Annotated in this window: 48 protein-coding genes (2 of these 48 cut by a window edge); 31 read left to right on the top strand and 17 right to left on the bottom strand. The window is 54.0% G+C overall.

What is annotated here, in order from left to right; translation table 11 throughout:
• The 9 genes from bamD to ABDW36_RS18130 form a co-directional block, all read left to right on the top strand.
• Positions 1 to 49, top strand: the 3' portion of a protein-coding gene (gene bamD, locus ABDW36_RS18090; RefSeq protein ID WP_343703334.1) for an outer membrane protein assembly factor BamD. 785 nt of this gene lie to the left of the window's left edge; only the last 49 of its 834 coding nucleotides appear in the window; its start codon lies off the left edge, out of view; the stop codon is at positions 47 to 49.
• Position 50: 1 nt separating this feature from the next.
• The gene (locus ABDW36_RS18095) at positions 51 to 359 is read left to right on the top strand and encodes a DNA-directed RNA polymerase subunit omega (protein ID WP_232825935.1); all 309 of its coding nucleotides are present in this window, start codon (positions 51 to 53) and stop codon (positions 357 to 359) included.
• A 74-nt stretch (positions 360 to 433) separates the two neighbouring features.
• Positions 434 to 1,639 (top strand): bifunctional phosphopantothenoylcysteine decarboxylase/phosphopantothenate--cysteine ligase CoaBC, encoded by a 1,206-nt coding sequence (gene coaBC, locus ABDW36_RS18100; protein ID WP_343703335.1) that lies wholly within the window; start codon positions 434 to 436, stop codon positions 1,637 to 1,639.
• Positions 1,632 to 2,549, top strand: a complete 918-nt coding sequence (locus tag ABDW36_RS18105; RefSeq protein ID WP_343703336.1) for a DUF4835 family protein — start codon at positions 1,632 to 1,634, stop codon at positions 2,547 to 2,549. Before coaBC ends, ABDW36_RS18105 begins: the two co-directional genes overlap by 8 nt.
• Positions 2,550 to 2,552: 3 nt before the next feature.
• Positions 2,553 to 3,011 carry a DUF4296 domain-containing protein gene (locus ABDW36_RS18110; protein ID WP_343703337.1) on the top strand — a complete coding sequence of 153 codons (459 nt, stop codon included), beginning with the start codon at positions 2,553 to 2,555 and terminating at the stop codon, positions 3,009 to 3,011.
• 19 nt (positions 3,012 to 3,030) lie between these two features.
• Entirely contained in the window at positions 3,031 to 3,723 is a 693-nt protein-coding gene (locus ABDW36_RS18115) for a CoA transferase subunit A (protein ID WP_343703338.1), read from the top strand.
• Between the two features lie 11 nt (positions 3,724 to 3,734).
• A complete protein-coding gene (locus ABDW36_RS18120; RefSeq protein ID WP_343703339.1) occupies positions 3,735 to 4,391 on the top strand; it encodes a 3-oxoacid CoA-transferase subunit B in 657 nt (218 codons plus the stop codon).
• A gap of 41 nt (positions 4,392 to 4,432) precedes the next feature.
• Positions 4,433 to 5,236 carry an aminotransferase class IV gene (locus ABDW36_RS18125; protein ID WP_343703340.1) on the top strand — a complete coding sequence of 268 codons (804 nt, stop codon included), beginning with the start codon at positions 4,433 to 4,435 and terminating at the stop codon, positions 5,234 to 5,236.
• Between the two features lie 56 nt (positions 5,237 to 5,292).
• Positions 5,293 to 6,654, top strand: a complete 1,362-nt coding sequence (locus ABDW36_RS18130) for a deoxyribodipyrimidine photo-lyase (RefSeq protein ID WP_343703341.1) — start codon at positions 5,293 to 5,295, stop codon at positions 6,652 to 6,654.
• A gap of 30 nt (positions 6,655 to 6,684) precedes the next feature.
• Here the strand turns inward: ABDW36_RS18130 and ABDW36_RS18135 are convergent, their stop codons facing one another.
• Positions 6,685 to 7,470 carry a 1,4-dihydroxy-6-naphthoate synthase gene (locus ABDW36_RS18135; protein ID WP_343703342.1) on the bottom strand — a complete coding sequence of 262 codons (786 nt, stop codon included), beginning with the start codon at positions 7,468 to 7,470 and terminating at the stop codon, positions 6,685 to 6,687.
• Positions 7,471 to 7,477: 7 nt separating this feature from the next.
• Positions 7,478 to 8,134 carry a futalosine hydrolase gene (gene mqnB / locus ABDW36_RS18140; protein ID WP_343703343.1) on the bottom strand — a complete coding sequence of 219 codons (657 nt, stop codon included), beginning with the start codon at positions 8,132 to 8,134 and terminating at the stop codon, positions 7,478 to 7,480.
• An 85-nt stretch (positions 8,135 to 8,219) separates the two neighbouring features.
• Here mqnB and ABDW36_RS18145 point away from each other — a divergent pair, with 85 nt between their 5' ends.
• The 4 genes from ABDW36_RS18145 (at position 8,220) to ABDW36_RS18160 (ending at position 10,999) form a co-directional block, all read left to right on the top strand.
• A complete protein-coding gene (locus ABDW36_RS18145) occupies positions 8,220 to 8,633 on the top strand; it encodes a 6-carboxytetrahydropterin synthase (protein WP_343703344.1) in 414 nt (137 codons plus the stop codon).
• A 17-nt stretch (positions 8,634 to 8,650) separates the two neighbouring features.
• The gene (folE, locus tag ABDW36_RS18150; RefSeq protein WP_343703345.1) at positions 8,651 to 9,256 is read left to right on the top strand and encodes a GTP cyclohydrolase I FolE; all 606 of its coding nucleotides are present in this window, start codon (positions 8,651 to 8,653) and stop codon (positions 9,254 to 9,256) included.
• A gap of 108 nt (positions 9,257 to 9,364) precedes the next feature.
• Entirely contained in the window at positions 9,365 to 10,276 is a 912-nt protein-coding gene (fabD, locus tag ABDW36_RS18155) for an ACP S-malonyltransferase (protein WP_343703346.1), read from the top strand.
• Positions 10,277 to 10,615: 339 nt separating this feature from the next.
• Positions 10,616 to 10,999: a hypothetical protein gene (locus tag ABDW36_RS18160; RefSeq protein WP_343703347.1), complete on the top strand. Its 384-nt coding sequence runs from the start codon at positions 10,616 to 10,618 to the stop codon at positions 10,997 to 10,999.
• Positions 11,000 to 11,106: 107 nt separating this feature from the next.
• Here the strand turns inward: ABDW36_RS18160 and ABDW36_RS18165 are convergent, their stop codons facing one another.
• Entirely contained in the window at positions 11,107 to 11,565 is a 459-nt protein-coding gene (locus ABDW36_RS18165; RefSeq protein WP_343703348.1) for a GNAT family N-acetyltransferase, read from the bottom strand.
• A gap of 9 nt (positions 11,566 to 11,574) precedes the next feature.
• Positions 11,575 to 12,795: an aminotransferase class I/II-fold pyridoxal phosphate-dependent enzyme gene (locus ABDW36_RS18170; RefSeq protein WP_343703349.1), complete on the bottom strand. Its 1,221-nt coding sequence runs from the start codon at positions 12,793 to 12,795 to the stop codon at positions 11,575 to 11,577.
• Between the two features lie 75 nt (positions 12,796 to 12,870).
• Here ABDW36_RS18170 and ABDW36_RS18175 point away from each other — a divergent pair, with 75 nt between their 5' ends.
• Both ABDW36_RS18175 and ABDW36_RS18180 read left to right on the top strand, forming a co-directional pair.
• Complete coding sequence (locus tag ABDW36_RS18175; RefSeq protein ID WP_343703350.1) at positions 12,871 to 13,365, top strand: DinB family protein; 495 nt, start codon at positions 12,871 to 12,873, stop codon at positions 13,363 to 13,365.
• Between the two features lie 15 nt (positions 13,366 to 13,380).
• Positions 13,381 to 14,076, top strand: coding sequence for an NUDIX domain-containing protein (locus tag ABDW36_RS18180; protein ID WP_343703351.1), 696 nt, complete (start codon positions 13,381 to 13,383; stop codon positions 14,074 to 14,076).
• Between the two features lie 77 nt (positions 14,077 to 14,153).
• Here ABDW36_RS18180 and ABDW36_RS18185 read toward each other — a convergent pair whose 3' ends face one another.
• Entirely contained in the window at positions 14,154 to 15,164 is a 1,011-nt protein-coding gene (locus ABDW36_RS18185; RefSeq protein ID WP_343703352.1) for a beta-ketoacyl-ACP synthase III, read from the bottom strand.
• Positions 15,165 to 15,257: 93 nt separating this feature from the next.
• Between ABDW36_RS18185 and ruvA the strand changes: the two genes are divergently transcribed.
• The 9 genes from ruvA to ABDW36_RS18230 all read left to right on the top strand — a co-directional run bounded on the left by ruvA (position 15,258) and on the right by ABDW36_RS18230 (position 34,357).
• Positions 15,258 to 15,845 (top strand): Holliday junction branch migration protein RuvA, encoded by a 588-nt coding sequence (ruvA, locus tag ABDW36_RS18190; RefSeq protein WP_343703353.1) that lies wholly within the window; start codon positions 15,258 to 15,260, stop codon positions 15,843 to 15,845.
• Positions 15,846 to 15,882: 37 nt separating this feature from the next.
• Complete coding sequence (gene sprA / locus ABDW36_RS18195; protein WP_343703354.1) at positions 15,883 to 23,154, top strand: cell surface protein SprA; 7,272 nt, start codon at positions 15,883 to 15,885, stop codon at positions 23,152 to 23,154.
• A gap of 124 nt (positions 23,155 to 23,278) precedes the next feature.
• Positions 23,279 to 23,641 carry a hypothetical protein gene (locus ABDW36_RS18200; protein ID WP_343703355.1) on the top strand — a complete coding sequence of 121 codons (363 nt, stop codon included), beginning with the start codon at positions 23,279 to 23,281 and terminating at the stop codon, positions 23,639 to 23,641.
• A gap of 308 nt (positions 23,642 to 23,949) precedes the next feature.
• Positions 23,950 to 26,241, top strand: coding sequence for a TonB-dependent receptor (locus ABDW36_RS18205; protein WP_343703356.1), 2,292 nt, complete (start codon positions 23,950 to 23,952; stop codon positions 26,239 to 26,241).
• 2 nt (positions 26,242 to 26,243) lie between these two features.
• A complete protein-coding gene (locus tag ABDW36_RS18210) occupies positions 26,244 to 27,425 on the top strand; it encodes a sialidase family protein (protein ID WP_343703357.1) in 1,182 nt (393 codons plus the stop codon).
• 270 nt (positions 27,426 to 27,695) lie between these two features.
• Positions 27,696 to 30,491 (top strand): TonB-dependent receptor plug domain-containing protein, encoded by a 2,796-nt coding sequence (locus tag ABDW36_RS18215; protein ID WP_343703358.1) that lies wholly within the window; start codon positions 27,696 to 27,698, stop codon positions 30,489 to 30,491.
• An 11-nt stretch (positions 30,492 to 30,502) separates the two neighbouring features.
• Positions 30,503 to 31,705: a DUF4876 domain-containing protein gene (locus ABDW36_RS18220; protein ID WP_343703359.1), complete on the top strand. Its 1,203-nt coding sequence runs from the start codon at positions 30,503 to 30,505 to the stop codon at positions 31,703 to 31,705.
• A gap of 3 nt (positions 31,706 to 31,708) precedes the next feature.
• A complete protein-coding gene (locus ABDW36_RS18225; RefSeq protein ID WP_343703360.1) occupies positions 31,709 to 33,214 on the top strand; it encodes a DUF6850 family outer membrane beta-barrel protein in 1,506 nt (501 codons plus the stop codon).
• Positions 33,215 to 33,265: 51 nt separating this feature from the next.
• A complete protein-coding gene (locus tag ABDW36_RS18230) occupies positions 33,266 to 34,357 on the top strand; it encodes a cytochrome c peroxidase (RefSeq protein ID WP_343703361.1) in 1,092 nt (363 codons plus the stop codon).
• Between the two features lie 68 nt (positions 34,358 to 34,425).
• Here ABDW36_RS18230 and ABDW36_RS18235 read toward each other — a convergent pair whose 3' ends face one another.
• From ABDW36_RS18235 to dprA, 8 genes are all read right to left on the bottom strand, one after another.
• A complete protein-coding gene (locus tag ABDW36_RS18235) occupies positions 34,426 to 34,569 on the bottom strand; it encodes a hypothetical protein (protein ID WP_343703362.1) in 144 nt (47 codons plus the stop codon).
• 217 nt (positions 34,570 to 34,786) lie between these two features.
• Positions 34,787 to 35,548: an SDR family NAD(P)-dependent oxidoreductase gene (locus tag ABDW36_RS18240; RefSeq protein ID WP_343703363.1), complete on the bottom strand. Its 762-nt coding sequence runs from the start codon at positions 35,546 to 35,548 to the stop codon at positions 34,787 to 34,789.
• 11 nt (positions 35,549 to 35,559) lie between these two features.
• Positions 35,560 to 37,488, bottom strand: coding sequence for a PKD domain-containing protein (locus tag ABDW36_RS18245; protein ID WP_343703364.1), 1,929 nt, complete (start codon positions 37,486 to 37,488; stop codon positions 35,560 to 35,562).
• 167 nt (positions 37,489 to 37,655) lie between these two features.
• A complete protein-coding gene (locus ABDW36_RS18250; RefSeq protein WP_343703365.1) occupies positions 37,656 to 40,163 on the bottom strand; it encodes a PKD domain-containing protein in 2,508 nt (835 codons plus the stop codon).
• Between the two features lie 90 nt (positions 40,164 to 40,253).
• Positions 40,254 to 41,060, bottom strand: coding sequence for an alpha/beta hydrolase (locus tag ABDW36_RS18255; RefSeq protein WP_343703366.1), 807 nt, complete (start codon positions 41,058 to 41,060; stop codon positions 40,254 to 40,256).
• Positions 41,041 to 42,654, bottom strand: coding sequence for an apolipoprotein N-acyltransferase (gene lnt, locus ABDW36_RS18260; RefSeq protein ID WP_343703367.1), 1,614 nt, complete (start codon positions 42,652 to 42,654; stop codon positions 41,041 to 41,043). Before lnt ends, ABDW36_RS18255 begins: the two co-directional genes overlap by 20 nt.
• 78 nt (positions 42,655 to 42,732) lie before the next feature.
• Positions 42,733 to 44,214, bottom strand: a complete 1,482-nt coding sequence (gene guaB, locus ABDW36_RS18265) for an IMP dehydrogenase (protein ID WP_343703368.1) — start codon at positions 44,212 to 44,214, stop codon at positions 42,733 to 42,735.
• A 79-nt stretch (positions 44,215 to 44,293) separates the two neighbouring features.
• Positions 44,294 to 45,403 carry a DNA-processing protein DprA gene (gene dprA, locus ABDW36_RS18270; RefSeq protein ID WP_343703369.1) on the bottom strand — a complete coding sequence of 370 codons (1,110 nt, stop codon included), beginning with the start codon at positions 45,401 to 45,403 and terminating at the stop codon, positions 44,294 to 44,296.
• Between the two features lie 17 nt (positions 45,404 to 45,420).
• Here dprA and ABDW36_RS18275 point away from each other — a divergent pair, with 17 nt between their 5' ends.
• Positions 45,421 to 46,251 carry a 5'-nucleotidase, lipoprotein e(P4) family gene (locus tag ABDW36_RS18275; RefSeq protein ID WP_343703370.1) on the top strand — a complete coding sequence of 277 codons (831 nt, stop codon included), beginning with the start codon at positions 45,421 to 45,423 and terminating at the stop codon, positions 46,249 to 46,251.
• Between the two features lie 30 nt (positions 46,252 to 46,281).
• Positions 46,282 to 47,382 carry a hypothetical protein gene (locus ABDW36_RS18280; RefSeq protein WP_343703371.1) on the top strand — a complete coding sequence of 367 codons (1,101 nt, stop codon included), beginning with the start codon at positions 46,282 to 46,284 and terminating at the stop codon, positions 47,380 to 47,382.
• A 59-nt stretch (positions 47,383 to 47,441) separates the two neighbouring features.
• On the opposite strand, the gene ABDW36_RS18285 is transcribed toward ABDW36_RS18280, so the two are convergent.
• The 4 genes from ABDW36_RS18285 to pckA form a co-directional block, all read right to left on the bottom strand.
• Positions 47,442 to 49,313: an OmpA family protein gene (locus ABDW36_RS18285; protein WP_343703372.1), complete on the bottom strand. Its 1,872-nt coding sequence runs from the start codon at positions 49,311 to 49,313 to the stop codon at positions 47,442 to 47,444.
• Positions 49,314 to 49,370: 57 nt separating this feature from the next.
• The gene (locus tag ABDW36_RS18290) at positions 49,371 to 50,009 is read right to left on the bottom strand and encodes a 7-carboxy-7-deazaguanine synthase QueE (RefSeq protein ID WP_343703373.1); all 639 of its coding nucleotides are present in this window, start codon (positions 50,007 to 50,009) and stop codon (positions 49,371 to 49,373) included.
• A 3-nt stretch (positions 50,010 to 50,012) separates the two neighbouring features.
• Positions 50,013 to 50,900, bottom strand: a complete 888-nt coding sequence (folD, locus tag ABDW36_RS18295) for a bifunctional methylenetetrahydrofolate dehydrogenase/methenyltetrahydrofolate cyclohydrolase FolD (RefSeq protein WP_343703374.1) — start codon at positions 50,898 to 50,900, stop codon at positions 50,013 to 50,015.
• Positions 50,901 to 51,057: 157 nt separating this feature from the next.
• Positions 51,058 to 52,659 (bottom strand): phosphoenolpyruvate carboxykinase (ATP), encoded by a 1,602-nt coding sequence (pckA, locus tag ABDW36_RS18300; protein ID WP_343703375.1) that lies wholly within the window; start codon positions 52,657 to 52,659, stop codon positions 51,058 to 51,060.
• A 287-nt stretch (positions 52,660 to 52,946) separates the two neighbouring features.
• Between pckA and ABDW36_RS18305 the strand changes: the two genes are divergently transcribed.
• The 5 genes from ABDW36_RS18305 to ABDW36_RS18325 all read left to right on the top strand — a co-directional run.
• A complete protein-coding gene (locus ABDW36_RS18305; protein ID WP_343703376.1) occupies positions 52,947 to 54,239 on the top strand; it encodes an aminopeptidase P family protein in 1,293 nt (430 codons plus the stop codon).
• Positions 54,240 to 54,403: 164 nt separating this feature from the next.
• Positions 54,404 to 55,171 (top strand): CDP-alcohol phosphatidyltransferase family protein, encoded by a 768-nt coding sequence (locus ABDW36_RS18310; protein ID WP_343703377.1) that lies wholly within the window; start codon positions 54,404 to 54,406, stop codon positions 55,169 to 55,171.
• Between the two features lie 247 nt (positions 55,172 to 55,418).
• On the top strand, positions 55,419 to 55,664 hold the full coding sequence (gene purS / locus ABDW36_RS18315; RefSeq protein ID WP_343703378.1) for a phosphoribosylformylglycinamidine synthase subunit PurS: 246 nt from the start codon (positions 55,419 to 55,421) through the stop codon (positions 55,662 to 55,664).
• A 2-nt stretch (positions 55,665 to 55,666) separates the two neighbouring features.
• Entirely contained in the window at positions 55,667 to 56,341 is a 675-nt protein-coding gene (gene rsmI, locus ABDW36_RS18320; RefSeq protein WP_343703379.1) for a 16S rRNA (cytidine(1402)-2'-O)-methyltransferase, read from the top strand.
• A 229-nt stretch (positions 56,342 to 56,570) separates the two neighbouring features.
• On the top strand, positions 56,571 to 57,671 hold the 5' portion of the coding sequence (locus ABDW36_RS18325) for a contractile injection system tape measure protein (RefSeq protein ID WP_343703380.1). The gene runs 45 nt beyond the window's last position; the window shows 1,101 of its 1,146 coding nt (coding positions 1–1,101); it begins with the start codon at positions 56,571 to 56,573; its stop codon lies beyond the right edge, outside the window.

The raw sequence follows: 57,671 nt of genomic DNA on the forward strand, positions 1-57,671 counted from the left end.
TCTTAAACACCTGGAAAATGAGCAAAATAAAGAGAAGTCTAACCAGTAGTATGAACCCCTGGGTAGAGACCAGGAACACCACTGACATCAAGAACAGAACCGGTAACCTGTACGAGTCCATTGCCATTATTGCCAAAAGGGCAAACCAGATCAATATCACCGTAAAGGAAGAGCTGCATTCCAAACTGGAAGAGTTTGCCAGCCATACGGACAACCTGGAGGAAGTGCATGAGAACAAGGAGCAGATCGAGATCTCCCGTTTTTATGAGAGACTGGCCAATTCCGCTATCCAGGCTACCAATGAGTTCCTGGAGAACAAAATTTACTTCCGTAAGAACGATGACGATCTGTATAGCTGATCTCACCGTTTATCGCGAAAAATATTAACTTCATAGCGGCAGAATGTTTTGTTCTGCCGCTTTTGTTTTGTGACATGCTACAAGGGAAAAAAATTCTTTTAGGGGTTTCCGGCAGCATTGCGGCCTATAAGGCAGCCATACTGGTGCGCCTCCTGGTAAAGGAAGGGGCGCAGGTAAAGGTGCTGATGACACCGGCCGCCTGTGATTTCATTACCCCGCTCACGCTTTCCACCCTTTCCAGAAACGAAGTAGGAGTTACCGTCAGCGAGAACGGCACCTGGGCCAACCACGTGATGCTGGGCCGCTGGGCAGACGTAATGCTGATAGCCCCCGCCTCCGTGAACACCATTGCCAAAATGGCCAACGGCATTTGCGACAACCTGTTGCTGGCCGTATACCTTTCCGCTACCTGCCCGGTGCTTTTTGCCCCGGCCATGGACGAAGACATGTGGCTGCACCCCGCCACCAAAGCCAATGTGGCCCGCCTGCTGGCTTACGGCCACAAGCAGTTGCCCGTGCATAAGGGAGAACTGGCCAGCGGCCTCTTCGGGGAAGGCAGAATGGCCGAACCGGAAGCCATGGTAGCGTACCTGTACAGCTTTTTCAGCGGGGAAGCGCAACAGCAACCCCTGGCCGGTAAAACGGCCCTGGTATCTGCCGGGCCCACCCAGGAGCCCATAGACCCCGTCCGTTTCATCAGCAACCACTCCAGCGGCAAAATGGGCATTGCCCTGGCAGAAGCCCTGGCGGAAGCCGGCGCCACCGTACAGCTGGTGCTGGGCCCCACGCACCTGAGCACGCTGCACAAGGGCGTGCAGATACACCGCGTGGTAACGGCGGCAGACATGTTTGACCAATGCACGGCACTGGCCCCTTCGGCAGACATCATGGTGATGGCCGCGGCAGTGGCAGACTACCGGCCCCGCAGCATGGCAGACAAAAAGATCAAGAAGAAGGAGGAAGACATGCGCCTGGAGCTGGAAAAAACGGCAGACATTGCCCGCACCCTGGGCGCACAGAAGAAGAACGGCCAGGTGCTGGTAGGCTTTTCGCTGGAAACCAACAACGAAAAGGAATATGCGCTGAAAAAATTGCAAGAGAAGAACCTTGACATGGTGGTGCTCAACTCCCTGAATGACGCGGGCGCCGGGTTCAACCACGATACCAATAAAGTAACACTGCTCTCCCGCAGCGGGCAGGAGCAGGCGCTGCCCCTCCAGTCAAAACAGGAGGTGGCCCGCAACATAGTAATGGCTATAATTGATCTGCAACATGCTTAAACGGATTGTATTCTTTTCCCTTTGCCTGCTGGCCTGCTACCGTTCAGACGCCCAGGAGCTGAGAGCCAACGTATCTGTGCAGGCCGCCCAGCTGGGTACCAGCACAGATAAAAAAGTGTTTGCCACCCTGCAAACCGCCCTTTCGGAATTTATCAATAACCGCCGCTGGTCTGATGACGCCTACGCCCCCGCGGAGCGCATAGAATGCAACTTTCTGCTCAACGTTACCCAGGCCCTGGGCAACAATACCTACAAGGCTTCGCTCACCATACAGGCCACACGCCCGGTGTACAACTCCGGCTATACCACCAGCCTGCTCAACACGCAGGATAACAACGTGGTGTTCAAATACGTAGAGTTCCAGCCGCTGGAGTTCAACGAGCAGCGTATTGTTGGCAATGACCCGCTGGTATCCAACCTTACCGCCATACTCGCTTATTACAATTATATCATACTGGGGCTTGATTACGACTCGTTCTCTCCCCGCGGCGGGGACGCGTTTTTCAAAAAAGCGCTCAACGTGGTGAACAATGCGCCGGACGGTAAAGACATCTCGGGCTGGAAAGCGTTTGAAGGCAACCGCAACCGCTACTGGCTGCAGGATAACCTGCTGAACGTGAAGTTTGCCCGTTTTCATGACGTGATGTACCAGTACCACCGCATGGGGCTTGACCAGATGTATGAAGACACCAACAAGGGCCGCGCCGCCATTATGAACTGCCTGACCCTGCTTATGGGCATTCACGAAGAGCTGCCCAACTCTATGCTGCTGGCCGCTTTTTTCAATGCCAAGAACGATGAGCTGTTTAAAATATTCTCCAAGGCGCCCCCGCAGGAAAAAACCAGGGCAGGGCAGATGCTGGCACAGCTGGATGTGCCCAACGCCAATAAATATCAGCAATTAAGATAAATGATGAACCTGAGAAAGACAGCCGGCGTTTTATTGTTCAGCGTACTGCTGGCCTGCGGGCAGGCAGACAGAACGCCGAAGGGCGTATTGCCGCCGGACAAGATGCGGGATATTTTGCTGGATATGAACTATGCGGAAGTGTACGGCCGTGAGCAGGGGATGGACACCTTCCGTATTGCAGATTCCGTAAGGGAGCAGAACATCAAGCGGTATTATGTGCAGATACTGCAGCTGCACAACGTTACCAAAGACGAGTTCATGAACAGCTACCGGTTTTATGAATTGCATTCAGACCGGCTGGAAGAGATATACAAAAGCATGCAGGCTATTGTGCAGAGGAGGAGGGAAGTGATGGATTCCATTGAGCGCAAACAATCTGACCTGAAGTATGGCATTGAACGGCGTACGCACTGGGATTCATTGTACTGCCCGGCAGACAGCCTGCGGCTGATTTTACCCTGAACCACCACAACACCAAAACATGCAGAAAGTAATTGCTAACGCCGATGAGGCCGTGAAAGACATTCCCAGCGGCGCCACACTGATGCTGGGCGGCTTCGGCCTGTGCGGCATTCCGGAGAACAGTATTGCGGCGCTGGTACGCAGCGGTGTCAACAATCTCACCTGTATTTCCAACAACGCGGGCGTAGACGATTTTGGCCTGGGCCTGCTGCTGAAAACCCGGCAGATCAGGAAAATGATGTCTTCTTACGTAGGGGAGAACGCTGAATTTGAACGGCAGCTGCTCTCCGGAGAGCTGGAGGTAGACCTTATACCCCAGGGCACCCTGGCCACCCGCATCCAGATGGCCGGCATGGGCATACCCGCCTTTTTTACACCTGCCGGTTACGGTACGGAAATAGCCGAAGGAAAAGAGACCCGCCGCTTCAACGGTAAGGATTACCTGATGGAACTGGCGCTGCATGCAGACTTTGCCATTGTAAAAGCCTGGAAAGGTGATACGATGGGCAACCTGGTATTCCGTAAAACCACCCGCAACTTCAGCACCTCCATGGCCAAGGCCGGCAACATTACCATTGCCGAAGTGGAGCACCTGGTGCAGCCGGGTGAGCTGGACCCCGACCAGGTACATGTGCCCGGCATTTACGTGCACCGCGTTTTCCAGGGGAGCGGTTATGAAAAGCGCATTGAACGCAAAACGGTTAAAATCTAAAACTCGCTGCTATGGCCCTCGACAAATTTGGCATTGCAAAACGTATTGCACAGGAACTGCGTGACGGCATGTACGTAAACCTGGGCATCGGTATCCCTACGCTGGTATCCAACTTTGTACCCGCCGGTATCTCCATTATGCTGCAGTCTGAGAACGGTATGCTGGGCATGGGCCCGTACCCGATGGAAGCGGAAATAGACGCAGACCTCATCAACGCCGGCAAGGAAACGGTGACCGTGCTGCCGGGCGGCGCTTTTTTTGATTCTGCGGAAAGCTTCGGCATGATACGCGCGGGCAAGGTAGACCTTACCGTGCTGGGCGCCATGGAAGTGTCTGATACCGGAGATATTGCCAACTGGAAAATACCCGGCAAAATGGTGAAAGGCATGGGCGGCGCCATGGACCTGGTGGCCTCCGCCAAAAACATCATTGTGGCCATGATGCATACCAACCCCAAAGGCGAAAGCAAATTGCTGCCGCAATGCTCGTTGCCGCTCACCGGTGTTAAATGTGTGAAAAAAATTGTGACGGAGCTGGCGGTGCTGGACGTTACGCCGGAAGGGTTTCAACTATTGGAACGCGCGCCGGGCGTGAGTGTGGAAGAAATAAAGGCAAAAACGGCCGGGCGCCTGGTCATAAAAGGGGATGTGCCTGAAATGGTTTTATAATCGTAACTTACAGTATGCAATTGTGTTATAACGGAAAATTCATGGCGGCTGATAAACCGTTGCTGACCGTAGATAATCGCAGTTTCAGGTATGGCGACGGTTGTTTTGAGACCATGAAGGTGTACCAGGGGCAACTGTTGCTGGCCGACCTCCACTTTGAGCGGCTGATGATGAGCCTGCACCTTCTTCATTTTCACATTCCACCGCATTTTACGAAAGAATATTTTACCGGCCTCGTGCTGGAACTATGCCGCGCCAGCGGCGTAAGCGATCTTGCCCGTGTACGCCTCACCGTATGGCGGGCCGGCACAGGGCTGTACGACCCTGTAGACCATACGCCGGAATTTATCATCCAGTGCTGGAAACTGCCGCGGCACATTTTTGAGCTGAACCAGGCAGGCCTCACCATGGACGTGTTCCCGGATGCCATCAAGCCGGGAGACAAATTCTCAAGCGTCAAATCCAACAACTGCCTGCCCTATGTGCTGGCGGCCCTTTATGCAAAGGAGCACCAGATCAGCGAATCGCTCCTGCTGAACCAGTACGGCCGCGTGGCAGACAGCACCATTGCCAATGTGTTTATTGTAAAAGGGAATGATATACTGACCCCGCCCCTTAGCGAAGGCTGTGTATGCGGCGTCATGCGCAAGCACTTGCTGCAAACCGAAATGCCTTTCAAAATAAAGGAGCAGCCGCTCCGCATCAGTGACCTGGAGAGCGCTGACGAAATATTCCTCACCAACGCTATTTACGGCATCCGCTGGGTAGGGCAGTTCCGCGATACCAGCTACGGCAACGCCGCTTCGGTGATCCTGCATGATCTGCTGTACGAGTCTATGCTGTAGGCCCGGTCAGCTGTTACAGCTTTCTTTCGTTCTTCAATTCACAATGCCGATAGCTAATGATAGTACTTTGCTGGTTCCGCCGTGATCTCCGTTTGTCTGACCAGGCAGCTCTTTACCACGCTCTGCGGAGCGGACTCCAGGTAGTGCCTGTATTTGTTTTCGATACCAACATCCTGGATGATCTGGAAGAAAAATCAGACCGGCGTGTACAGTTCATTCACACGGCCCTTTCCGCCATGCAGCAGCAACTGGTAAAAATGAGCAGCACGCTGCACGTTTTCCATGGTACGCCCGAAGCGGCCTTTGCTTACTGGACGCAGCAATACCCCGTAACCGCTGTTTATACCAATCACGACTATGAGCCGTACGCCCGCCGCCGCGATGCAGCGGTTGAACAGCAGCTGAAAAACAAAAACATTTCGTTCCATACGTATAAAGACCAGGTGATATTTGAAAAGAACGAAGTAACGAAAGACAACGGTGCGCCATATACGGTATTTACTCCCTACAGCCGGAAATGGAAACAGCTGTTGACGGGCTTTTACTTGCAGTCATACCCAGTGGAGCAACACTACAGCGCATTTTACCGGCAAGCGCCTCTGCCGCTGCCGGCGCTGGAAGACCTTGGTTTCAGGGCGGTAGAAAATCATAGCAATGCACCGGGGCTTGAAGAGGCTCCTGCATCCGGAAACAAGCGGGTAAGCGCTGACACCGGTTTCCCTCCGCCCTGGCCGGAAGAGGCATTGCTCCGGCATTACGCCCAAACGCGCGATTTTCCGGCCGTGCACGGCACCTCCCGCCTGGGCGTACATCTGCGCTTCGGTACCATCAGCATACGCATGCTGGCCCGTATGGCGCAACACCTCAGCGAAGTATACCTCAACGAACTGATCTGGCGGGAATTTTACCAGATGATACTTTGGCATTTTCCGCAGGTGGAAAACCATTCATTCAAAAAAGAATATGATGCCATACCCTGGCGCAATAACCCGGCAGAGTTTGAAAGGTGGTGTGAAGGGCAAACCGGCTACCCTATTGTAGACGCCGGCATGCGGGAGCTGAATGCAACCGGTTACATGCATAACCGCGTCAGGATGATCACCGCCAGCTTTCTTACCAAACATTTGCTGGTAGACTGGCGCTGGGGCGAAGCCTATTTTGCCAGGAAACTGCTGGACTATGACCTGGCTGCCAACAATGGTGGCTGGCAATGGGCGGCAGGCAGCGGGTGCGATGCAGCGCCGTATTTCAGGATATTCAATCCTGCCCTGCAAACGCAGCGTTTCGACAAAGACCTGCAATATGTGCGTAAATGGGTGCCGGAAGTGGATGAGTTAACGTATCCGCGGCCTATGGTAGAACATGAAGCTGCCCGCAAGCGCGCACTGGAAGTGTACAGCAAGGCGCTGGGAAAATGAACAGGGAAATAGTGTAATGATGCCCGGACGTCAGGCCACCATTGATTTTAACTTCTCAATGGCCGTTCTGCCTTCCTCCCCCAGGTCAAGGCTGAACTGGTTAACATAAAGGTCTATATGCTGGCGCATCACCTGCTCGTCCATTTCCTGGGCATGGGCTTTTACATAGGGAGAAAGCACAGGGTAGGCGGCAAAGGCCTGCTGCAGGCTGCTGTGGATCAGGGCGTCTACCTGCTGTTGTATTTCCTCCGGCACGTCTTTCCGTATAAAAATACCCCCCAATGGAATGGGCTGGCCCGTTTTGTTTTCCCAAAACTCTCCCAGGTCTGCCAGTTTCACCAGGCCCTTTTGCTGGTAGGTGAAGCGGTTTTCGTGGATGATAACGCCGGCGTCTGCTTCTCCGCTCAGCACGGCGTTCTCGATGTCCGAAAACAGCATGATCTTTTTATGCACGGCGTCAGGGTAGGCAATGCTGAACAGGAGGTTGGCGGTGGTATTTTCCCCGGGGATGGCTATGGTAAGGTCTTTCACCCGGCCGGCGGCAACCGGTTCGCGGGCTATCAGCAGCGGGCCGCAGCCCCTTCCCAGCGCGCTGCCGCTGTTGAGCAGGCGGTATTTGTCTGCCACCTTCAGGCCCGCGGCAAAACTCAGCTTGGTGATGTGCAGTTTTCCTTGCATAGCCCACTGGTTGAGCGTTTCCACATCTTCCAGGCGGGTGTTGAATTGCAGGCCGTTGGTATTGAGCTGGTGGTTGACCAGCGCATCAAATATAAACGTATCGTTCGGGCAGGGTGAAAACCCCAGTGTCAGTTCCATATCCGGTTTATTCTTTTTGACGAAGCTCTTCCAGCAGGGAGAGCAGCGTATTGTTCAGGTTTTGCAGGGCAAGGGAAATGTTCCATTTGCTTTTGTCCCGCGGTTCTACATAGTTGGAAATGCTGCGCAGCTGTAAAAAAGGCACCTGTTCCTGCAGGCAGGCGTAGTGAAAAGCGGCCCCTTCCATAGACTCCACATCCGGCGCATACTGCTCCTGCAGGCGGGCAACGGCAGCAGCGCTTCCGCTTACAGTGTTGACGGTAACGCCGGTGGCCTGCGGCAGGCTTTGCAGGCTTTCCGGGAAAAGGCTCAACGTATTCACCAATTCCTTATTTGTAAAAGGTGGGGCACCAGGTTCCTGGAAGCCCAGGTCAAACAGGTCGAGAAAGCGGCCGTTGTCATCCGCGCCCAGGTCTCCCAGCGTTTCATGGGTTACCAGCACGGTTTCTCCCAGCGGCCAGCTGCGCCGGAAACTGCCGGCAATACCGGCCTGTATGGCCAGCGCGGGCTTGTTGCGGGCAAAATACCGGCCCAGCTGCCAGGCGGAGGCCATCATGCCTACGCCGGTAACCAGTACGTCCACATCCGGGTACTTTTCCTCGTCCAGCCAGCTCAATGCTGTTTTTATTTCGAGCTCCGTAGCGGCAGCAAGCAGCAATTTCATCCCGTAAAGGTACATTAAACTCACACATCCCCCCGTTCTCGTCTAATTGCTTTAAATTTGCAGAAATTTACCACAACTAAGAGAAATGATCTATCTGACGCGCGTGGAGCATTTTAATGCGGCACACAAGTTATTTAATCCGCAATGGAGCAAGGAGCAGAACCAGGAAGTGTTCGGCAAATGTGCCAACGATAACTGGCACGGGCATAATTATGACCTGCATGTGACCATCAAGGGCAACCCCGATCCCGAAACCGGCTTTGTGTTTAACGCCAAAACCCTGGGTGTACTGATCAAAGACGTGATCATCGAGAAGCTGGACCACAAGAACCTGAACCTGGACGTAGATTTCATGAAAGACAAGTTCACTTCTGCGGAAAACGTTGCCATTGCCATCTGGGAGCAACTGGAAAAACACCTGCCAGACACGGTGCAGCTGCATTGCATCAAGCTGCACGAAACCGCCAAGATCTACGTGGAATACTACGGCGGCAAATAACTGAAAAAAACAGGACTATGGCTTACAAGAAGGAAGAATCTTACGACGAGAAAGTAACATCGGGACTGATAGGGAATTATAAGGAAGCAATAGCGCTGCTGGGCGAAGACCCCGCGCGGGAGGGATTGCTAAAAACCCCGGAACGGATGGCCAAGGCCATGCAGTACATGACCCAGGGCTACCACCTGGACGCCCGGGAGATACTCCGCGGCGCCCGTTTTACCGAGGCCTATAACGAAATGGTGATCGTGAAAGACATAGAGCTCTACTCCATGTGTGAGCACCATATGCTGCCCTTTTTCGGCAAGGCGCACGTAGCGTATATCCCCAACGGTTATATTACCGGCCTCAGCAAAATAGCCAGGGTGGTAGACGTATTTGCCCGCCGCCTGCAGGTGCAGGAGCGCCTCACCCACCAGATACTGGATGCCATCCAGGAAACCCTGGAGCCGCAGGGCGTGGCAGTGGTAATTGAGGCCCAGCACCTTTGCATGATGATGAGAGGCGTGCAGAAACAAAATTCCGTTACCACCACCTCCGCTTTCAGCGGCCAGTTCCAGGACGGGACCACCCGCGCGGAGTTCATGAAACTGATCAGCTCAGACCTGCTCAGCCGCCGGTAAATACCCGGAGGCAGGTCCCCTATGGTTTAAGCCAGCGTATGCCGGATTAAACCATATTTTTTTACATATATTTGTTCTCTGATAATTAACAAGATTGAAGCAAATCAAATGAAACACGCCTTTGTTTTTCCCGGTCAGGGAGCGCAGTTTACCGGTATGGGCAAAAGTTTTTACGACAACAATGCCCAGGCCCGGTCTTTATTTGAAAAAGCCAATGAGATACTGGGTTTCCGGATTTCAGATATCATGTTTGAAGGGTCTGAGGAAGACCTCAAACAAACCCGTGTAACGCAGCCGGCGGTGTTCCTGCACTCCGTGATAGGTTATCTCTGCCTGAGCAACCCGCGCCCTGAAATGACGGCCGGCCACTCCCTCGGCGAGTTTTCCGCCCTGGTGGCCAACGGCGCCCTGGGTTTTGAAGACGCCCTGCGCCTGGTGGCCATCCGCGCCAACGCCATGCAGAAGGCCTGTGAAATAACGCCTTCCACCATGGCCGTGGTACTGGGCATGGAAGATGCAAAGGTGGAAGAGATCTGTGCCACCATCACAGATGACGTGGTAGTGCCCGCCAACTACAACTGCCCCGGCCAGCTGGTAATTTCCGGCACCAAAACCGCCATTGCCCGCGCCATAGAGCTGCTGAAAGCCGCCGGCGCCAAAAGGGCCATGGAGCTGGCGGTAGGCGGCGCCTTCCACTCCCCGCTGATGGCCCCCGCCCAGGAAGAGCTGCAGGCCGCTATTGAAAAAACGGCTTTCAATACGCCCGTTTGCCCGGTATATCAGAACGTGGTGGCCAAAGCCGTAACAGACCCGCAAGAGATCAGGCAAAACCTCATCAGCCAGCTTACCGGCGCTGTAAAATGGACGCAATGCGTACAAGCCATGATAGCAGATGGCGCAGGCCGGTTTACCGAAGTAGGCCCCGGTAAGGTACTGCAGGGCCTGATTGCCAAAATCGATAAAAACGCGGTTACGGACGGTATCAGCACCGGGCTGGAAGAAGCAGTGGCAAAGGGGTGATACAATATGCTAAAGAATCATTGATACAGGCGGCCGCACCTTAAAGTGCAGCCGCCTTTCTTTCTTGAAAGGTTAATTTACTATCGGACAAGCCCCTCTCGCCTCCTTCCATATCCCCTAACCGGCCATTTTGTGTATAGCCTGGAACCGGCTCCCATAGCAGGTTTGAGTATATCCTCACCATACCTGCCCATGACCTTCGCTATAGCTGGAGCATAGCTGGTCCATATCAAAAGCATAGATGCATGCACCTGCAAACTTGTTTGTATCTGGTGAATTTTGATATTATTGTAACTATTCCCCCGGCTCCTCCGTTTTACAGGCACAATACATCCCGCCATGAAAGCAACTTTTTTCTCCATCCTGGCAGGCGCGGCCATGCTCACCGCCTGCAGTAAATCTCAAAGCCTGGAAGACCGGTGGCTGGAGAAAAGCCAGCGGAAGGAAGTGATCGTTTTCAGGGAGGCGGTACCGGGCTCCGGCGCCGACGTTGTTGAAGAGCGCAGCTTCTATTTCCAAACCCGCCCGCTGCCGCCCCAGGTAAGCAGGGCCAACGAATCTGGTGTTTATTTTTACTCTATAGAGGGAGACAGCCTGCTGCTGAGAACACGGCAGGAAAAGTTCTACTTCCACATGAGCGCAGACGGGCGCACCTTTACCATCGGCCGCTTCTTCACAGACCCCGGCGGGCTGGGAGATATACTGGTTTTTGAGAAACAATAGCACCGCCTGCAGGCGACGTCCAAATATCACGGCTGAGTGAAAGCGTAATAGTGTTTATACCAGCGGGGCAGGGAGTCAAAATGCCGAAATACGGCACACGCTATATGTCACCCGATCTCGATACTCGCATTCCACCACTCCGGGTCAAACTTCGCGTTGTATTTCTTGTAGAAGTTGATGGCAGGCTCGTTCCATTCCAGCACCTGCCACACAATACCGTTCAGCTTTCTTTCTTTTGCTTCGATGATCAGCCGGTCAAATAACAGCTTGCCAATGCCCTGGCCGCGCGCGCTTTCGGTTACTATGATATCTTCCAGGAACATGCGGCTGCCTTTCCAGGTAGAGTACCGGATGTAATAAAGGGCCAGGCCGGTGATAACGCCGTTGGTCTCCGCCACAAAGGCCCACCATACCGGGTTGGGGCCAAAGCCGCTTTCTTCAAAATGCCCCAGCGTTACGGTCACCTGCTCCGGCGCTTTTTCATATAAAGCCAGTTCCCGCACCAGCTCCATCATGCGGGCGCAATCTTTTTTTTCTGCTCTTCTTATGTGAATGGGTGTAGACATATTTCCTGTTTATTGCAAAGCCTGGTCAAGGTCGTTCAGTATATCCGTTACGGCTTCAATGCCCACGCTCATGCGGATGAGGCCGTCCGTGATCTCGTATTTTTCCCGCAGGTCCTTCGGCACGCCGTAGTGCGTCATGGAGGCGGGGTGGCAGATCAGGGTATCGCAGGTGCCCAGAGACACGGCGCGGAGGCACATCTGCAGCCGGTCTATAAAGCGTTTGCCCGCGTCCAGGCCGCCTTTCAGCTCAAAGCTCAGCATGGCGCCGGGGTGTTTCATCTGCCGTGCGGCAACGGCAAAGTCCGGATGGTCTGCCAGGCCCAGGTAATTTACCCTGGCCACGGCGGGGTGGCCGTCAAGGAAACCGGCTACCTCCATGGCGTTGTGGCAATGTCGTTCCATGCGCACTTCCAGCGTTTTGATGCCCTGTGTGAGCAAAAATGCATCAAAAGGGTTGCTGTTGGCGCCCAGCAGGCGGTGCACCTTTTCCACAGGGCCCTGCATGGTATCTATATCCTTGCCTATCAGCACACCGCCAATGGCGGTACCGTGGCCGTTGAGGAATTTGGTGGTGGAGTGAAAAACATAGTCTGCCCCGTAAGCGAAGGGCTGCTGCAGGTAGGGAGTAGCAAAAGTATTGTCTACCGCAGATACCAGCTTGTACTGGTGCGCCAGGCCCAGGAGGGCTTCCAGGTCTACACAGCGAAGCGTGGGGTTGGCCGGCGTTTCCAGGTACATCATGCGGATGGCGGGGTCTGCCTTGATGGCGGCTTCGGTGGCGGTCACATCCTGCATGTCCACTATCACGGCTTCAATGCCCAGCGGGGGCAATATTTTTCTGAACAGCTCATCTGTGCCGCCATACAGCGAATAGTGGGAAATCACTTTATCTCCCGCCTTGAGGTGGGAGAGGAAAAGGGTAGACAGTGCGCCCATGCCGGAGGAATGCAGCTTGGCCTTGGCTTTCAGCGGACTGCCGTCCGGGCCGGTGAGGCCGAAACATTCCAGCGCCGCCATTTTTTCTTCGGCTTCGCGGAAGTTGGGGCTGTCCCAGCGGGTGTAGATAAAACCGTCTTCCTGCCCGCTGAAGCGGCGCATGCCCTGGTCTGCAGAGTCGTACACGTACGTTGATGAAGCGTAGATAGGTGTAAGATGGGCATACAGGGGGTCCTGCTCGTGCCCTGCGTGTACGCATACTGAACTGAAACCAGTGAGCGGTGTTTGTTTCATGGTTTGATATTTGAATGTTTTCCGGTTATGAGTATCTTGTTACGATTTTTCCGTGTAAAAATAAGATATAAATAGATGAAGGATCTCCTGTTGCAGCTAGCAACGTACAACATGTGGGCCAACCAGCGGCTGCTGCAGGTATTGGGAGGGCCTGGAGAGGAGCGGCTGGACAAGGACCTGGGCAGCAGTTTTCCCACCTTGCGCAGCACCATCTATCACATCTGGGATGTAGAGAGCATCTGGTACCAGCGTTTGCAGCTGGCTGCGCCGGTAGTAAAGCCCACGGCGGGTTTTACAGGTACCTGGCAGGAGTTTGCCCAGCAGTTTGGCCGGCAGAGCGCCATGCTCAAAGATTTTGTAGCCACTGCTTCAGATGCGCGCCTGGCCCATACCATTGAGTATCACCACCCGGTAAGGGGCATTTGCAAGTCTGCCGTGCAGCACGCCCTGCTCACCGTATTTAATCATTCCACCTTTCACCGCGGGCAACTGGTCACCATGCTGCGCCAGTCTGGCGTCAGCAAAATACCGGCTACGGACTTTATTGAGTTTACCCGCAGCAAGAAATAAGTTAAGTTTGTATCTATGAGTCTTCCATCTTTTTACGTAAGTGCTCCCAGGCATCTGGTAGCGGTAGATTGTATCATATTCGGGTTTGAAGACGGGAAGCTGAAGCTCCTGATCATCAAAAGGAAAGTAGACCCCATGGAAGGCGCCTGGTCACTGGTGGGCGGTTTTGTACAGGAAGGCGAGAGCACCAACAATGCTGCAGCGCGCGTGTTACGGCAAACCACCGGTATCCAGGACATTTACATGGACCAGCTGCAATGTTATGGTGAAGTAGACAGGGATACCGGCGCCCGGGTGATTTCCGTGGCGTATTACGCGCTGATCCGCATCAGCGAGCATGACCGCATGCTGGCCAACGATCACGGTGCTCACTGGCTTTCCCTGCACCAGATACCGGAGCTGATCTTTGACCATAGCCAGATGCTGGCAGACGCAATGGCGCGGCTGCGGGATGAAGCCCGTTTCCACCCCATCGGCTTTGAGCTGCTGCCGGAAAAGTTCAGCCTGCCGCAGCTGAGGAACCTGTATGAAGAGATTTACCAGCGCCCGTTAGACAAGCGGAACTTCAGGAAAAAAATACTGGCTATGGACATCCTGGAGAAGCTGGACGAAAAAGACAAAAGCACGTCCAAGAAAGGGGCTAACCTCTACCGTTTTGACAAGGAGAAATACACCGCCCTGACGGAGAAAGGGTTCGTGTTCGAGATATAAAAAGGTGCTTAGCGGAAAAAGTAACGGCGCCCGTGAGCACAGGCGCCATTACAAATAAATATTTTCTTTCCCGCGGCTTAATGCTGATGGTTGCTGCCATCATACGCCCATTTCACATAGCAGGCGCCCCAGGTAAAGCCGCCGCCAAAGGCCGCCAGCACCAGGTTGTCTCCCTTTTTGAGCTTGCTTTCCCAATCCCACAGGCAGAGCGGAATAGTGCCGGCAGTAGTATTGCCGTAGCGCTGGATGTTGATCATGATCTTTTCTTCCGGTACGCCCATGTATTCCGCTGTGGCGCTGATAATGCGGAGGTTGGCTTGGTGGGGTACCAGCCAGGCAATGTCTTCAGCGGTGAGATGGTTGCGGTCCATGATACCGCGGGCCGCTTCAGACATGTTGGCCACTGCGTATTTAAACACGGTTTTTCCTTCCTGGAACACGTAGTGCTCCCGGTTGGCCACCGTTTCCGCGCTGGCGGGGCGGTTGGAGCCGCCGGCCTTCATATTGAGGAACTCCCGGCCGTGGCCGTCGCTTTTCAGGATGCTGTCTATCAGGCCCAGCCCTTCCGTATTGGGCTCCAGCAGCACGCCGCCGGCGCCGTCACCAAAAATGATGCAGGTGGCCCTGTCTGTATAATCAATGATGGAGCTCATCTTGTCTGCCCCAATAATCATTACCTTCTTGTAGCGGCCGCTCTCAATAAACTTGGCGCCCGTGTCCAGCGCATAGAGGAAGCCGGAGCAGGCGGCGCCAATGTCGAACCCGAAGGCATTTTTGGCGCCTATCTTATCCGTAACCACGTTGGCGGTAGCCGGGAACACCATGTCTGGCGTAACGGTGGCTACTATCAGCAGGTCAATTTCTTCGGCGGAAATACCCCTTTTCTTCAGGATTTCCTGCGCTACGGGCACACAAAGCTCTGAGGTGCCTTTCCCCTCACCCTTCAGTATCCTTCTCTCTTTGATGCCCGTTCTGGTGGTGATCCATTCGTCAGTAGTTTCAACGAGTTTCTCCAATTCCTGGTTCGTTAGTACATAGTCGGGAACATACCCACCCACCGCTGTAATAGCGGCTGTTATTTTGCTCATATTGTTAGGATAAGTTATTAAAATGGGCGTAAAAATACGACATAAACGAATAATTATATTTATGATTTAAATTTGGGCCCCTTATTATTGCATATGATCGCTTACCTCAACGGCAAATTGGCCTACAAATCGCCCGCCCTGGTGCACCTCGACGTGAACGGGGTAGGGTATGAAGTGCAGATCAGCCTTCACACCTGGACCCAGATCCAGCACCTGGAAACTTGTAAACTGTTAACTTACGTACATATCAAGGAAGACGCCCACACCATGTACGGCTTTTTTGAGGATGCGGAGCGCAGCATGTTCCTGCAGCTGATCAGCGTTTCCGGCATAGGGGCCTCTACCGCCCGCATGATGCTCAGCTCCCTCCATCCGGAAGACATTCAGCGGGCCATTATGATGGAAAACGAAAAAATGCTGGAAGGGGTGAAGGGAATTGGCGCCAAAACCGCCAAGCGCCTGATCCTGGAGCTGAAAGACAAAATGAAGAAGCATAAAGAAGAAATAACATATTTATCTTCACCTACCCACAATACAATACAGGATGACGCGTTAAATGCTTTAGTCAACCTGGGAATAGCCCGCAATATGGCTGAGCAGGCGGTACGGAGGGTACTGAAAGCGGAGCCACAATTAAATGAATTGGAGATACTTATAAAGAAATCCCTCAAAAATTTATAAATTTAAATCCTTGACCTCTTATAAAACCTAAGATCGCTTGGCAAGAAAGAAATACTATGGTGCTATTGCAGTAATAGGTGTTGTATCTTTAATCATTGTAGAATCTGCCTCCAGTAATAGTTCGGGAAATACCTATAAAAGAATACGGGGAATAGTTGAGATTGACAAAGGGCATATACCTGTTCCAGATACGACTTCCAAGCCGGACACGCTGAAATACCCCATCCGTGACAGGAGGGGTACGGCTGTTACAGACCCCGTACGCAATGCTATTGACCTCAAAGACCCCGCCAATATCCAGAAATCCGTTGAGTACGACCCGGCTACCAAACAATACATCGTCACAGAAAAGATCGGGAACCAGTTTTACCGCCAGCCCACGGTGCTGAACTTTGATGATTTTTACCGGCTGCAGGCGGCACAGAGCGAAAAAGACTACTGGCAGAAAAGGGCCAGCACCATCGGCAACCTCAACCAGCGCAGCCAGGCGCCCCAGCTGTACTATGGGGACAAGCTTTTTGACCGTGTGTTTGGCGGCACCAAGGTAGACATCAGGCCCCAAGGGAGCCTGGGCCTCACCTTCGGCTACCAGGGCCAGAACGTGAAAAACCCGGTACTGGTGGAAAGGGCCCGCAAAAACGGGGGCTTTGACTTCGATATAGACATCAACATGAACGTGACCGGGCGCATCGGGGAAAAACTGAAGCTCATCACCAACTATAATACCCAGTCTACCTTCGATTTCGAAAACCAGGTAAAGCTGGAATATACCGGCTACCAGGACGAGATCATCAAAAAAATAGAGGCCGGTAACGTGAGTTTCCCCCTCAGCAGCTCCCTGATTCCCGGCGTACAATCTCTGTTTGGTATCAAAACGCAGCTGCAGTTTGGCCGCCTCACCGTAACCAGCGTGCTCAGTAACCAGAAGTCGCAAAAGCAGAATATGGTGCTCCGCGGCGGCAACAGCACGCAGGATTTTGTGAAAAGGGCAGATGAGTACGAAGACAACCGCCACTTCCTGCTGGCCCAGTTTTTCCGGGATACCTTCAACTACGCCATGGGCAACCTGCCCGTGATACGCAGCCAGGTGTACATTAACCGCATTGAAGTGTGGGTAACCAACAAAACCGGCGCCACTACAGATACCCGTGACATTGTGGGCCTGATGGACCTGGCGGAGCAAAACCCGTTCAACAAAACCGCCATTACCGTACTGACCAACAACAAGCTGCCAGACCGCAATACGAACGACCTGTACCGCAACCTCGTGAGCGACCCGGGCGCCCGTTACTCCGGCACCGTGGTGAGCCGCCTGCTGGCCCTGGGCCTGCAGCCCGTACAGGAGTTTGAAAAAACCTTTGCCCGCAAGCTGGACTCTACAGACTATACCCTCAACCGCCAGGTGGGCTTCATATCCCTCAACCAGCAGCTGCAGCCTGATGAAGTGCTGGCCGTAGCCTATCAATACACCTATAACGGGAGGATCTACCAGGTAGGGGAGTTCTCCCAAGATGTACCGCCAGACCAGAACAACTCCGCCAACCAGCAGATACTGTTCCTGAAAATGCTGAAAGCCACCTCCGCGCGGCCGGCCCTGCCCATCTGGGACCTGATGATGAAAAACATCTATTCCACAGACGCCTACCAGGTAAACCGGGCAGACTTCAAGCTGGACGTACTGTATAAAGACCCGGGAAAAGACCAGGGTGCCGACACCCGCGTGCCCAGTGAAAAGCGCTACCTGCCGGATGCCAAAGGGCAATACGCCGGGGCGCCCATCATCTCCATCCTCAACCTTGACCGGTTGAATAACCAGAATGACCCGCAGCCAGACGGGGTGTTCGACTTTGTAGAGGGCTATACCATCACTTCACAGAACGGCAAGGTGATGTTTCCCGTGCTGGAACCGTTCGGGGAAGGCCTGAAACCGGCCTTTGCCGGAGATGCGGCGCTGGAAAAACAATACATGTACACCATGCTGTACGACTCCATCAAAGTAATTGCGCAGCAGTTCCCCAACCTTAACCGGTACCTGATCAGGGGTTCCTACAAATCCAGCAACTCTTCGGAAATATCTCTCAACGCCTATAACATACCGCGCGGCTCCGTGTCTGTAACGGCCGGCGGGCAAATGCTGCGGGAAGATGTGGATTATGTGATAGATTACAACCTGGGCCGTATCAAGATCATCAACGGCGGCGTGCTCAGCTCCGGCGTGCCTATCAATGTACAGTTTGAGAACAACGCCCTTTTTGGCCAGCAGGTGCGCAACTACATGGGCACCCGCCTGGACTATTTTGTGAACGACAAGCTGAACATAGGCGGTACCGTTGTAAGAATGAGCGAGCGCCCCTACTACCAGAAGGTGAACTACGGGGATGACCCCATCAAGAACACCGTGGTAGGCCTGGACGCTAACTATATTTCCGAATGGCGCGGCCTTACCCGCCTGCTGGACAAGCTGCCGAACTTCCAGAGCCAGCAGCCTGCCTCCATCAACTTCACCGGTGAGGTGGCCCGCCTGTTCCCCGGTCACAGCAAGCTGGTAAATGCCCCCGGCAGCAAGCAGGGGCAGGTGATGATAGATGATTTTGAAGGCACCCGCAACGGCTTTGACCTCAAGTTCCCGGCCACCAGCTGGGCGCTGGCCTCCACCCCTAAAGACGCCACAGACGCTAACGGCAACATCCTGTTCCCGGAAGCGGACGATAACGATACCCTTTCTTACGGCAAGAACAGGGCGCTGCTGGCCTGGTACATCATTGAGCCCACCCTGCAGATACCCAACTCGCCCAACCGCCCGAGGGGGGTAGACGCCAAATCGCAGCGGGACCTCCGTACCCGCCTCATCTACCAGCGGGACATTTTCCCGAACCGGTCTACAGACTTCGGGCAAAGCCAGCTGAGCACGCTTGACCTGGCGTATTACCCCACCGAGAAAGGCCCCTACAACTTTGAGGCCACCACCGCGGGGCTGAATGCGGACGGTACGCTGAAAAATCCCAAAGCCCGCTGGGGCGGCGTGATGCGCGCTATCGATAACAGCGACTTTGAAACGGCCAACATCGAGTTCATTGAGTTCTGGATACCTGATCCGTTCTACAATAACCCCACAAGCGACGGCGGGTCACTGTATTTCAACCTGGGTAACGTGTCTGAAGACATCCTGAAAGATTCCCGCAAATCTTTCGAGAACGGCCTGCCGGACCCTTACAACCCGGCTAACCGCAACAAGCTGGACTCCACCCGCTGGGGCCGCATTCCCAAATTCCAGCAGCAGATCACGCAGGCCTTTGACAACGACCCTGCCATCCGCCGTTACCAGGACGTGGGTTATGACGGGCTGAACAGCGAAGACGAAAAGAACTTCAGGGCGCAATACCTCACAGACCTGGCCAGTGTGTTCGGCGCAGGCTCTCCCGCTTACCAGAATGTAGTCAACGACCCCTCTAATGATGACTACCGCTGGTACCGCGACGGGTATTATGACCAGGGCGCCGGCACAGACATCCTGGGCCGCTACAAACGCATCAACGGGCCGGACGGCAACTCGCCCATTTCCAATGATAATTCCGCCTTCTCACAGGCCGCTACCAACTACCCCGAGTCTGAAGACCTGAACCGGGACAATACCATGAACGAAACGGAAGAATACTTCCAGTACCGGGTAGATATCAAGCCGGACATGCAGGTGGGCTCCAACTACATTGTAGACAAGTTCCCCGTGAGAAATGAAATGGAAGACGGCACCGTTGTAACGCAGAACTGGTACCAGTTCAAGATACCGGTGAACCAGTATGACAAAAAAGTGGGCAACATCCCCGACTTCAAGTCCATCCGCTTCATGCGCATGTTCCTCACCGGCTTTGAAGACTCGGTGGTGCTCCGTTTTGCCAAGCTTGACCTGGTGCGGAACCAGTGGCGCCGTTACCTGTACGAGCTGCGCCCCGGAGACCCCGTACCGGTAGATGAAAGCACTACCTTCAATGTATCTGCCGTGAACATTGAGGAGAACGCCCGCCGCGAGCCTATCAATTATGTGCTGCCTCCCGGTACGTTGCGGCAGAACACGCTCAGCAACAACAACACCAACATTCAGCTGAATGAACAGGCCCTTTCCGCCCAGATCTGTAACCTGAAAGACGACGAGGTGCGGGCCGTATACAAAAACCTGAACCTTGACTTGCGGCAGTACAACCGCATGCAGATGTTCATCCACGCAGAAGCCGTGGGTGACGCGCTGGCGCTGAAAGACAATGAGCTGCAGGCCATTATAAGAATAGGCAGTGACTTTACGGAGAACTATTATGAATACCGTATTCCGCTGAAGGTAACACCCTGGAAGGCCACGCGCGATACCGAGGTATGGCCGTCCGAGAACGAGCTGAACCTTGACCTGAACGCTTTTGCCAAGCTGAAGATGGAGCGTAACAACGATGGTTCCGCTTCCCCGCTGCTGCCTTACGTGAAGCAAGACGGGAAGAACATCCTGGCCGTGGTGGGTAACCCCAGCCTGGGTGATGTACGTAACATCATGATCGGTGTGCTGAACCCGAAAGATGACGGGTTGCCGCATTGTACCGAAGTGTGGTTCAACGAACTGCGCCTCTCCGGCCTGGATGAAAAAGGCGGTTATGCCGCGCTGGCCAGGGTGGATCTAAACCTGGCAGACCTGGGCACCCTCACCTTCAGCGGTAATATGCACACCGCAGGCTTCGGCAGTGTAGACCAGCGCGTGAACGAACGCTTCCGCGACAACTTCCTGCAGTACGATGTTGCCACCAACCTCGACCTGGGCAAGCTGCTGCCCAAACGCACCGGCATTACCGTGCCCGTGTACGCCGGTTATTCGCAAACCACCAGCAACCCGGAATACGATCCGTATGACCTGGACATCAAACTGAAAGACAAGCTGGCCATGGCGAGGGATAAGGAGCACCGGGATTCCATCCGCCGCAACGCGCAGGATTTCACCTCCATCAAGAGCCTGAACTTTACCAACGTGCGCAAGATGGGCGCGGGCAGGAAAAAGAACCGGATATGGGACATCGAGAACTTTGATGTGAGCTATTCCTTCTCGCAAATGAACAGGCGCAACCCGGTAATTGAAAGTGACGTGCTGACCCGCCACCGCGGCGGCGTGGGTTATAACTATGCCGGCACGCCCAAATACATAGAACCGTTCAAGAACCTCATCAGGAGCAAATCTCCCTGGTTTGCGCTCATCAAGGAATTTAACGTGAACTACGTGCCTTCCATCATGAGCGTACGGGCAGACATTACCCGCCAGTTTGGCGCTACCCGCCTGCGCAATGTGGGCGGCGGGCCGTTCCAGCTGCAGGAAACATACGACAAGTATTTCCGGTTTGACCGGTACTATACCTTCAAGTGGGACTTCTCCCGCAACCTGTCTCTTGACTTCAATGCGGTGAACAACTCCCGCATAGACGAGCCGAACGGCCGCATCAACACCGATGCCAAAAAAGACAGCGTGCGCAGCAACTTCTGGAAAGGCGGCCGTACCACCAACTATTTCCATAACGCAACCGTTACCTACACCGTGCCTATGGGCAAGTTCCCGCTGCTGAGCTGGACCAACCTGGCACTCAGCTACGGCATGGAATACCGCTGGGTGGGCGCTTCCCGCCTGGCCACCTACCTGGGCAACGCCATTGAGAACTCCAACCAGAAAACCATTACGGCAGAGCTGAAGTTTACGGAGCTGTACAACAAGAGCAAATGGCTGCGCAAGATGAACGCCTCTGCCGCGCCAACCAGGGAATACGTGCCGCCCGGCATGGCCAATGCGCCCAATGCCGCTGCTGCACAGCAAAAGAAGGCGGAGGATGATGACGCTACTTCACCAGCGTTGAAAGCGCTGATGCGTGTGCTGATGTCCCTGAAGCGGGTGAACATCAACTATACGGAAAATGTAGGCACCCGCCTGCCCGGCTACCTGGACAGTACCAAGCTGCTGGGTATGAACTGGCAAACCATGGCTCCCGGCCTCGACTTTGTGATAGGCAAACAACCCACCAAACAATGGATGGACAACTTTGCGAAGAAAGGCCTCATCACGCCAGACACGCTTTTCAACATCCAGTTCCAGCAGCAGTTTACCCAGAAGCTGGACATACAGGCGCAGCTGGAACCGGTGAGAGACCTGCGTATAGACCTGAACCTCACCAAGTCTTTCACCAAAACGCATACAGAGCTGTTCAAAGACACTATTGGTGACGGCAACGGCTTCGGGCACCTGAGCCCCTACGATGCCGGTGGTTTCGACATTACGTTCATTGCCATCAAAACCATGTGGGGCAAGATCAACGCTACCAACGGCGTGTCTGAAACCTTCCGCCAGTTTGAGAGCTACCGCCAGATCATTTCTGAAAGGCTGGGCCGGCAAAACCCGTACAGCAACAACGGTACGGTACCGGAGTTCGATCCGAAAGACCCGCAGTACCGCTACGGTTACGGCCGTTACGCGCAGGATGTATTGATACCGGCCTTCCTGGCGGCGTACACAGGCAAAAGCCCGGAAAACGTACCGCTGCTGAAGCAGGGCAGTCCTACCGTACGTACCAACCCGTTCAAGAACATATTGCCCAGGCCCAACTGGCGTATCTCTTACAACGGCCTGAGCCGTGTGAAGCCGTTTACGGATTTCCTCACCAACTTTACCTTGACGCATGCCTACATCGGCCGGCTGACCATGAACTCCTATAACACGGCGCTCATGTTCTACGACCCGCTGTACCTGGGCTTCCCGTCTTTCAGGGATTCTATATCAGGCAACTACATTCCGTACTTCCTGGTGCCCAACCTCACTATTTCAGAGCAGTTTGAGCCGCTGCTGGAGGCAGACATGACCTTCACCAATTCCCTCAACCTGCGTGTGGGCTTCAAGCGCAGCCGTACCCTCAGTCTCAGCCTGATTGACTACCAGCTGAGCGAAATGCGCAGCAGCGAAATTGTGCTGGGCGGCGGCTACCGCGTACGCGGCCTGCCCATGCCGTTTGCAGTAGGTAAAGACGGGGGAAGGAAGCTGGAGAACGATATGAACTTCAGGCTGGACCTGAGCTTCCGGGACGATAAAACAACCAATAACCGGCTGGATGCAGACTCGCCCCTGCCAACAGGCGGGCAAAAGGTGATCAGCATTGCGCCTTCAATAGATTATGTGGTGAACAACCGCTTGAACATCAAGTTTTTCTATGACCGGCGGCAAACCATACCGGTTATTTCTACCGCTTATCCCATCACCAACACCCGTGGCGGTATAACGCTGCGCTTCATGCTGGCACAGTAGGGAATGAAAAGATATGAGCGAACGGGGAATCTGGATCACCAGGTTCCCCGTTCGCTATGAATGAGCATAATGATGAAAATCATTTGGCTGCAAAGCATATAAGTTTACTTTTGTAGTGTTCCTTATGAAGTACATATTCGTCATAGTCACTTTAACAGGCCTTATGCTGCAAACCTTCGGCAAAGGACTGGTATTGGCGGAATACCTGCTGAACAAGGAATACATTGCCCGCGTGCTTTGTATCAACAAGGCCGAACCCAAAAAAGGCTGTAACGGCCAGTGCCATCTGATGAAGCAGATGGAGAAGGAAACGAAGCAGGAAGAAAAGGGCAACGCGGTGAAAGACAAATATGAAGTAATTATTGCACAGGCAGATTTTCCTCTTTATTTAACCCCTGCCGCCGGCAGCGTAAAGCTGTTTGACGCGTACAACGGCGGTATGGCGCAAGACCCGCTCCATGCGGTATTCCACCCACCCAGGGTGTAAGTTGCAATTGACTGTTGCCCGTTGCGGCGGCACGTTTTCAGTTTCATTTATTGAAGCAGGATGAATGCATTTTTGCATGGCGGTACCAGCCTGCAAGCATCTCCTTACCGGAACCAGGTTTGCATGTGTATACCATGCCATGCCCGTAACCGGAATTGATTCACCGGCAGACAACTGTAAAGGGCCCTGTACTGCGCACCCTGCAGCGCCCCGCAGGAGTCCGTCTGCATCGTACAACCGGCTGTTGCCGCCGGGCCGTTCTGTGTGCCCGGCAACGCTATGGCCGTTGGTTACGTAAAAATTACAGCATGTCAAAATTTTCCGTCCTTATTGCGCTTTTAATATACTGTTTACCCCTGGCCGCGCAGCAAACACTGAACGGCACGGTGGTAGATGCCCTCACCGGCGAAGCCCTGCCCGGCGTTAGCGTGCGTGTGCTGCACAGCGGCGCGCAAGGCTGCCTCAGCAACCAGCGGGGCGCCTTTACATTGGGCGGCCTCCGCACCGGCCATGATTCCATTGCCCTTTCTTTTATAGGCTATGCGGAGCAGCGCCTGCCCGTAACGGCCGCATCTTCCCGCATCATCTACCTTGAACCGCTGTCTACCCGGCTGAACGAGATCATCATATCCGCCGGCCGGGACAAACAATACCGCACAGAAGCGCCGGTAGCCATCAGCACCATTTCCACGCAAATGATCAGGGAAACAAAAGCCACCTCGCTGGAGCAGGTGCTTAACAAGGTCAGTGGCGTATACATGGTAGACCTCGGCAACGAGCAGCATACCATGGCCATCCGCCAGCCTATTGGCTACCGCAGTCTTTTCCTTTACCTGGAAGACGGCATTCCCATCCGCACCACCGGAGATTTTAACCATAATGCCCTGATCGAGATCAATATGGCCACCCTCAAAACCATAGAAGTGATCAGGGGGCCGGCGTCTTCCCTCTACGGCAGTGAAGCCGTAGGCGGAGCGGTGAACTTCATCACGGCGTCCCCCACATTGCTGCCCACAGCGAGGGTACAGGCAGAAATGAGCAACCAGGGCTACAAACGTACAGACTTCAGTGTGTCTGGCACCAGCGGCAAGCTGGGCGTACTGCTGGGCGGGTATTATGCAGACCAGCGGAACGGCTACCTGGAGCATAGCGATTTCCGCAAGCTGGCGCTCACCCTGAAAACAGAATATGCTTTCAGTGATCGCAGCAAGTGGACCACCACCGCCTCACTAACGGATTATAAAACAGACCAGACAGGCGGCGTAGACAGCGCCAACTTCTACTCCAAAAATTACAAGAGCTTCCATACTTTCTCTTACAGGCTGGTAAAGGCATTGCGGCTGCGCAGCACGCTGGAGCAGCAGTGGAACGAGCAAAACCTCACCAGCTTTACGCTCTTTTACCGCCACAACGAAATTGGCCAGAACCCTTTCTACGCTATTAAAACCACCAGCAACCCGCTGAAAGCGCGCGGCGAGATCAACAGCGATCATTTTCAGAGCTATGGCCTGCTGGTGCAGCACAAAAAGAACTTCAGCTGGCGCAATGCTTCACTGATGGCGGGCGTGAGCGCAGATTACAGTCCTGCCGGCTATTACGCCCGTTACATAGATGTAGACCGTGATGCCGCCGGTTACTTCACCGGCTATACGGAAACAGACTCTACGTTAACAGACTACCATGTTGCCTTGCTGAACACGGCGGTATATGCACAGGCGGAAATGAGCCCTGTTAACCGTATGAAGGTGATTGCCGCATTGCGGTATGACAGGATGGATTATGACTTTGACAACCACCTGCCGCCTTCGGCTTTCACCGGCTCGCCGGACGAGCGTAACTACTTCCACGCCTGGACGCCGAAGCTGGGCCTTACCTACGATTTTGGTCACGACAGAGGCCTGTACGCCAACTACAGCGTGGGGTTTGCGCCGCCCAATATTTCAGAGCTGTACCGCGGCGTAAAGGTGCCGGTACTGAAACCCGCCACCTACAACAACTACGAGCTGGGCGGCTGGTTTGCCTTTGCCGGTAACAAGGGATATGTAGATGTAAGCCTTTACAGGATGGACGGCCGCAACGAAATTATCAGCGTGCGCCTGGCCGATAACTCCTCAGAGAACCGCAACGCCGGCCGCACGCGTCACAGCGGGCTGGAGTGGAACCTGCGCTATGCCCCGCTGCCGGGCCTTTTGCTGCGCACCGGCGGTACCTGGGCGCAGCATGAATTTATTACGTATGAAGATAAAGGCATGCAATATGGCGGTAACCGCATGAATGGCGCGCCTGCGGTGATCAATAATACGGAGCTGGGCTGGAAACCCGCTTTCCTCAAGGGTGTGCGCACGTCTGTTGAATGGCAGTACGTAGGCAAATATTACATGGACCCCGCCAATACGGAGTCTTACGGCGGGTATAACCTGTTGAATGCGCGCATAGGTTATAACTGCAAAAATTTTGAATGCTGGGTGAACTGCCGCAATGTGGCCGATGTGATGTATGCCACCACGGCAGAGAAAAGCGCTTTCGGCAAAAGCTACCGGCCCGGCCCCAACAGAACGTTTAACGTAGGTGTGGCGTATACCATCACTGCAAAAAAATAAAGATGCGATATTACCTGGTTTTGCTACTAGCGCTGGCAGCCTGCCAGCAAAATAGGTTGAAAGAAGCGCAGGAAACGGTGCTGTCAGATACCACGCGCAACGCCTCCTGCGCATACATGACCATTACCCCACAGGGCCAGCCCGTGGTGAGCTGGGTGGAAGACGGCAGCATGTACTTTGCCATATCAACAGACGGCGGGCAAACCTTTTCCCCGCCGGGCCATGTGACCACCGCCACCGGCATTCAGCCCCATGCGGAAAACATGCCCAAGATCATTTTCAGGCCCAATGGGGAAGTAATAGCGATGTACGGCGTTGAAAGCAACGACCCGCGGAACAAGTACGCCGGCAAGGTGCTCTATGCCCGTTCCGCAGACGGAGGGGCGCACTGGGAGCCCCCGCGCCCGTTGGTAACAGACACCACAGGTTACGACCAGCGCTACTTTGACATGGCGCTGCTGCCCTCCGGCGAGGTGGCCGCCATCTGGCTGGACAACCGCAAGTTCCACCAGCAGGAAGGCTCCACCCTGTATATGGCCGTTGCCACAGACTCCACCGGCTTCAGGCAGGAGCGGCCGCTGGTGCAGACCGTTTGCCAGTGTTGCCGCACGGCGCTCTACACAGATGCACAGGGCGCGCTGCATGCCGCCTTCCGCGATATTCTGAATGACAGCATCCGGGATATGGTACACATGGTATCAACAGATGGAGGGCAAACCTTTTCCCCGCCCGTGCGCATCAGCGCAGACAACTGGGTGATCAACGGCTGCCCGCACACCGGGCCTGCCATGGTGAAGAACAGCAGCGGCCTGCATTTTGCCTGGTTCACCATGGGCAGCGGGCAGGGCGTGTTTTACTGCCAGTCTCCAGACAACGGCATCACCTACTCCAAAAAAGAAAGCATCAGCGCGCTGCCCACCGCCAAACACCCGCAATTGGCGGCCCTCGGCAACGGAGAATTGGTGTTGGTATGGGACGAAGCGGTAGACACCGCCGCCAACCGTATTGGCATAGTGCATAAAACGGCGGAGGGAAAAACGGTAGCGCAGGGTTTCCTCACGGCAGCAGGCGGCTACGCCAACTTTCCCGTGCTGAAGGCAGTAGGGGAGAACAAGCTGCTGGTGGCGTACAAAAAGCGGCAGGGGCCGCGGGAAGTGGTGTGCGTACAGACGGTGAGTTTGTAGCCGGGCGCTTGATCGGATCAGGAAAATATAAGGGGAAACGTGGTGACCGCGTTTCCCCTAATTCATGCTCCATACCACGGGGCCGCCTATCCCAAACGCAGGCCCCTACGGCTGTTGAAAGGGCCATGACGCTAACTTGACATTGTTCAACCCGGACACCAATGATCGGATCGGGAAAATCTTCACCAGGCGCGCGCTCCGCCGCCTCAAAACCCTTTGCTCTTCAGTACTTTTGCATCTTCAGATCAAGGGAAACCAGCTTTAGTGGAGATGTTCAGTAATTCAAAGAGACATAGCATACATTTAATTCTCACTTTATCCCTTCTGCTCGCAGCGCCAGCCTATACCATTGCCCAGCAAACATCGGGCGTATTATCTGGCCGCCTGTGGGATAAGGAGAGCGGGCGCGGGGCGGATTCCATTCTCGTTATTGCCCAAAAAGACAGCATGCAGTTCCGCACCTTCAGCGCCAACGGCGGCCGTTTTTCCTTCGGGCCTCTTCCTTTCGGTACTTATAAAGTCAGTATAGCGGGTATGCTGTTTAAAGCTCCCGGCAAAACAGTTCACCTGCATAAAGACCAGCAGGTGGAGCTGACGGTGGAGAAAGCGTTGCAAACCCTGCAGGAAGTGTTCATCACGGCTTCCGAAGCAAAGGCCATGACCAGCACTTCCGTGATAGACCGCAGGGCCATGCAGCACCTGCAGCCGTCCAGCTTTACAGATTTGCTGGAGCTGTTGCCGGGCGGGCGTTCCAAAGACCCTGCGCTGACCACCATGAACCGCATCAGGCTGCGGGAAGCCGGGGCGCCTGAAACAGGTTACGATATCAGTTCCCTGGGTACGGCTTTCCTGGTAGACGGAGCGCCCATCAATACTACCGCCAATTTGCAAAGTGTCAGCGTGTATGTTGCAAATGACCCTAACCAATACCGTAACACCACCAACCGCGGAGTAGACATGCGCACGCTGTCTACAGACGATATTGAGAAAGTGGAAATTGTACGCGGTATTCCCTCCGTTGAATACGGAGATCTCACCAGCGGCCTCATCAAGATCGAACGAAAGAAAGGATATACGCCAATCACCGCCCGCATGAAAACAGACGGTTTCAGCAAACTCTTCGCATTGGGCAAGGGCTTTAACGTGCCAGGGCAGGATATGTCCGTGAATGTAGATCTTGGTTTCCTGGATTCAAAAAGCAAGCCCACAGATAATTTCACGAATTATAAAAGGATCAATTCCAGTGTGCGCGCAGAAAAACGCTGGGAGAACAGTCTCCGCCGCATGAAATGGGCCGGCTCATTTGATTATGCCACCACGGTAGATAACCAGCGTACAGACCCTGACAACGGGTACGCGCCTGTAGACAAGTTCCGTTCCCGGTTCAACCGCTACGTATTCAATACCAGCCTGAAAAATGAAGTGACCCGTTTGGGCGCTCTTGTAAAATCGTGGGAAGTAAACACACAGGTAGATTACCAGCGGGACAGGATGGACGTTACCAAATGGGTGCAGGCCCGTTCAGCCACCGTTTTGGCCAATGCCCTCACGGAGGGGGAGCATGACGCTACATTCATCACCCCTAGCTATGCCGCTGAATTGCTGGTAGATGGCCGGCCGTTCAACGCCTTTCTTAAAGCGAAAATGAATATCGGTTTCCGAACGGCTGCCATTACGCACGATGTGAAGCTGGGGCTGGAAACCAATTACAGCAAGAACTTCGGTAAAGGCCAGGTATATGATCTCACATACCCCATGAACCCGACCGGTTCAGCGCGGCCCCGTGCTTTTGATACCATCCCGGGCATGCTCAACCAGTCTTTTTTTGCGGAGGATATGATGACGTTCAACGTGGGCAGGCACAAGGTTTCTACCGCTGCCGGCCTCCGTGGCATGAGCCTGCCGGCAATGGACGGGAAGTATGCTATTGCCAGCAAAATTTATCTCGATCCCCGCATCAACATGCGGTGGGCACTGCCCGGCCTCCCCGCCGGTCAGCACCGCCTGCAGGTTACCCTGGGCGCGGGGTTTGGCCTGCATACAAAGATGCCTACGCTTGACATGCTCTATCCCAACCCGAAGTACACAGACATTGTGCAGCTTAACTTTTATCACAATAACCCGGAATACCGGAAGGCAAATGTGGCCACCTACGTAGCTGACGGGATCAACTACCACCTGAAGCCCGCCGTGAACCGTAAACTGGAGTTCAATGGAGACTTTGAGCTGAACGGCAACCGTCTCTCGCTGACCTACTTCCATGAAAAGCTGACGTCGGGCTTCCGCACTGTTGCAAGGTTCCGCGTGCTGGATTTCAAAGTATATGACAATAGGTCCGTAGACGCCGGAAACCTGACTGCTCCGCCCGCTACCAGCGATTTTGATTATGAACATGCAAGGCAGTTCTTCAGCTATTCTGTTACGGCCAATGGCAGCGCCCTCATCAAGGAAGGCGTAGAGTTCCAGTTCGTTTCCAGAAGGCTGCCCGGCATCAATACCCGTTTCACGATGAACGGCGCCTGGTTCAAGACCAATTATGTTAACAGTTTTCCCCTGTATAAAGGCATTTCTGCCAATGTTATCGTTGACGGCAAACAGTCTCAATACGTGGGGGTATATGATTACCAAGACGGAGCTTACCGCGGTCAGTTAAATACCAATCTGACCGTGGATAGTTACCTGCCTGTGCTGGGTCTCACAGTGTCCGCCTCCCTTCAGAACATCTGGTACCGGATGGAGCAGTATCACTATAACGATGGTACGCCCGTGCAGTACATGGGGGTAGACGGAGTATTGCATCCATACACCAAAGAGAGCCTGGAAGACCCTAACCTGGTTTGGCTGAAAGAAACTACCAGCGGCATTCTTTTCCAGAAGCGTATTGTGCCTGTTGACCTGCAGGGCAATGTGAAAGTAACCAAGGACTTTAAAAAGAAGGCGGCTGTTTCCATGTTCGTGAACCGGTTGTTCACTTACACGCCTGACTATGTTTTCAATAATACTATCAATAGAAGAAGCGGCTTTAGCAGCCCGTATTTCGGAATGGAACTGAATCTTAACTTTTAAACAGAACAGATATGCGTCAATTTAAATTACTCTTGTTCATACTTGCGGTGGCCGGCACGGTATTTACTGCCGCCTGTAAGAAAGACAACCTGACCATCAGGCAATCTGACGTGGGCCTTACGCTTACGCCGCCTGCAGGGTTGCAGAATGTACGTACATCTAACGTAGTGCTGGTGTTCAAGGAAAGCAACAGCGGCGTAGACAGTACTTTCCAGATGAACGGCAGCATGCCTCCCGTTATCATCCTGCCAGACGGCTCTTATGAAGTGACGCTGGAAGGTGATGTGGAATATGAGCTGGACGGTGTAAAGTACAGCCGCAAAATACGCGGCCACAAACAAGGTGTAGCCGTTAGCGGCGGTTCCGTGACCCTGGATATTCCCCTTTTTCTGTACGATGAAACGGCAGGGCTGGTGTTCAAGGAAATATTCTTTACCGGTACGGTAACGCCGGAAGGCAAGCAGTATAACGGTGACAAGTACTTTATCATCTACAACAACTCTGAAGACACACTCTATGCAGACGGCCTGGTAATTGCAGAAGCGGCTTTTCTCTCCACTACCAAAAGGACGTATGACCCGGATGTAATGCCGGAAGCCTTTACGCCCGGTTCAATTGTGATGATACCCGGTAAAGGCACAGATCACCCGATATATCCCGGCAAGCAGATAGTGGTGGCCAACAACGCCATCAACCATAAAGAATACAACCCCAATTCATTTGACCTGAGCAAATCTGAATTTGAACTGACCATGCTGGGCTCCATTAATGTTGATAACCCGCAGGTGCCTGACCTGGTGAACGTGAACGGTTTTATGACCATGCATAACCGCGGGTTTAAAAGCTACATTATGGGCCGTTTGCCGGAAGGAACAACTATAGACCAGTATAAAGAAACCCAGAAGTACACTTACTCATATATACAAACCAACGGTACGCCCAGATACACTGAGGGATATAAATTCCCTAACAGCTGGATCATAGATGCGGTGAACCTGTCTGTACCCGCCGTGTTTGAGTGGATACTGACCGCGCCTGCGCTGGACATGGGCTGGACATATTGCGGCAAGGTAGACTCTGACGATGGCCGTTATGGCAAAAGCGTAAAACGCGCCGTACTCTCTACCAACCCGGATGGCCGCGTGATACTGAAAGACACGAATAATTCTACCAAAGACTTTGAAGCAGAGGCCAGGCCCTCATTAATGCAATAACACATGCGCTGGCAACAAACGATATTGACGATGGCAATCCTGGGCGCCGCTTTTACCGCGGGCGCCCAGGATTCCCTTCCGGTGCGGTTGATCAGGGAACAGACATCACCGGTGGTGTTCCTGCGTGATGAGGTGTATGCCAGTCCCTCATTAAAAGTGTACCAGCGTGAAACTACCTGGTCCCGCCTGTCTGCCTCCTTTCGCCATGCTAACCAGGAGCTTTATTTACAGCAGGAGGGCAGTGGCCGGCAAACTTTCAACGTACACTCTGAAACGTATCTGAAACCCGGCCCCAAAGCTACTGTATGGGGCCAGGCCTACTATAGCAGTGAAGAGCTGTACAAGGTGAAGTTCAATGAAACGGCAGACTATCACATGGTATACCCGTATTTGATGGCGGATTCCGTGGGCGGAGACCTGAAGTCCGAAACCTACGCCTTTGCCGGCGGCTTGGCAAAAGCAGCGGGAGCATACCAGTTAGGTTTACATGCCGGCTTTAAAGGGCTGCAGTCTTACCGCGACAGAGACCCCCGGCCGGAGAACATATCGTCTACCATCAACCTGGGCCTGTCCGCTTCCCGTAAAGTGCTGGAGCGGTACGCCCTGGGCCTTGACCTGAACGGCGTAAAATACGGGCAGAACAACAAGCTGGATTTTGTGAGCGAGCTGGGTTATCCGCTGGTATATCATGAAGCCGGTTTGGGCGCCTACAATGAGTTTCTGGCAGGCAGCCGCACCAAAGCCAGTTTTGAAGGGCTGGGGTATGGCATGGCCTTGCATTTTGCCCCGGTGCAGTACAAAGGATGGTTTGCACGTGCCGGATACAACCGCCTGAACATGCGCAAGCGGTTGCCGGATATTATTGCCGATATCAGCACTGTTCACGAAAACACCCTGAACGGCGCCGTTGGCTACATGTTAGATGCAGACCGCCGGCACTTTATTGCCGAACTGCGTGCGGCCACTGTAAAACGGGAGGGCACAGAAGCCCGCTTCATCAACACCGGTGGCGCCAACGGTGTACAGAAAATAGCCGAAGACGTAAGGTACGTGCACGATGTAACCACCTTCCGCTTCCGCACCGTATACGGGCGCAGCGGCGGGGCTATAGACTGGTTTGCCGGGCTGGAAGCCGGGTATGAAGATAACGCGCAGCAATACGTAATGCCCAACCGGGAGCTTTCATACAGCCAGGTGCTGGCCGGCGCTGACGTTACCGTCAGAAAGCAGCTGGGCGGCATCATGTTGTCGCTGAACGCAAAGGCGCAGCGGCAGGAAAACCTGGAAAGCACCGGCCGCTGGAACGATGTAAGCCCCCAGCGCGCCATTTTTACCATGCTGAATAGTAACTTTGCGTACCTCACCACCTCCGGCATGAACTATGGCGGCGGCCTGCGCGCAGACTTTCGCCTAACCGGCAAGGTGTTCTGCTTTATCAGCGCAGACGCTGCTTACCACAGTGGCATTGATAAAAAAGCGGTAAGGGTGATGACGGCATTTCAATTTTAATAACAACGACCAATTGCAATGAGGCGGGAACTGATCATACTGGCAGTATTAATGATTTTTTTGACAGGCACGGGTTTCCTGTACAAAGCAGACCCCGGCAGCCTGCGGGCGCTCTATGAGAAGCCGGTGGCGGAATGGCCGCGGCCGGATATAGACTCCGGGGTAGTGTGGGCGGAATTTAAATCCCTGCCCGGAACAGACACTTCCTATTTCAGGACCATAGCGCAGCCGCAGGTAAAACTGGGTAAACTGCTCTTTTTTGACCCGCTATTATCCAGCTCCAGCCAGATATCCTGCAGCAGCTGCCATGACCCGCACCTTTCCTGGGGAGACGGCCGCCGCGTATCACTCGGCAGCGATCACCTGCAGGGTACCCGTAATACCCCCAGCCTGCTCAACATCGGCCAGCGCAAGTCTTTCTTCTGGGACGGCCGGGCCTTTTCACTGGAAGACCAGGCCACTTTCCCCATTGAAGCGCACCATGAAATGAACATGGACGCCAAACAGCTGGGCCCCAAATTAGGCGCCATCAAAGCTTACCGGGCGCTGTTCAAAGATGCATATGGTACGGAAGACATTTCTACCGAGAAAATAGTGAGCGCGCTGGCAGCCTTTCAAAAGACCATTACCAGCCGGAGAAGCCGCTTTGACAAGTTCCTGGACGGGGACTATAAAGCCATGACAGATGAAGAAATTCACGGCATGCACCTGTTCCGCACCAAAGCCCGCTGCATGAACTGCCACAACGGCCAGTTCCTTACAGACGAAAGTTTCCACAACATTGGCCTCACCTATTACAAACGCAAGTACGAAGACCTTGGCCGCTACAACCTCACCAGCAACCCGGAGGATGTGGGCAGATTCAAAACACCTTCCCTGCGGGATGTGATGCACAACGCGCCCTGGATGCATAATGGCCTGTTCAATGACATTACCGGCATTGTAAACCTTTACAACAGCGGCATGCATATGATAGACCCGAAGCCGGAGCAAAAGCAGCAAGACAGGCTGTATCCCTACACAGACCCCCTGCTGAAAAAACTGAACCTTACGCGGGATGAAATAAAAGCAGTAGTAGCTTTTATGGATGCCATTACGGCCACGCAATACAAGATGCAGCGGCCGGAGCTTCCAAGAGACTAAGCAGCCAATGCGCCGGAAATAATAAAGGCCTTCGCATAGCGAAGGCCTTTATTATGAAAAGAATTTTTTCAGCTATAGCCGAAAGTGTAAGATTTCTCCACTTTCCAGCTTTGACGCATGGCCCAGCGGCCGTAGTTGTTTCTGCGAGACCTGTCGAAATAGAAACTCAGAAACTCCTTACATCTAGGATAGTACAGTCTGATGACGTACATAGTAACAAATGTTAGCATAGGGATATGGTTATAGGATTTATAGGCTCGTTTTCATAGTTACGCCCTTTTGGCGCTACTGTACTTTCTGTATATCTCTTCCGTGGTATTTATAAGGCACCCGGCTCACGGCCGGTTCACACAAATGCCGCTCAAAACATATGGGATTTCAAATATAGCGTTTAATCATAAAGTATACCATAACACGTATGTGTAGTTTTTACCGGTGAATATAATACGCATTGGCTTGCGCCGTTGGCGTTACCACCAGGTCATTGATACACACATGAGGCGGCAGGGAGCAGCAGTAATACACCACATCTGCTACATCCTGCCCGCTGAGGGGCGTAAAGCCTTTGTACACATCTTTAGCCTTGCCTACATCCCCCTTGAACCGTACCAGCGAAAATTCCGTTTCCGCTGCGCCGGGGTGTACTGCCGTCACTTTGATGTTGTAGGGCAGCAGGTCTATTCGCATACCTTGTGAAAGCGCGTCTACCGCGGCTTTGCTGGCACAGTACACGTTCCCTTTGGCGTATACGGTTTTGGCGGCGGTAGAGCCTATGTTCACAATATGCCCTTGCCTGCGGGCCTTCATCCAGGGCATAACAATGCGGGATACGTACAGCAGCCCCTTCACATTGGTATCCAGCATGGTATCCCAGTCTTCGGTATTGCCTTCGTCTATGGGGGAGAGGTCAAGCGCCAGGCCGGCATTGTTCACCAGCACGTCTATGGCCTGCCATGCTGGGGGCAGGGAGTGGAGGGCGGTTTCACAGGCGGCTTTGCTGCGTACGTCAAAAACAAGTACCTGTACCTCAACGTTGTACTGTTGCTGCAGGCGCTCCTGCAATTGCTGCAGGCGCTCCTGCCGGCGGCCGGTAATAATGAGGTGATAACCTTCTTTGGCAAACCGTTCTGCGCAGGCTTCACCAAACCCGGCGGTAGCGCCGGTAATCAGGGCAATTTTTCCAGTCGTCATGGTGCGTTTGTTTAACGCAGCAAAGTTACCGTTCCTTTCTTTGAAATTTTCTGCCCGTTGAGATCGGTGCCTTCAAGTATCCAGAGGTAGGTGTCAATTGCGGCCGGGCGGCCCCTGTAGTAGCCGTCCCAGCCACGGCGGAAGTCGAGCGAATCGAATATCAGCTCGCCCCAGCGGTTGAAAATGCGGAAATAAGCATAATCCCTGATGCCAACTGGGGTGAAGCGGAAGAAGTCGTTCAGCCCGTCTCCGTTGGGCGTAAAGGCATTGGGGATGTAAAATTCCGGGCCGGTGTAATACTTCACATTAATGGTATCGTACCCGAAGCAACCCTGCCGGTTGCTGACGCGCAAAACAAGATCTATCTCGCTGTTCCAGTTCAGCAGCGGATCAGGTATGCCCGGGTTATTCAGTCCTGTAGGTGGCGACCAGGCGTAGATCTCCCCGCCGGAGCCCTGCAGCCTTAATGGCTGCCCCCGCGCCAGAATGGTGTCATTGCCGGCAAAGGGATTGACCTCGTACAACCTGAAGTTTTGGGTAATGGTGGCGGCGCAGCCCCTGTCTGTTTCCAGATGGAGCGAAATGCTGTATACCCCTCCCCGGGGGAAGCGGTAAACGGGGTTGGGTATCCGGGCCGTATCCAGCGGCGTATCCGGCACGCCAAAATCCCATTGGCGGGAAACGATATGGCCATAGCGGTAGCTGGACGTGTCGTTGAACTGCACCGGGTTTTCCCGGCAAAGCCCGTTGATGGTGAAACCCGTGCGCAGGCCGGGGTAGTTGTTAATGCGGCCCGTGATACTGTCTGTACAGGGCAGGCCGGGGTTCACCACCAGTTTTACCGTATACGAGCCGGTGTCAGGGAAGTGATGGAAAAACACGTTGCGGGAGTCAGTGATGGTATCTGTACCGTCACTGAACGTCCATTGGTAAGTGGAAGTAAAACCCGCCACGCTGTTATTGGTAATGGGCACGGCAAAGCCCAGCGTATCATTGCAATGGTTGAGCAGGCTGGGTGTGGAAGCGGTAATGCGGGTTACGCAATTGTATACGGTGATGAGAATGTCTTTGTGATGCACGCCCAGCAGGCGGCCGGTGGCACGGTCCCATTCAGACACACAAACGGACACTACAAACTTGCCTGACCTGTCAGGTACGCCGGTAATGAGCCCGTTGTTATCAATAGACATCGCGGGATTGCCGCCCATGGGCGCACCGCCGTGGTAAGGCGGAATGTAACTGACGGTGGTGGTGTAGGGCGGGGGCGAAACAGCTTCGCTGGTGCGGGAAGTGCCTCCTGCCAGCGCGCTGCAAAGGGAATAGGTCAGGCTGTCCCCATCCGGGTCTGTTGCCGAATAATTGTAGCGGAACGGAAGGCCGGAGCAGATCACAGGGGCCTCATCTATCCCGAAGTAGGCGCTGTTATTGCCGGGCCTTGAATCGCTGCCAGGAATTACGGTGTAGAAGGTAGACCCTTCTCTTTCGGAATTGTAGATATTGGTCAGCGCCTCACCACGGCAGCAGCGCTGGTAAGATACGGTGTAGCCGCCCGGTACGGGCGCCAGGTCTATGGTATCGCTTTCATAAAAGGCTACTTCCAGGTAGATGGTTTGCGGGGCCAGGCAGGGGTTTTTCAAAGTGTCCCGGATGGGGCGGGTGGTTTTGATCTCCATCATTCTGGCCGCTGTAACGCGCTGGCCTGAGGCGTTGAAAATATTGACGGGTACGGGGTTCTCAAAATAGTCCAGGCACCCCTGACGGGTGCCGCATACAAAATCTCCGTCCCGGTAAAGCTTCAGTATAAAAATATAACGATAGGTCCCGTTGGTGGCATTAAAACCTACTGTGCGGTAGTAGATCTCACCGCCGATGATATGATAAGCACTGGCGGTGCTGATCAACATCCAGCTTAGTATAAGAAGGGTAACAGACTTGCCCATGGGGAAAGGCTTTCTTGTTACACTGAATTTACGGAAAATAAAGGGGCCGCTGAAATATAAATGGCCGGAAAGCCGCTACAGTTCTATATATTAAAGATAATAAAGTGTAATGCCCTAGCTGATAGATTTATCCGGAAAAAGGGTAAAAAAGGGGCTGCGGGAGGGTATCAGCGGATAAGTGTTACAGTGCCTTTATATTCAACCATTTGCCCTGTTTCATTCAGTCCGCCTACCACCCATACATAGGTGCCGTTGGCTGCCTGGCCGCCGCGCTGTCTGCCGTCCCAGCCTTTCATGTACTCCTGCGTGCTGAATACCAGCTCTCCCCACCGGTTGTATACCCTGAAGTAATCCAGTTTTGTAATGCCCACCGGCAGGGGCCTGAATACATCGTTGAGGCCGTCTCCGTTGGGCGAGAACGCATTGGGCACATATATTTCCGGGCCGGCCATAAAGCGCAGGTTGATATCGTCTTCACCCAAACAGCCTTCCGGCGTGTATACTTTCAGGTGATAGGTGAACGAACGGTCAATAGTGGTAACGGGGTTGGGGATGTTGGGATCGCTGAGCCCGTCTGCAGGGGACCATTGATAGGTATAGCCGCCACTGCCGTTCAGCTGGAAGGGGCGGCCCTTGATCACGATAGTATCGTTACCGGCAAATGCAGGCACCGGGGGCACTACGTTCACCGTAACGGAAGACGTAACTGGTTTGGGACAGCCCAGTGTATCCGTTACCGTTACCGTATAAGTGGTAGTGTCTTCAGGCCATGCCAGCGTGCGTGGCTGGCGGGGACTGGTGAGCGTACCGGCGGGAGACCAGCTGTAAAACGCGCCGCCGCTAGCTTCCAGCCAGATGCTTTCACCATGGCAGATGGTAGCGTCCGTGCCTGCGTAGGCAGCCGGCGGGTCTACCAGCTTGTAGAAAACAGAATCCCGTGCAAAGCAGCTGCCCAGCGTCACCAGTATTTCATATTGCGTGCTTCTTACAGGTACAATGGTTTGAGAACGTTGCGTGCCTACTATCTGCCGGGTGTCGAGGTCTGTCCAGGTGAAGGCGTAAGGCCCGTCTACGATAGCACTTAATGATATGGGATCTCCCGTGCAGATCACACTGTCTGCTGGTGCGGTAACCAGCAATTCGTCTTTTACGTCAATGAATATCTTTTTGGTGTTGACACAGCCTGTCTGGTCTGTGAAGGTTACTTCGTAGGTAGTATCAACGCGCGGGGTTATCACGGGCGTGGCGGTGTTTTCTCCCGTGATGTTGTACAAGGGCTGCCACTGGTAAGTGCCGGCCAGGCTGCTTTGTGCATTCAGCTGCAGGGCGTCCAGGTGACATATGGCCGTATCGCCTGTGGTGGTGAAGGGCGGCTTGTCATATATCAGCAGCGTGTCCGTTATGGTGCGTTCGCAACCCATCTCCGTACGCATGAAGAGTTTTACCACGTAGTTGCCGGGTTGTGTGTACTGCCATTGTGAAGCTGCCAGGTTAGATGTATCGTGCTGCAGGCTGGCTTCGCCAAAGTCCCATTTCAGGTATTCAAAATTGCCCACGTCATTGGTGGAGGTATTGGTGAACGTAGTGGGCTGCGTGGTGCAAAGGCCCGCAGAGTTGAAAGAAGGCCGCAGGAAGGGATATACATGCACCGTGGCATAGGTGCTGTCTCCGCAGCTGCTGTTGGGGTCTACCACCAGCTTCACCTGGTAGGTGCCTTGTGTGGCGTAGGTATGCGGGAAGGTGCTGAGGTCTGTAGTGGAAAACGGCGCCGAGCCATCCCCGAAATCCCACACGTATTCTTTACCCACGGTGCTCTGGTTGCTGAAATTGATCGTATAGCCGTCACAGTCTGCATACTTGTCTGGCATGGCCGCTGTTACCTGCCTCACGCATGATTCCACGGTAAACTGAAACTCTTTCCGGTGCTCCCCGATCAATACGCCGTTGCGGTATTCATGTGCAGACACCGTTACAATATAAAGGCCGCTCCGGGGCGCAATGCCGGAAATAAGGCCGGTTTGCGGGTCTATGGTCACCTTGTCTCCCAGCGGCTGATCTGCGGTGAACGGGCTGTTATAGCTCACCGTAGCGCCGGGCCCGCCAGACGTGACGGGTTTAGGGTCTGACTGGCTGCCGCCGGTATAGGCGGTTGAGAAGGAATACACCAGGGAGTCCCCATCAGGGTCTACAGCCGCAAAGTTGTAGCGGAAGCGGTTCTGGGCGCAGACAATGGCGCCTCTTTCCGCGTCGAAGCGGGGGCTGTTATTGGCCTGGAACCCGCTGGCGGTGCCGGGAATACGGGTGAAGTAGGTGCCGCCCACATCGTTATTGTTCGAAAAAATATTGGTAAGGCCGGTACGGCGGCAGCAGCGTTGGAAGGTGGCCAGGTAGCCGTTCACACTGGCCGGTAATTTCACCGTGCCGGAGTATAATGCTATCTGGTAGCAAACCGTGGGCGGGTTCACTATGCAGGGGTCTATGTCTGTAGCGCCATAACGCTGCAGGCTGCCGCGGTCAAACTGATAGCTGCCTACCAGAGAACCGCCGGCATGGTAGATAGTGACAAAAGCCTCCGGATCAATTTGTGAAGGCGTGGCATCACAACGGATAAAAAGTTTGAGGGTGATCTGGTACACATTGTCTGTGCCTTCGGCCCTCAGAAAATTGTAATACATTTCCCCGCCGATAACATGATCGGCCCTTGCAGCCATGGAACCCAGGCCCAAGAGGAATATAAGCAGCAGTTTCCGCAATGTTTGTGAGTGCTACGACGAATGTTGGCTAAATGCAATGAAATGGTGCAATACCAGGCTGCTTTCCTCATATACTTCCAGCAGCCCCATATGCCCTACCTGGTCAAAAATATGTATGCTGGCTACCGCGGGCATGGTTACCTGTGGCAGCGAATTATCAAGCGGTACGGCCTGATCTTCTTTCCCGATAACAAACAATACCGGCACCTGGATGGTTTTTAGCACTTCCGTGCGGTCTGGCCGGGCCATCATGGCTTCGTAATAGGCAATGCAGCCTTCCGGGGTACCGGTGGCCAGCGCCTGCTGGATGTAGTTGTCTACCCGGGCGGCCTGTTGGTTGCGGAATGTAGCGGCAAACATGCTGGGCAGCATTTGCCGGAAGAAAGGTTCCAGCCCGTATTGCTGCATCATGCGGATGGATTTTTGCCGGCCTTCTTTCTTCTCCTCACTGTCTGGCCGGGCCGTGGAGCTGAACAGCCCCAGCCCTTCCAGCAGGTGCGGGTATTTTTCCGCAAAGGCCAGGGCCACGTAACCGCCCATGGAATGGCCTATCATGGTTACCTGGCTGATGTTTTCTTCTACCAGTATGGCATATACGAACTCGGCCATACTTTCTACGCTGAGTGGATCTGTCAGTTGAGATTTGCCGGTGCCCGGCAGGTCAGGCACCAGTACACGGTAGTGGTTGCGTAAAAAGGCGGTCTGATGCTCCCACACGGAATGGTCTTCGGCAAAGCCATGCAGCAATATTACTGCCTTTCCTTCTCCTTCTGACCAGTATGCGCCTTCACGGCCGCCGTTATTGATTGTTTTCCACATACTTCCTGCGTGTTACCCTTGAAACAATGGTGTATAACAGCAGCAATATACAAAATACCGGGGGAGCTTTGGCAATGTAATCGGCGAATCTTACATAAAAGGTGAGGAACTCTTCCTGCTGCACGTTGGCGGTGAACACGCCTTCTTCCCAGTACGGCAGTTTTTCATGTACCTGCCCCCACTGGTCAATGGCGCAGGAAATACCGGTATTGGCGCTTCGCACTACCCATCTTCTTGTTTCAATGGCCCGCAGCCGCGCATACTCCATATGTTGTTTATGCCCCTGCGTATTGCCCCACCATCCGTCATTCGTGCTCACAGCCAGGAAGTTGGCGCCCTCCCGCACTTTTTGCGCCACCAGGTCGCTGTATACGGACTCGTAACAAATGGCATCAAATACCTGTATGCCGCTCACGGGATCTCTGAACTGGCTTACGCCCGGGGTAAGCCCGTAGCTGCCGGTAATACCGCCGAAGTCAAGCGCCAGCTTTTTCATGAAGGGGAGGTAGCGCATGTACGGCGTTATTTCCACGCCGGGTACCAGCTTCATTTTATGGTACACCTGTATGCTGGTGGAAGTGTCTACCTGTATGGCGGAGTTAAAGGCATCGTAGGTAAGGTTGCCGTCTGATGTGGTCCTTGCGGTGGCGGGTATTTCATCCTGCCCTGTATATTTTTTGTAGGTGGAAGCGCCGGAAATGAGCTTTACATTGGGGTACTGCCGTAAAAAGCTGCGGATGAGCTGTATCTCCGGCTGCGCGTTCAGTTCATGCTCCCAGGCGCCCTGCGGGAAGAGGGCGGTTTCCGGCCAGATGACGTAGTCAGTTTGTTCCGTTAACTGCTGCCGGGTGAGGCGCAGCAGTTTTTCCACCTGTTGCTGCGACATGCCGAAGGAGAACTTTTCGTCATACGGATCTATATTAGGCTGTACCACTACTACGGAAATACCTGCGCCTTTGGTGAAAGACAGGGCCCTTACAGCAACGGAAATGACCATGGGCGCGAGGATGAACAGCGCCGGCAGCCAGGCCTTTTTCCACCACGCAGCGCCAGCCCTGCATTGCCTGATAAACTCGTACACAAGAATATTGGCCAGCAGTACGTACAGGGAGCCGCCGGGCGTGCCCGTATATTCGTACCACTGTACCCAGCCGGGGCGTGAAGCAAAGGCATTGCCCAGCGTCAGCCAGGGCCAGCTCAGTTCCCATTGCTGGTGAATGTATTCAAATGTGAGCCAGTATACTACCAGCGCAAAATAGGCTGTAAGGCGGCTGGTACGTTCTTTCGCTATTTTAAAGCCCAGCAGGGGGATGCTCATCAGCAGCGCATTGAACGCATTGGCAAAAATGCCGCTGGCGGGTACGGTGGTATTGCCTACCCACCAGGTAGTGCCGGTGTTCCATATCCACAGCGCCAGGTAAATAAGGCCAAAATAAACGCCCCGCCGCTGCACCCGGTCCGCAATGGCCAAGAGGGGCACAAAGCCGGCAAATACGAGAAAGGTAAGGGGAGAGGTAGGCCATGCCGCCCACATGGTACAGCCTGCAAGAATGCTGAGCAGAAGGGGCATGCGTTTGCTGATGGAAGGGTTCATGCTCCAAAAATAAAATAAAAAAGAGCATACGGGGAAAGCGGTGCTCTTCGTATGCCCTTTTTAATATGTTGATAATAGTTAGCGGCTGTAGTTAGGCGCTTCCTTGGTGATCACAACATCGTGCGGGTGGTTTTCTTTCACCGTTGCGGAAGTGATCTTCACAAACTGTGCATCCTGCAGGGTCTTGATATCTTTGGCGCCGCAGTAGCCCATACCGGCGCGGAGGCCGCCTACGAACTGCTGCACTACTTCAGACAGGTTGCCTTTGTAGGGCACACGGCCTACAATGCCTTCCGGCACCAGTTTTTTGATGTCTGCCTCCACGTCCTGGAAGTAGCGGTCTTTGCTGCCTTCAGACATGGCCTCAATGGAGCCCATGCCGCGGTAGCTCTTGAACTTACGGCCTTCGTAAATGATGGTCTCTCCGGGGCTCTCTTCCACTCCGGCAAAGATGGAGCCTGCCATGATGGTGGATGCGCCGGCTACCAGGGCCTTCACCATGTCTCCGGTATAGCGGATGCCGCCGTCTGCAATAACAGGGATGCCTGATTTCTTCAGGGCCTGCGCTGCGTTCATGATGGCGGACAGCTGGGGGAAACCTGCGCCTGTTACCACGCGGGTGGTGCAGATAGAACCGGGGCCTACGCCCACTTTAACCGCGTCCGCACCAGCGGCGGCCAGCGCCAGCGCGCCTTCTGCGGTGGCTACGTTGCCGCCTATCACCTGCAGCTTCGGGAAAGATTTCTTGAGTTTTTTCAGCGCTTCCAGTACGTGTACGGAGTGGCCGTGCGCACTGTCTAGCGTTACCACGTCTACGCCCACATGGATGAGGGCGGAGGCCCTTTCCTGGAGGTCTGCCGTAATGCCCAGCGCGGCGCCTACCAGCAGGCGGCCGTAAGCGTCTTTGGCGGCATTGGGGTAGCTTTGCAGCTGCAGGATGTCACGGTAGGTGATGAGGCCTGTCAGCTTGCCCTGCTTGTTCACTACGGGCAGCTTTTCGATGCGGTGCTGCTGGAGTATTTTTTCGGCCTTCTTCATGTCAGTGCCTTCCGGAGCGGTTACCAGCTTGTCTTTGCTGGTCATCACCTCACTGATGAGCCTTTTGGTATTGGATTTTTCAAACCGCAGGTCGCGGTTGGTGAGTATGCCGATCAGCTTTTTATCACCGTCAACAATAGGAATACCGCCAATGCCGTTTTCCCGCATCATGCGCAGCGCCTGGCCAATGGTGGAGTCTGCGCTCAAGGTCAGCGGGTCCAGGATCATTCCGCTTTCACTGCGTTTTACCTTTCTTACCAGCTCCGCCTGTTTCTCTATGCTCATGTTCTTGTGCAGGATGCCGATGCCGCCTTCACGCGCCAGCGCTATGGCCAGGTTGGCTTCCGTAACAGTGTCCATTGCGGCAGACACCATGGGGATGTTGATCTTGAGATTTTTGGTAAGTTGGGAGGAGATGTTCACTTCCCTGGGCAGCACTTCTGAATAGGCTGGTACCAGGAGCACATCATCGAAGGTAAGACCGTCAGCTACAAATTTTTGTTTGGATTTTCCCGCAGGCATATTGCAATTATTTTGGCAGTTTTCTAAATAATTGCACGCAAATGTACGACTATTTTGCGTAATCAGCGCAGCTCATTTTTCATGTGCAGATTAATTGATATGTATTGCCCGGCATGGCGCGCACCAGTCCTTCCATTTCCAGCTGCAGCAGCACGCCGGGTATCTGCTGCTGCGGAATGCCGCTGCGGTACTGGATTTCATCTATATGCATATGGTTGCCGCTGTTCAGCACCGCTACCACCTGCTGCAGGCCGGGCGCCAGGTGATGGAACAACCTGCTTTGCACCACAGGTGTGGTTTTGGGCGCCGCCGGGCGCCAGTTCAGCATGTCCAGCACATCTTCCGGCCCGGCTACCAGCGCGGCTTTGTTGCGGCGTACCAGGTCAAGGCAGCCTTCGGAACGGGAGTCGCCGATACGGCCGGGCACGGCCAATACGTCACGGTTATAGCCGCAGGCTATGTCTGCGGTGATGAGAGACCCGCCCTTGATGCCGCTTTCAATCACCAGTGTGGCGTCGCACAACCCTGCCACTATCCGGTTGCGGCGGGGAAAATTCTGTTTGCCCAGCCTGGTGCCGCTGCAGAAGTCGGTCAACAACCCGCCGTTTCCCAGCATCTGCTGCGCCGTGTGGTGGTGAGCGGAGGGGTAGAGCTTGTCAAGCCCATGGGCCAATACGCCAACTGTAGGCAGCCCGTGGGCCAGGGCGGCTTTGTGGGCCGTAATATCTATCCCGTACGCCATGCCGCTTACAATAGTGATGTGGTGCGCGGCAAAGGCAGCTATGAACTGCTCGCAGATAGCGTGGCCATAGGCAGTAGGGGTGCGGGTGCCCACCACGCCCAATATCTTTTCCGCCTGCAGGTCCATATGGCCTTTGGCGTAGAGCATCACCGGGCTGTCATAACAATGCTGCAGGCGCCGTGGGTACTGCGGATCTGTATAGAACAGGGGCTGCACGCCGGCCCTTTCCATAAAGGCGATCTCCGCATCGGCCAGGTGAAAGTCGTTAAATGAACGGATGGCCGCGGCGCGTTGTACGCCCACGCCGGGAATGCTCTCCAGTAATTTCCTTTGTGCCGTGAAAACATCCTGAGCAGTGCCAAACCGGGAAAGCAGCTCTTTGGCTACCACGTCCCCTACCTGCGGAATGAGGGTTAATGCAATACGATAGTGTAATTCGTTGCGCATGGGTTAACAATTTAAGTATGATCAATTTACGGTTTTTTGGCGAAGTTTGCAGCTCATACACATTGTTATGCAAACACGTTACCTGGCATGGCTGCTGCTCTTTTTTGCAGCCTGCAAAACCCCTCAACACACCACCAGCAGCACCTCTTTCGCCAACACCGGCCCCGCCTGGGGAGCGCTCTGGCAACAACGCGCAGCAGAAGGCGCTTTGCCTGCAGGCATACCAGGCAGCGGCGCAGCGGGTGGAAGTGATGAGCCACCAGCAAACCCTGCGGCCGAGGGCCATTGTAACAGACATTGACGAAACGGTGCTGGACAACAGCCCCTTCTCCGCCAAAACTGCCCTGGCCGGCCACCCTTATTCACAGCAGGCATGGGAAGCGTGGACCGCCCTCGCCGCGTGCGACACGGTGCCGGGAGCGCCTTCGTTCTTCAAATATGCCGCGGAAAAAGGCTTTACCATTTATTACGTGACCAACCGGCTGGAGACAGAAAGGGCCGCTACCCTGAAGAATTTGCAACGCTGGGGTTTCCCGTTTGCGGACAATGAACACCTGATCCTCTCCAATGGCAATTCCAACAAGGAACCCCGCCGCAACGAAATAGCGAAGAAGTTCGAGATTGCCATGCTGGTGGGCGATAACCTTGGCGATTTTTCGGAAGTATTTTATCATAAGTCTCCAGCCGAACGGGATGCCGCGGTAACGCAGCTGCAGGCGGAGTTTGGGGAACGTTTTATTGTGCTGCCGAACGTGATGTATGGTGATTGGGTGACGGCGTTGTATCCACGCGGGCTCACACCGGCGCAGGTAGATAGTGTGATGAAGATGCAGGTGAAGAGTTATTGATTTTGTATATTCAGGGAAACGCTATACACTATGAAAAAGATCATCCTGTTTTTTGGCCTGGTAATTATTTCGAATTTGGTTGTTGCGCAGTCCCTTCCGGCGGGTGTTAGCTTTCAATCGCCAGACGTTCAGGTGCAGCCACCGTCCCATCCCTTGGGGTTGTCTCTATCCACAACCACCAGTTTTTTGAATAATCAGGCAGTGAGCAGCTTCGGCCTTCAACGGAAACAGTTTCATTCTGCCCAGCCGACAGGTAATGATATGAATGATGAAGTATCTATTTGGATTAAGGGTTATTATCAGAATACCGCTGTTGCCTTGCCGGTATTGCTGGGTGGTTATGGCTGGAATTCAGAGACGGCTCACATGATTGTTGACCGCAATGGTAGTGTTGGTATTGGTACGCTGGTGCCGGGGAGCTTTGCTAACCAGAACCTGGTAAACTATCCCCGCACATATGCTCAGCAAGACAGGGTAGTAAGCATTATATCTGAGGAACAGCCTGTTCTGGAATTCGGCCGTCCTGTAACTGCCATGAGCGCAGGGGAAAGAGTAGGTGCTATTTTCTTCACCAACACCACCGGCCAGGCGGACGCACACCGGCAGATAGCTGGAATTTGGGCGGAAAAGGTTGGCCTGCCGGACTATCCTTACCTTGCAAGCGCACGCCTTGTTTTTGCCACCAAAGTGCCTGGTGGTCCACACTACAACAAAATGACCTTCGATGAATACGGCAACCTCTCCATCGGCACTCCCACAAGCGGCGGCTACAAACTCGCCGTTAACGGCCCGGTGAAAGCCCAAAAAATAAAGGTGACCCAAACCGAATGGCCTGATTATGTATTCGAACCATCTTATCAACTAAAATCGCTCGAAGAGCTGGAATCTTTCATCTCCAAATACAAGCACCTCCCTGAAATGCCCTCAGCTGCGGATGTTCAGCAAAATGGGCTGGATGTAGGGGAGAACCAGGCAAAATTGCTGCAGAAGATAGAAGAGCTTACGCTCTATATGATCGATATGAATAAAAAAATGACCACGCAGGAAAAGGTAATAGACGCGCAGCAGCAACGGCTGGCACGGCAGGAGAAGGAACTGGAAAATCTGAAGAAACAAATTAGCCAAGACTGAATTAATAAAAAAAGAAACCGCCGCAAACACCACGGCGGTTTCTTTTTTATCAAACGATCTTACAAACTGATCACCTTCAACTCCGTTCTCCTGTTCTGCGCACGGCCGGCATCGGTATCATTGGTATCTACCGGTTTGCTTTCACCATAACCTTTGGCCTTCAGCCTTTTTGCCGCTATGCCCTGTTTCACCAGGTATTCCACCACTGCCTTGGCCCGGTTTTCGGAGAGCACCTGGTTGTCCGTATCGCTGCCCACATTGTCTGTATGCCCGCTCAGCTCCACTTCCATGGTGGGGTTGCTTTTCAGCAGGGCCACCAGTTTGTCAAGCTCTGTGGTAGAAGCGGGTTGCAGGGTGAATTCGTTGCTGGCAAAGAAGATGTTGCGCAATACCACCACGGCGTTGGCTTCCAGCGGTTGCAGCGGCACGTTCTTTTCAAATGGCTGGCCTTCTTTCACCTCTTTCAGCGAAAAGTTCTCGGAATAAAAGAGATAGCCTTTCCGGCTTACGGAGAGCGCATAGTCTTTACCGGTAGGCAATGGCACAAGGTAATCCCCGTTCTCGTTACTGCGTATGTTCGCTACTGTTAGTTTGGTAGCCAGGTCTGTAAGCTCCAGGGCGGCTACCAGGCGCTGGTTGGTTTTTACATCGTATACATACCCTCTTACGTAGAGCGTGGGCTGCGGCCGGGCGGCTTCATACAGCTCAAAGCTGTAGATGTCAAGAGAGCCGCGCCCGTCAGAGCGGTCGGAGGCGAAGTAGGCCGTAACGCCGTCTGCGGCTACGGTGAGGCTGCCGTCTTCGTCAATGGTGTTGATGGGGTAACCCAGGTTTACAGCGGGCCCCCAGGAGCCGTCCGGCTGCAGGCGGGAATAGAAGATGTCCAGTCCGCCGAAACCCTGATGCCCGGTAGACGCAAAGAACAGCGTTTGCCCGTCTGCATGCAGGAAGGGCGTCATTTCGCGGCCGGGGGTGTTGATATTGGGCCCCAGGCGTTCTGCCAGGCTCCAGCGCCCGTCAGCACTGCGGCGGCTCACAAAAATATCGGCGCCGGCATCCTGTGTTTCGCGGGTGAAATAGAGCGTTTGTTTGTCTGGCGAAAGGCAGGGTTGCGATTCCCACAGTTCGCTATTGATGGCAGGGCCGATATTGCGCGGGGCCTGCCAGCCGTCAGCGGTTTTAACAGAGTAATAAATATCGCAGCTGCCGCGCCCTCCCGGGAAATCACAGCCGGTGAACACCAGCATTTCCCCGTCTTGCGAAATGTTCTGTGCGCCTTCATTAAAGGCGGAATTGACAGGCTCTCCCATGTCTTTGGAGAGCTGCCATTGCAGGCTGTCTTTTTCCGATACAAAAAAGTCTTCATTCCGGCCGCCCACGCGGCGTGTATACACCAGCGTTTTGCCGTCTATGGTCAGGGAGGGGAAATATTCCGCGTCTGCCGTGTTGATATTGGGCCCCAGGTTCTTAGGCTCAAAAGGCACGGGTTGGGTGGAGAGGGCGTACTCCATGTTCTTTTTAAACTGGGCCTGTTCAGCAGAAGGTTTTTTAGAAATAGCGATCTGCTCTTCCACCATCTTCAGGGCATCTGCAAATTGCCCGTTGCCGGCCAGGGCCTTGGCGTAAGACATGCGGATGAAACGCAGGCCGTCAGCATCAATTTCCAGCAGTTTTTTAAAGGCGGCGATGGCTTCCTTGTACTGTTTTTTAGCCACATAGGTAAGGCCCATCTGGCCGTAGGCATCGGGATAATTGGGCTTTACTTTCAGGGCTTCGTTCAGGAAGTGGATGGCGTTGTCATACTGATAAGTGCGCATGGCCTGGATGGCCTGTTCAAACAGTTCGCCGGCCTTTCTGTCGGCCTTGTCCGTTTTTTGCGCCATCAGCCCCAGGCTGATCAGGCAGCAGAGTGATAACAGGATGTGTTTCATAGTTAATCACTAAATAACGGAAAAAAAGGGGTTTATGATATGGAAGCGTGAAGAAGATCAGGGAACGTTGATGTATTTGTGGATCTGCAGGGAGATCTGCCATTGGGGGTGTTCTTTCACGTAATCGATGATGTAGGGCGTCATTTCCGCGGCGCGGCTCCACTCCGGCTGCAGGTACAGCTTGCATTGCCGGCCCACCAGCGCTGCATATTTCTCTGCCCAGGCAAAATCAGATTTGTTGTAGATCACTATTTTCAGCTCATGCGCTTTGGCGCAGATTTCCGGCAGGGGCGCCTTGAATTTTTTGGGAGAGAGCGTGATCCAGTCCCAGCTGCCGCTCAGGGGAGAAGAGCCGGAGGTCTCAATGTGGTTCCTGAACCCTGCTTTGTGCAGGGCGTTCGTAAGCGCTGTCAGGTCATGCATCAGCGGTTCCCCGCCTGTGATCACGGCAATGCGGCCGGGGTTGGCGGCTGCTTCCAGCACCATGTCGGGGATGGCCATTTGAGGGTGTTTGCCGGCATCCCAGCTTTCTTTCACGTCACACCATACACAGCCTACATCACAGCCGCCCAGGCGGATGAAATACGCAGCCTTCCCCTGATGGAAGCCTTCCCCCTGCAGGGTGTAGAAAGATTCCATCACGGGTAAGGTAGCGGTATGTAAAGCGGTGCCCTGCATGGTACAAAGGTAGCTCATTTATCAGTTCTGATGCCCGCGCTGCCCGGTGGCGGCGAGGTAGGTGTTTTTCAGCAAGGCGGCAATGGTCATGGGGCCTACGCCGCCGGGAACAGGGGTAATGTAGCTGCAGCGCGGTGCTACGGCTGCATAATCCACATCGCCCACCAGGCGGAAACCGCTCTTTTTGGACGCGTCTTCCATACGGTTGATGCCCACGTCTATCACTACGGCGCCTTCTTTCACCATATCTGCCGTTACAAAATTGGGGCGGCCAATGGCGGCAACCACAATATCCGCCTGGCGGCAGATCTCTGCGAGATTTTTTGTATGGGAGTGGCACAGGGTTACCGTGCAGTTACCGGGATTGGTATTGCGGCTGAGCAGGATGCTGACCGGCGTGCCTACAATGTGGCTGCGGCCAATCACTACAGCGTGCTTGCCTTTGGTGTCTATGTTATAATGCTCCAGCATCAGCATAATGCCGTAAGGAGTGGCGGGAATAAAAGCCGGCAGGCCGCTCACCATTTTACCCACGTTCATGGGGTGGAAGCCGTCTACATCCTTGCTGGGGTCTATGGTATTGATCACCAGCTCTTCGTTGATGTGTTTGGGCAACGGCAGCTGTACGAGAATACCGTCAATATCCGGATTTTCGTTCAGCATGGCAATATGGTCCAGCAGGTGTTTTTCAGGGATGGTGTCCTCAAAACGGAGCAAGGTGGAGTTGTAGCCGATCTCTGCGCAGGATTTGACCTTACTGGCCACATAGGTTTCGCTGGCGCCGTTGTTGCCTACCAGTATGGCGGCGAGGTGAGGTATTTTTTTGCCCTGGGCCTTCAGCGAAGCCACCTGCGTGGCCAGTTGATCTTTTACAGCCTGGGATACGAGTTTGCCGTCTAAAATTTGCATGCGCAAAGGTAAGGAAAAAAACGGCGAATGGAAAGGGGCTGCCTGGCCAGAGGCAGCCCCGTAAACCAAATTGATAAATGAACGTGGGAATCTAAAAAAGGAAAACTGCAAACGGCTGGCCTTGGCACAACCTGGAATCTATAAAGGCTTTGTCAGATCACACGCTAGGAGCGGCGGCCAGTATTTCCTCACCGGCCTGGGCCGCATATTTCTCAAAGTTCTTTATGAACTGTTCTGCCAGGTCTTTGGCCTGGGCGTCATAGGCGGCGGTATCTGCCCAGGTGTTGCGCGGGTCCAGCAGCTCGTCCGGCACGCCGGGGCAGGCTTCCGGAATGGCTACGCCAAACACTTCGTGGTTCTTGTAAGCCGCTTTTTCCAGCTCTCCTTTCAGCGCCGCGCTGATCATGGCGCGGGTATAGCTCAGCTTGATGCGCTGGCCGGTGCCGTAGGCGCCGCCCGTCCAGCCGGTGTTCACCAGCCAGATGTTCACTTCATGCTCCCGCATCCTTTCTCCCAGCATCTGCGCGTAGCGCGCGGGGTGCAGGGGCAGGAAGGGGGCGCCGAAACAGGCGCTGAAGGTAGACTTGGGCTCTGTTACCCCGGCTTCCGTACCGGCCACCTTGGCCGTGTAGCCAGACATGAACTGGTACATGGCCTGGCCGGGGCTCAGGCGGGAAATAGGGGGCAGCACGCCGTAAGCGTCGCAGGTAAGGAAGAAAATGTTTTTGGGAATATTGCCGGTGGAGGGCTCCTGCGCATTGTCTATGTAATGCAGCGGGTAGCTCACGCGGGTATTTTCGGTAATGCTTTTATCTGCATAGTTCACCTTGCGGGTGCCGGGAAAATAAACGGTGTTTTCCAGCAGTGCGCCGTCACGGATGGCATTAAAGATCTGCGGTTCTTTTTCCGCGCTCAGGTCAATGGTTTTGGCGTAGCAGCCGCCTTCAAAGTTGAAAACGTTGTGGTCCGTCCAGCCATGCTCGTCGTCTCCAATGAGCTTGCGCTCCGGGTCTGCGCTGAGCGTGGTTTTACCGGTGCCGCTGAGGCCAAAGAAAACGGCCGTATCGCCATTTTTGCCCTGGTTGGCGGAGCAGTGCATGCTGAGCACGTTCTGCGTGTGCGGCAGCAGGTAGTTGAGAATGGTGAAAATGCCTTTCTTGATCTCCCCGGTATAGGCGGAGCCGCCAATGAGGATCATTTTACGGGTAAAGCTCACCACGGCAAAATTGTGCTGCCGGGTGCCGTCTGTGGCGGGGTCTGCATGACAGCCGGGCGCCTGTATCACCGTCCATTCGGGTTCCATATGCTCCAGCTCTTCTTCGCCGGGGCGGAGGAACATGTTGTATGCAAACAGGCTGGACCAGGGCGTTTCCGTTATTACACGGATGTTGAGCCGGTACGCCGGGTCGGCGCAGGCCTGGCAATCTCTCACCCAAACGGGCTTGCCGGTAAAATAACGGGTAATGCGGCGGTACAGCTTGTCAAAGTTCTCCTGTGAGAATGGTTGGTTGAAATCGTTCCAGTTCACGGAGTTGGCGGTGAGCTGGTCTTTTACAATGAACTTGTCTTTCGGGGCGCGGCCGGTGAACTCGCCGGTATTTACCATCAATGCCCCGGTATCTGTCAGGCTGCCCTGGCCCAAAGCCACGGTTTGCGCTGTCAGCTCCTCAGGAGGCAATTGGTAATGTACATCAGCGACGTTCTCTATGCCCATGCTCCGCAGTTCCTGGAGTGTATCCCTTACACTGCTGATTTGCATAAAGAAAGATTGTTTTGGTGTATGGGCAAATCTATGCATTTTTTGATATTATCAAATTTTATGCATGTTGTGCCATCTAATTTCCTGAATAATTCCTTATTTTATGGCTTCTTTTTAGATATTATCTAATTCATTCGATTTCAATTTATCGGAAAATCAAAGGACAGCGCGAATATTTATTTGTTAATTATCCCTGTTATTTTCACGGCTGTTAACGCCGCGGCGTTTTTGCCGGTTGGTGATTTTCCGGTAAGTTTGAGGCTTCATACTTCGTAAACACGCAACTGATGAAATATTTACCACTGGACCCGCAGCTCTTTGTCAAAAACCGGGAGCGCTTCCGGGCCAAGATGAAGGAGAACTCGATTGCCATCTTTAATTCTAACGATGAATTGCCCACCAACGGAGACGCCCTGCATGCCTTCAAACAAAATTCCGACCTGTACTGGCTTACCGGTATAGACCAGGAAGACACCATGCTGGTACTGTTCCCTGATAATCCGGACCCGAAGTACCGCGAAGTACTGGTGCTGGTACGCCCTAATGAGCTGAAAGAGAAATGGGACGGGCACCGCCTCCGCCGCGAAGAAGCGCAGGCCATTTCAGGCATCGGCACCATTGTGTGGCTGGACAGCCTGGACGCCCTGCTGCAGCCCTGGATACATGACGCGGAGAACATCTATCTCAATACCAACGAAAACAACCGTAAAGCCAATCTCGTACCCGTGCGGGATTACCGCTACGCCGCTGAGCTGCGCAGCCGCTATCCGCTCCACAATTACTTCCGCGCAGCCCGCATCCTGAAAGAGCTGCGGGTGGTGAAAACAGCGGAAGAAGTGAAAGTGATACAGCAAGCTATAGATATCACCGAAAAAACCTTCCGCCGCCTGCTGGCATTCATCAAACCGGGCGTGTTCGAGCACGAGATACATGCGGAGATCATGCACGAGTTCCTGCGCAACCGTGCTACCGGCGAGGCTTACGGGTCTATTATTGCTTCCGGTGACAGGGCGCGTACGCTGCACTATGTGTCCAACAACCAGGAGTGTAAAGACGGGGAGCTGATATTGATGGACTTCGGCGCGGCTTATGGCGGCTACAATGCAGACCTGACCCGCACCGTACCGGTAAACGGGAAGTTTACAGACCGCCAGCGCCAGGTGTACAATGCCTGCCTGCATTTGCATAACTACGCCAAATCCATCCTGGAACCGGGCATCACCATCGGCAAGTATCATGAAATGGTGGGCGTGGAAGCCGGTAAGGAGTTCGTGAAACTGGGCCTGCTCACGGAAGGTGACATCAAAAACCAGGACCCCGAGGCACCTGCCTACCGCAAATACCTGTACCACGGTATTTCCCACCACCTGGGAGTAGACGTGCATGACCTGGCGCCCTCCTTCCACCAGCCCCTGCCCGAAGGCGCGGTGCTTACCGTGGAGCCGGGCATCTACATTGAAGAAGAGAAAATGGGTATCAGGATCGAAAATAACATCTGGCTGAAAAAAGGCGGGAATGTAGACCTGATGAAAAATATCCCGATCACGGCGGAAGAGATCGAAACGCTGATGAAAGCGTAAAATTGCTGTGGCCGGGCTGGCTGAAGGATAAACCGGAATGTTGATATTTGCGTAAATACAGGCTTCCGTCAGGATGCCTGATAAAAAACATCTTCCTTTTTGCCGGCCCGGCTTCCTGCTCACACCCGGCATGGCAGGGCCATTGAAAGACGAATAAAACACTGATGAAACAAGTTCCCAATATCCTTACCCTTTCCAACCTCTTCTGCGGCGCGCTGGCCATAATTTTTATCCTGCACGCGCCGGAGTACATTGCTGAATTTAACGGCCGCGAATACACGGTCACCAATCCCGAGCCTATTTACTGGGCCTCCGGCCTGGTGGTGCTGGCCGGTATCATCGATTACTTTGACGGCTTTGTAGCGCGGTTGCTGAAAGTGGCTTCCCCGCTGGGCCGGGAGCTGGATTCGCTGGCAGACGTGGTGACCTTTGGCGTGGTACCCGGCATGATCCTGTTCCGCCTGCTGCGCAGTGCTTACCTCCGCATGCCCGACGTGTTTGACGTATCTTATATCAACCTGGCGCCCGCGTTGCTGGTGCCCTGTTTTGCCGCGTACCGCCTGGCCGTTTTTAATCTCGACACGCGCCAGTCCGAAAACTTCATTGGCGTGCCTACGCCCGCCGTAGGCTTTCTGGTGGCCTCTTTCCCGCTCATCATGCTCAACAATTCCTTTAACCTGGCCCACTGGCTGGAAAACATCTGGGTGCTGTATGCCATCATTTTTGCGCTCTGCTACCTCATGGTCAGCTCTCACCCCATGATCAGCCTGAAGTTCAAGAACCTGGGCCTGAAAGATAACTGGCCCCGTTTCCTGCTGATAGCGCTGTCAATAGCGGTTATACCGGTACTGGGTTTTGCGGCGGTGCCGTTCATATTCATTGTATACGTGGGGCTGTCCCTGCTGGTGCCGCCGAAAGTGGCCGCTGCCTGAACGGAAATGCACAGGCCTGCTCGCCGGAAATGATCATGACGAGGCTCCCGCAACGTATTGTTCCTTCAAAATGGCAGCCGGAGGGCCTACGCCTGTTCCCTCCAACAGCTCACCATACCCCGGCGGTGTGCTGGCTGGCAAGCTCGCACAAACCGGGTACGGAGGCAAACTATTTGTTAGTTCCAGGAAACTATTTGTTAGTTCCTTAAACATTATTCCCTAGTTTTGCGGCAAATTTTCAGGAAAAATGACATTTACTGCGCATATCAACGTGATGCCGCTGAAGGAACTGCTGGACCCCCAGGGGAAAGCCGTATTGGGCGGGTTAAAGAACCTGGGCCTTGGAAATGTACACGACGTACGGGTAGGCAAACACATTACCCTGCAGATAGAAGCCTCCTCCCGGGAAGAAGCCCAGCATATTGCTGAAAACGCCTGCCAGAAGCTGCTGGCCAACCAGGTAATGGAATTTTACGAAGTAAACATTCAATAACATTGTCCAAACTCTTCATCATTCCTTCGCCCATCGGCAACCTGGCGGACATGACCTACAGGGCCGTAAAAACGTTGGAAACGGTGGAGCTGGTGCTGGCGGAAGATACCCGTACTTCGGGCATCCTGCTCCGGCACTATGGAATTACCAGGCCTGTAACACCTTATCATCAGCATAATGAGCACAAGGTGTTACAGCACCTGGTACAGCAACTGCAGGCAGGCAAACAGATGGCCCTGCTTACAGATGCCGGCACTCCCGGCGTATCAGACCCGGGTTTTCTGCTGGTACGGGAGTGTATCCGCGCCGGCATACCGGTAGAATGTTTGCCCGGCGCCACGGCTTTTGTACCGGCGCTGGTGAACAGCGGCATTCCCATGAACCGCTTCGCATTTGAAGGTTTTCTGCCCCCCAAAAAAGGCCGCCACACCCTGTTAACCCGGCTGGCCGAAGAAGACCGCACCATGGTGTTTTATGAATCCCCTCACCGCCTCGTCAAAACCCTGGAAGACTTTATGGAATATTTCGGCGCCTCCCGCCCATGCTGCGTTTCCCGCGAGCTGACCAAAATGTTTGAAGAAAACAGGCGCGGTTCCCTGCAGGAAGTGCGTGACCATTTTGCGGAAAAAGGAGTAAAGGGAGAAATTGTGATCATTGTGGAGGGCAAGACCGCCTGACACTTTTTTGCCATGTGGTGAATAATGGTTAATATTACGTAGACAACAGCCCCGGAATAGACAATAAAAGTTAACATACTTCAAACCCCAGGATACCGGAAAAAGCATAGGGCATCTGCATAGATGCAACCCCAATTAACCAGGCATCATTCAGCATGAGGCATGTAAACTTGTACAGGTATTCAGTATGCTATGGAACGTCCCGTAAGGCTATCAAAAACAAATTTTTATGGAAGTTGGGAATAGTGCATTGTCACAACAGGAGCAGCATAACAGCCTGTATCCTGGACCTGAGCAGGAACCGCAATGGGGGCTTTGCTCCGTGAACGAGATCTACCAGTACGCCTGGTTCTTTTTCATGCAGCACGGCCTTATTCCCTGGTGGATGCAGCAGGAAACGCCGGCTTCGCTGGAAGAAAATATCATTGCCGCAGTACAGCAGCAGCCGGCGCTATACCGCACCAGGTGGTTTCAGGCCTGGGCCGGTAACCGGCTTTGTATTCCGCGCTGGGTGCTGCAATGCTCCCCGACCCTGCGGCAAACTGCGCTGTGCGCCGTATTCGGGGCAGCGGCAGGAGAAGCGGCCGCTGCCGGGGAAAGCAGCCTGCTGCAGCGTTTCGCTTCATGGCCGGTTGTTCCTTACCGCCTTCGCTGCCTCTATTGGGACGCCTTGTTCACCACCCTGATGGCCACAGAAAGAACCAACCTGAAGGACAAGATCAGGGAAAAGTGGAACAAATGGATGCAAACAGCCATCAGTATTGCCGGCAGCAGCCTGCTGGACGAGATAACTTTCCCTGACGTGCTGCACGGGCTGGTGGCGCCTGCGATCCATACAAGTACAGTTGATGCCGTAACCGCGCCTGACCTGGGGCTGGATGAACCGCTGCTGGCAAAACAGGCAGGGCTGGTACTGCTGCATGCGCAGCTGGCGCGTTTATTGAAGGAAGTGCAATGGCTGCTGCCGGGCGGTACGGGCATTCTGCCGGAGCGGTATAGCAGCGCCGTACACCTGCTGGCGTTTATGGCAGGGGAGGAAGAGGCAGTGCCGGAATACAACATGGCGCTGCACAAGCTGCTTTGCGGCATACCGTTACATGAGCCGGTTGAAAAAGACGTCCAATTAACGGAGCAGGAAAAACAGGCGGCGCTGGCGCTGGTAGATGAACTGGCCGCTGCCTGCCACCTGAACCGCCAAAGTTTCCGCAGTACCGTGCTGCAGCGTAACGGCAAGCTGCAGTTCAACGGCGTGGAATGGATGCTGACGGTGGCCGCAGAAACAGTAGCACCCTGCCTGGCCGTGAAGGAAACAGCGGGTCAGCCGCTGCAA

It is taken from the genome of Chitinophaga sp. (genome assembly GCF_039596455.1).
In the GTDB taxonomy this organism is placed as follows: Bacteria; Bacteroidota; Bacteroidia; order Chitinophagales; family Chitinophagaceae; genus Chitinophaga.

Coding starts and splice junctions, on each gene's coding strand:
- ABDW36_RS18285 (WP_343703372.1), bottom strand. CDS start 49,313: ATGAAACACATCCTGTTATCACTCTGCTGCCTGATCAGCCTGGGGCTG.
- ABDW36_RS18250 (WP_343703365.1), bottom strand. CDS start 40,163: ATGTATTACAATTTTCTGAGGGCCGAAGGCACAGACAATGTGTACCAG.
- folE (WP_343703345.1), top strand. CDS start 8,651: ATGGCTTACAAGAAGGAAGAATCTTACGACGAGAAAGTAACATCGGGA.
- ABDW36_RS18145 (WP_343703344.1), top strand. CDS start 8,220: ATGATCTATCTGACGCGCGTGGAGCATTTTAATGCGGCACACAAGTTA.
- ABDW36_RS18135 (WP_343703342.1), bottom strand. CDS start 7,470: ATGGAACTGACACTGGGGTTTTCACCCTGCCCGAACGATACGTTTATA.
- ABDW36_RS18180 (WP_343703351.1), top strand. CDS start 13,381: ATGAGTCTTCCATCTTTTTACGTAAGTGCTCCCAGGCATCTGGTAGCG.
- ABDW36_RS18160 (WP_343703347.1), top strand. CDS start 10,616: ATGAAAGCAACTTTTTTCTCCATCCTGGCAGGCGCGGCCATGCTCACC.
- fabD (WP_343703346.1), top strand. CDS start 9,365: ATGAAACACGCCTTTGTTTTTCCCGGTCAGGGAGCGCAGTTTACCGGT.
- lnt (WP_343703367.1), bottom strand. CDS start 42,654: ATGAACCCTTCCATCAGCAAACGCATGCCCCTTCTGCTCAGCATTCTT.
- ABDW36_RS18290 (WP_343703373.1), bottom strand. CDS start 50,009: ATGAGCTACCTTTGTACCATGCAGGGCACCGCTTTACATACCGCTACC.
- ABDW36_RS18215 (WP_343703358.1), top strand. CDS start 27,696: ATGTTCAGTAATTCAAAGAGACATAGCATACATTTAATTCTCACTTTA.
- guaB (WP_343703368.1), bottom strand. CDS start 44,214: ATGCCTGCGGGAAAATCCAAACAAAAATTTGTAGCTGACGGTCTTACC.
- ABDW36_RS18115 (WP_343703338.1), top strand. CDS start 3,031: ATGCAGAAAGTAATTGCTAACGCCGATGAGGCCGTGAAAGACATTCCC.
- ABDW36_RS18240 (WP_343703363.1), bottom strand. CDS start 35,548: ATGACGACTGGAAAAATTGCCCTGATTACCGGCGCTACCGCCGGGTTT.
- ABDW36_RS18205 (WP_343703356.1), top strand. CDS start 23,950: ATGTCAAAATTTTCCGTCCTTATTGCGCTTTTAATATACTGTTTACCC.
- folD (WP_343703374.1), bottom strand. CDS start 50,900: ATGCAAATTTTAGACGGCAAACTCGTATCCCAGGCTGTAAAAGATCAA.
- ABDW36_RS18310 (WP_343703377.1), top strand. CDS start 54,404: ATGAAACAAGTTCCCAATATCCTTACCCTTTCCAACCTCTTCTGCGGC.
- ABDW36_RS18235 (WP_343703362.1), bottom strand. CDS start 34,569: ATGTACGTCATCAGACTGTACTATCCTAGATGTAAGGAGTTTCTGAGT.
- ABDW36_RS18210 (WP_343703357.1), top strand. CDS start 26,244: ATGCGATATTACCTGGTTTTGCTACTAGCGCTGGCAGCCTGCCAGCAA.
- ABDW36_RS18125 (WP_343703340.1), top strand. CDS start 4,433: ATGGCGGCTGATAAACCGTTGCTGACCGTAGATAATCGCAGTTTCAGG.
- ABDW36_RS18105 (WP_343703336.1), top strand. CDS start 1,632: ATGCTTAAACGGATTGTATTCTTTTCCCTTTGCCTGCTGGCCTGCTAC.
- ABDW36_RS18230 (WP_343703361.1), top strand. CDS start 33,266: ATGATTTTTTTGACAGGCACGGGTTTCCTGTACAAAGCAGACCCCGGC.
- ruvA (WP_343703353.1), top strand. CDS start 15,258: ATGATCGCTTACCTCAACGGCAAATTGGCCTACAAATCGCCCGCCCTG.
- ABDW36_RS18130 (WP_343703341.1), top strand. CDS start 5,293: ATGATAGTACTTTGCTGGTTCCGCCGTGATCTCCGTTTGTCTGACCAG.
- ABDW36_RS18225 (WP_343703360.1), top strand. CDS start 31,709: ATGCGCTGGCAACAAACGATATTGACGATGGCAATCCTGGGCGCCGCT.
- pckA (WP_343703375.1), bottom strand. CDS start 52,659: ATGCAAATCAGCAGTGTAAGGGATACACTCCAGGAACTGCGGAGCATG.
- coaBC (WP_343703335.1), top strand. CDS start 434: ATGCTACAAGGGAAAAAAATTCTTTTAGGGGTTTCCGGCAGCATTGCG.
- ABDW36_RS18175 (WP_343703350.1), top strand. CDS start 12,871: ATGAAGGATCTCCTGTTGCAGCTAGCAACGTACAACATGTGGGCCAAC.
- ABDW36_RS18120 (WP_343703339.1), top strand. CDS start 3,735: ATGGCCCTCGACAAATTTGGCATTGCAAAACGTATTGCACAGGAACTG.
- ABDW36_RS18110 (WP_343703337.1), top strand. CDS start 2,553: ATGAACCTGAGAAAGACAGCCGGCGTTTTATTGTTCAGCGTACTGCTG.
- ABDW36_RS18245 (WP_343703364.1), bottom strand. CDS start 37,488: ATGGGCAAGTCTGTTACCCTTCTTATACTAAGCTGGATGTTGATCAGC.
- ABDW36_RS18220 (WP_343703359.1), top strand. CDS start 30,503: ATGCGTCAATTTAAATTACTCTTGTTCATACTTGCGGTGGCCGGCACG.
- ABDW36_RS18095 (WP_232825935.1), top strand. CDS start 51: ATGAACCCCTGGGTAGAGACCAGGAACACCACTGACATCAAGAACAGA.
- purS (WP_343703378.1), top strand. CDS start 55,419: ATGACATTTACTGCGCATATCAACGTGATGCCGCTGAAGGAACTGCTG.
- ABDW36_RS18255 (WP_343703366.1), bottom strand. CDS start 41,060: ATGTGGAAAACAATCAATAACGGCGGCCGTGAAGGCGCATACTGGTCA.
- ABDW36_RS18305 (WP_343703376.1), top strand. CDS start 52,947: ATGAAATATTTACCACTGGACCCGCAGCTCTTTGTCAAAAACCGGGAG.
- ABDW36_RS18200 (WP_343703355.1), top strand. CDS start 23,279: ATGAAGTACATATTCGTCATAGTCACTTTAACAGGCCTTATGCTGCAA.
- ABDW36_RS18165 (WP_343703348.1), bottom strand. CDS start 11,565: ATGTCTACACCCATTCACATAAGAAGAGCAGAAAAAAAAGATTGCGCC.
- ABDW36_RS18170 (WP_343703349.1), bottom strand. CDS start 12,795: ATGAAACAAACACCGCTCACTGGTTTCAGTTCAGTATGCGTACACGCA.
- ABDW36_RS18275 (WP_343703370.1), top strand. CDS start 45,421: ATGATCAATTTACGGTTTTTTGGCGAAGTTTGCAGCTCATACACATTG.
- ABDW36_RS18280 (WP_343703371.1), top strand. CDS start 46,282: ATGAAAAAGATCATCCTGTTTTTTGGCCTGGTAATTATTTCGAATTTG.
- ABDW36_RS18185 (WP_343703352.1), bottom strand. CDS start 15,164: ATGAGCAAAATAACAGCCGCTATTACAGCGGTGGGTGGGTATGTTCCC.
- dprA (WP_343703369.1), bottom strand. CDS start 45,403: ATGCGCAACGAATTACACTATCGTATTGCATTAACCCTCATTCCGCAG.
- mqnB (WP_343703343.1), bottom strand. CDS start 8,134: ATGAAATTGCTGCTTGCTGCCGCTACGGAGCTCGAAATAAAAACAGCA.